The 57,671-nt window shown below is 39.4% G+C and carries 44 protein-coding genes, 1 tRNA gene and 1 pseudogene (2 of these 46 running past the window's edge); 23 read left to right on the top strand and 23 right to left on the bottom strand.

Annotated features, from left to right (window positions below; all coding sequences use genetic code 11):
- Nucleotides 1–774, top strand: the 3' portion of a protein-coding gene (gene dtpB / locus NBG71_RS12250; RefSeq protein ID WP_196728687.1) for a dipeptide/tripeptide permease DtpB. 714 nt of this gene lie to the left of the window's left edge; 774 of the gene's 1,488 nt are visible here — the last part of the coding sequence; its start codon lies beyond the left edge, outside the window; its stop codon occupies nt 772–774.
- Between the two features lie 253 nt (nt 775–1,027).
- Here the strand turns inward: dtpB and fbaA are convergent, their stop codons facing one another.
- The 9 genes from fbaA to dnaQ all read right to left on the bottom strand — a co-directional run bounded on the left by fbaA (nt 1,028) and on the right by dnaQ (nt 9,805).
- Entirely contained in the window at nt 1,028–2,107 is a 1,080-nt protein-coding gene (gene fbaA, locus NBG71_RS12245; RefSeq protein ID WP_099659923.1) for a class II fructose-bisphosphate aldolase, read from the bottom strand.
- Between the two features lie 63 nt (nt 2,108–2,170).
- Nucleotides 2,171–3,334 (bottom strand): phosphoglycerate kinase, encoded by a 1,164-nt coding sequence (gene pgk / locus NBG71_RS12240; protein WP_075673403.1) that lies wholly within the window; start codon nt 3,332–3,334, stop codon nt 2,171–2,173.
- An 87-nt stretch (nt 3,335–3,421) separates the two neighbouring features.
- Nucleotides 3,422–4,441, bottom strand: a complete 1,020-nt coding sequence (epd, locus tag NBG71_RS12235; protein ID WP_075673402.1) for an erythrose-4-phosphate dehydrogenase — start codon at nt 4,439–4,441, stop codon at nt 3,422–3,424.
- A 257-nt stretch (nt 4,442–4,698) separates the two neighbouring features.
- Nucleotides 4,699–6,693, bottom strand: coding sequence for a transketolase (gene tkt, locus NBG71_RS12230; protein WP_250916885.1), 1,995 nt, complete (start codon nt 6,691–6,693; stop codon nt 4,699–4,701).
- 558 nt (nt 6,694–7,251) lie between these two features.
- The gene (locus tag NBG71_RS12225; RefSeq protein ID WP_099659925.1) at nt 7,252–7,710 is read right to left on the bottom strand and encodes a hypothetical protein; all 459 of its coding nucleotides are present in this window, start codon (nt 7,708–7,710) and stop codon (nt 7,252–7,254) included.
- Nucleotides 7,711–7,816: 106 nt separating this feature from the next.
- A complete protein-coding gene (locus NBG71_RS12220) occupies nt 7,817–8,170 on the bottom strand; it encodes a hypothetical protein (protein WP_075673399.1) in 354 nt (117 codons plus the stop codon).
- Nucleotide 8,171: 1 nt separating this feature from the next.
- Complete coding sequence (locus tag NBG71_RS12215) at nt 8,172–8,717, bottom strand: nuclease (protein ID WP_075673398.1); 546 nt, start codon at nt 8,715–8,717, stop codon at nt 8,172–8,174.
- Between the two features lie 135 nt (nt 8,718–8,852).
- A tRNA-Asp gene (locus NBG71_RS12210) sits at nt 8,853–8,929 on the bottom strand.
- Nucleotides 8,930–9,052: 123 nt separating this feature from the next.
- Nucleotides 9,053–9,805: a DNA polymerase III subunit epsilon gene (gene dnaQ, locus NBG71_RS12205; RefSeq protein WP_075673397.1), complete on the bottom strand. Its 753-nt coding sequence runs from the start codon at nt 9,803–9,805 to the stop codon at nt 9,053–9,055.
- A 65-nt stretch (nt 9,806–9,870) separates the two neighbouring features.
- Between dnaQ and rnhA the strand changes: the two genes are divergently transcribed.
- The gene (gene rnhA, locus NBG71_RS12200) at nt 9,871–10,359 is read left to right on the top strand and encodes a ribonuclease HI (protein ID WP_075673396.1); all 489 of its coding nucleotides are present in this window, start codon (nt 9,871–9,873) and stop codon (nt 10,357–10,359) included.
- Between the two features lie 4 nt (nt 10,360–10,363).
- Here the strand turns inward: rnhA and NBG71_RS12195 are convergent, their stop codons facing one another.
- Complete coding sequence (locus tag NBG71_RS12195; RefSeq protein ID WP_075673395.1) at nt 10,364–11,080, bottom strand: methyltransferase domain-containing protein; 717 nt, start codon at nt 11,078–11,080, stop codon at nt 10,364–10,366.
- Between the two features lie 38 nt (nt 11,081–11,118).
- On the opposite strand from NBG71_RS12195, the gene gloB reads away from it, so the two are divergent.
- Complete coding sequence (gene gloB / locus NBG71_RS12190) at nt 11,119–11,874, top strand: hydroxyacylglutathione hydrolase (RefSeq protein ID WP_250916884.1); 756 nt, start codon at nt 11,119–11,121, stop codon at nt 11,872–11,874.
- A gap of 75 nt (nt 11,875–11,949) precedes the next feature.
- Nucleotides 11,950–13,284, top strand: a complete 1,335-nt coding sequence (gene mltD / locus NBG71_RS12185) for a murein transglycosylase D (RefSeq protein WP_075673393.1) — start codon at nt 11,950–11,952, stop codon at nt 13,282–13,284.
- A gap of 247 nt (nt 13,285–13,531) precedes the next feature.
- Here mltD and NBG71_RS12180 read toward each other — a convergent pair whose 3' ends face one another.
- The 7 genes from NBG71_RS12180 to dgt form a co-directional block, all read right to left on the bottom strand.
- The gene (locus NBG71_RS12180) at nt 13,532–14,914 is read right to left on the bottom strand and encodes an SLC13 family permease (RefSeq protein WP_004247295.1); all 1,383 of its coding nucleotides are present in this window, start codon (nt 14,912–14,914) and stop codon (nt 13,532–13,534) included.
- A gap of 321 nt (nt 14,915–15,235) precedes the next feature.
- The gene (gene eno / locus NBG71_RS12175; protein WP_075673392.1) at nt 15,236–16,537 is read right to left on the bottom strand and encodes a phosphopyruvate hydratase; all 1,302 of its coding nucleotides are present in this window, start codon (nt 16,535–16,537) and stop codon (nt 15,236–15,238) included.
- Between the two features lie 62 nt (nt 16,538–16,599).
- Nucleotides 16,600–18,237 carry a glutamine hydrolyzing CTP synthase gene (gene pyrG / locus NBG71_RS12170; RefSeq protein WP_075673391.1) on the bottom strand — a complete coding sequence of 546 codons (1,638 nt, stop codon included), beginning with the start codon at nt 18,235–18,237 and terminating at the stop codon, nt 16,600–16,602.
- A gap of 511 nt (nt 18,238–18,748) precedes the next feature.
- A complete protein-coding gene (mazG, locus tag NBG71_RS12165; RefSeq protein ID WP_075673389.1) occupies nt 18,749–19,546 on the bottom strand; it encodes a nucleoside triphosphate pyrophosphohydrolase in 798 nt (265 codons plus the stop codon).
- A 102-nt stretch (nt 19,547–19,648) separates the two neighbouring features.
- Nucleotides 19,649–21,886 carry a GTP diphosphokinase gene (relA, locus tag NBG71_RS12160; protein ID WP_075673388.1) on the bottom strand — a complete coding sequence of 746 codons (2,238 nt, stop codon included), beginning with the start codon at nt 21,884–21,886 and terminating at the stop codon, nt 19,649–19,651.
- 71 nt (nt 21,887–21,957) lie between these two features.
- Complete coding sequence (gene rlmD, locus NBG71_RS12155; protein WP_250916883.1) at nt 21,958–23,283, bottom strand: 23S rRNA (uracil(1939)-C(5))-methyltransferase RlmD; 1,326 nt, start codon at nt 23,281–23,283, stop codon at nt 21,958–21,960.
- Between the two features lie 389 nt (nt 23,284–23,672).
- Nucleotides 23,673–25,181: a dGTPase gene (dgt, locus tag NBG71_RS12150; protein WP_191901810.1), complete on the bottom strand. Its 1,509-nt coding sequence runs from the start codon at nt 25,179–25,181 to the stop codon at nt 23,673–23,675.
- Between the two features lie 127 nt (nt 25,182–25,308).
- Between dgt and mtnN the strand changes: the two genes are divergently transcribed.
- Complete coding sequence (gene mtnN, locus NBG71_RS12145; RefSeq protein WP_075673455.1) at nt 25,309–26,004, top strand: 5'-methylthioadenosine/S-adenosylhomocysteine nucleosidase; 696 nt, start codon at nt 25,309–25,311, stop codon at nt 26,002–26,004.
- 105 nt (nt 26,005–26,109) lie between these two features.
- Complete coding sequence (btuF, locus tag NBG71_RS12140) at nt 26,110–26,937, top strand: vitamin B12 ABC transporter substrate-binding protein BtuF (protein WP_075673456.1); 828 nt, start codon at nt 26,110–26,112, stop codon at nt 26,935–26,937.
- A gap of 221 nt (nt 26,938–27,158) precedes the next feature.
- On the opposite strand, the gene erpA is transcribed toward btuF, so the two are convergent.
- Nucleotides 27,159–27,503, bottom strand: coding sequence for an iron-sulfur cluster insertion protein ErpA (gene erpA, locus NBG71_RS12135; RefSeq protein ID WP_006534944.1), 345 nt, complete (start codon nt 27,501–27,503; stop codon nt 27,159–27,161).
- Between the two features lie 275 nt (nt 27,504–27,778).
- On the opposite strand from erpA, the gene hemL reads away from it, so the two are divergent.
- Nucleotides 27,779–29,065, top strand: a complete 1,287-nt coding sequence (gene hemL / locus NBG71_RS12130) for a glutamate-1-semialdehyde 2,1-aminomutase (protein WP_075673457.1) — start codon at nt 27,779–27,781, stop codon at nt 29,063–29,065.
- A gap of 91 nt (nt 29,066–29,156) precedes the next feature.
- Here the strand turns inward: hemL and mrcB are convergent, their stop codons facing one another.
- Both mrcB and hrpB read right to left on the bottom strand, forming a co-directional pair.
- Complete coding sequence (gene mrcB / locus NBG71_RS12125; RefSeq protein ID WP_075673458.1) at nt 29,157–31,463, bottom strand: bifunctional glycosyl transferase/transpeptidase; 2,307 nt, start codon at nt 31,461–31,463, stop codon at nt 29,157–29,159.
- Between the two features lie 128 nt (nt 31,464–31,591).
- Nucleotides 31,592–34,024, bottom strand: a complete 2,433-nt coding sequence (hrpB, locus tag NBG71_RS12120) for an ATP-dependent helicase HrpB (protein ID WP_250916882.1) — start codon at nt 34,022–34,024, stop codon at nt 31,592–31,594.
- A gap of 85 nt (nt 34,025–34,109) precedes the next feature.
- On the opposite strand from hrpB, the gene sfsA reads away from it, so the two are divergent.
- From sfsA to folK, 5 genes are all read left to right on the top strand, one after another.
- A complete protein-coding gene (sfsA, locus tag NBG71_RS12115; RefSeq protein ID WP_109419528.1) occupies nt 34,110–34,820 on the top strand; it encodes a DNA/RNA nuclease SfsA in 711 nt (236 codons plus the stop codon).
- A 196-nt stretch (nt 34,821–35,016) separates the two neighbouring features.
- Nucleotides 35,017–35,472, top strand: coding sequence for an RNA polymerase-binding protein DksA (dksA, locus tag NBG71_RS12110; protein ID WP_023580786.1), 456 nt, complete (start codon nt 35,017–35,019; stop codon nt 35,470–35,472).
- A 53-nt stretch (nt 35,473–35,525) separates the two neighbouring features.
- Complete coding sequence (gene gluQRS, locus NBG71_RS12105) at nt 35,526–36,437, top strand: tRNA glutamyl-Q(34) synthetase GluQRS (protein WP_099659934.1); 912 nt, start codon at nt 35,526–35,528, stop codon at nt 36,435–36,437.
- A 91-nt stretch (nt 36,438–36,528) separates the two neighbouring features.
- The gene (pcnB, locus tag NBG71_RS12100) at nt 36,529–38,082 is read left to right on the top strand and encodes a polynucleotide adenylyltransferase PcnB (RefSeq protein WP_371317037.1); all 1,554 of its coding nucleotides are present in this window, start codon (nt 36,529–36,531) and stop codon (nt 38,080–38,082) included.
- Nucleotides 38,075–38,569: a 2-amino-4-hydroxy-6-hydroxymethyldihydropteridine diphosphokinase gene (gene folK / locus NBG71_RS12095; protein WP_075673463.1), complete on the top strand. Its 495-nt coding sequence runs from the start codon at nt 38,075–38,077 to the stop codon at nt 38,567–38,569. The genes pcnB and folK overlap by 8 nt, the downstream gene beginning before the upstream one ends.
- Nucleotides 38,570–38,651: 82 nt before the next feature.
- Here folK and NBG71_RS12090 read toward each other — a convergent pair.
- Nucleotides 38,652–39,771 (bottom strand): annotated as a pseudogene (locus tag NBG71_RS12090) (RNA-guided endonuclease InsQ/TnpB family protein); the annotation flags it as partial.
- A 422-nt stretch (nt 39,772–40,193) separates the two neighbouring features.
- On the opposite strand from NBG71_RS12090, the gene panB reads away from it, so the two are divergent.
- The 11 genes from panB (at nt 40,194) to NBG71_RS12035 (ending at nt 55,052) form a co-directional block, all read left to right on the top strand.
- The gene (gene panB / locus NBG71_RS12085; protein WP_075673464.1) at nt 40,194–40,985 is read left to right on the top strand and encodes a 3-methyl-2-oxobutanoate hydroxymethyltransferase; all 792 of its coding nucleotides are present in this window, start codon (nt 40,194–40,196) and stop codon (nt 40,983–40,985) included.
- A gap of 42 nt (nt 40,986–41,027) precedes the next feature.
- Nucleotides 41,028–41,882: a pantoate--beta-alanine ligase gene (panC, locus tag NBG71_RS12080; RefSeq protein ID WP_164530336.1), complete on the top strand. Its 855-nt coding sequence runs from the start codon at nt 41,028–41,030 to the stop codon at nt 41,880–41,882.
- A 25-nt stretch (nt 41,883–41,907) separates the two neighbouring features.
- Nucleotides 41,908–42,288 carry an aspartate 1-decarboxylase gene (panD, locus tag NBG71_RS12075; protein WP_064719124.1) on the top strand — a complete coding sequence of 127 codons (381 nt, stop codon included), beginning with the start codon at nt 41,908–41,910 and terminating at the stop codon, nt 42,286–42,288.
- Nucleotides 42,289–42,520: 232 nt separating this feature from the next.
- Nucleotides 42,521–43,153 (top strand): response regulator transcription factor, encoded by a 633-nt coding sequence (locus tag NBG71_RS12070; protein WP_075673466.1) that lies wholly within the window; start codon nt 42,521–42,523, stop codon nt 43,151–43,153.
- A 1-nt stretch (nt 43,154) separates the two neighbouring features.
- Complete coding sequence (locus NBG71_RS12065) at nt 43,155–44,711, top strand: MASE1 domain-containing sensor histidine kinase (protein ID WP_250916881.1); 1,557 nt, start codon at nt 43,155–43,157, stop codon at nt 44,709–44,711.
- A 67-nt stretch (nt 44,712–44,778) separates the two neighbouring features.
- Nucleotides 44,779–46,131 carry an MFS transporter family glucose-6-phosphate receptor UhpC gene (gene uhpC, locus NBG71_RS12060; RefSeq protein WP_083629108.1) on the top strand — a complete coding sequence of 451 codons (1,353 nt, stop codon included), beginning with the start codon at nt 44,779–44,781 and terminating at the stop codon, nt 46,129–46,131.
- Between the two features lie 2 nt (nt 46,132–46,133).
- Nucleotides 46,134–47,165: an ABC transporter substrate-binding protein gene (locus NBG71_RS12055; RefSeq protein WP_069368510.1), complete on the top strand. Its 1,032-nt coding sequence runs from the start codon at nt 46,134–46,136 to the stop codon at nt 47,163–47,165.
- Nucleotides 47,166–47,239: 74 nt separating this feature from the next.
- A complete protein-coding gene (locus NBG71_RS12050) occupies nt 47,240–49,318 on the top strand; it encodes an ABC transporter permease (protein ID WP_099659937.1) in 2,079 nt (692 codons plus the stop codon).
- 15 nt (nt 49,319–49,333) lie between these two features.
- A complete protein-coding gene (fbpC, locus tag NBG71_RS12045; RefSeq protein WP_075673470.1) occupies nt 49,334–50,374 on the top strand; it encodes a ferric ABC transporter ATP-binding protein in 1,041 nt (346 codons plus the stop codon).
- A gap of 222 nt (nt 50,375–50,596) precedes the next feature.
- Nucleotides 50,597–52,672 (top strand): TonB-dependent receptor domain-containing protein, encoded by a 2,076-nt coding sequence (locus tag NBG71_RS12040; RefSeq protein ID WP_250916880.1) that lies wholly within the window; start codon nt 50,597–50,599, stop codon nt 52,670–52,672.
- Nucleotides 52,673–52,682: 10 nt separating this feature from the next.
- On the top strand, nt 52,683–55,052 hold the full coding sequence (locus NBG71_RS12035; RefSeq protein ID WP_075673472.1) for a TonB-dependent receptor domain-containing protein: 2,370 nt from the start codon (nt 52,683–52,685) through the stop codon (nt 55,050–55,052).
- A gap of 240 nt (nt 55,053–55,292) precedes the next feature.
- Here the strand turns inward: NBG71_RS12035 and dsdA are convergent, their stop codons facing one another.
- Entirely contained in the window at nt 55,293–56,621 is a 1,329-nt protein-coding gene (dsdA, locus tag NBG71_RS12030) for a D-serine ammonia-lyase (RefSeq protein ID WP_075673473.1), read from the bottom strand.
- A gap of 12 nt (nt 56,622–56,633) precedes the next feature.
- Nucleotides 56,634–57,671 carry the 3' portion of a D-serine transporter DsdX gene (gene dsdX / locus NBG71_RS12025; RefSeq protein WP_196563579.1) on the bottom strand. Its footprint extends 300 nt past the window's final position, so 1,038 of the gene's 1,338 nt are visible here — the last part of the coding sequence; its start codon lies beyond the right edge, outside the window — the gene reads right to left on this strand; it ends in the stop codon at nt 56,634–56,636.

The following is a 57,671-nucleotide window of genomic DNA, read 5'->3' as shown; positions in this document are numbered from 1 at the left end:
AATATCGTTTTAGTCAGCCTGTCTATTATTGTTGTCTTCATTTATTTCCGTGAAGCTTTTAAACAAAAAGATAGAGTTGCACGTAATAAAATGTATGTTGCATTTGTTCTGATGTTAGAAGCTGTTGTTTTCTACATTCTGTATGCACAGATGCCAACTTCACTGAACTTCTTTGCTATTCATAACGTTCACCACACACTTTTAGGCTTTGATATTAACCCTGTAAGTTTCCAAGCACTAAATCCATTCTGGATCATTATTGCTAGCCCAATCCTTGCAATCGCTTATAGCCATTTTGGCGCGAAAGGTAAAGACTTATCAATGCCAGCGAAGTTTACCGCAGGTATGCTTCTGTGCTCGTTAGGATTCCTTACAGCGGCAGCATCAGGCATGTGGTTTGCCGATGCTCAAGGCTTGACTTCACCTTGGTTTATCGTTCTGGTTTATTTATTCCAGAGCTTAGGTGAATTGATGATCAGTGCGTTAGGTTTAGCAATGGTTGCAGCGTTCGTACCGCAATACATGATGGGCTTTATTTTAGGTATGTGGTTCTTAACGCAAGCTACGGCTTATTTGCTAGGCGGTTATGTAGCAACCTTCACCGCAGCACCAGAAGGTATTACTGATCCACTACAAACATTACCTATTTACACTGATGTGTTTGGTAAAATTGGTATTGTGACCTTAATTGTAGGTATCGTTATGTGGGCAACAGTACCTTTATTAAATCGTATGATGAAAGAAGAAAGCAAAGGCGCTAAAATCACTGGCTGATCTTCCAAATAATATATTGCTCGATTTAAGCGTCTATTTATTAATAGGCGCTTTTTTATATCTGCTTTATCTCAACGTTAGATTTTATTTCGTATTGGCTAGATATTGCTAATAGAGACTAACCTACATCCCCCCTTCGCGCCCAACCTTAATAATAAATATCATCATAACCAAACTCCCTAATCGCTTTTTATCAGGTATAAAAAAACCCGCCAAATAAGCGGGTTTAGTTTAATCATTAAGAGTAACTCAATTACAGAACGTCAACTGAATTCAGTTCTTTAAATGCTTGTTCTAAACGAACAACCATAGATGCTTGTGCTTGACGTAACCAGTTACGTGGATCGTAGTATTTCTTGTTAGGTTTATCAGCACCTTCTGGGTTACCTAATTGGCCTTGCAGATAGCCTTCGTTCTTTTTATAGAACTGTAAGATACCATCCCAAGTTGCCCACTGAGTATCGGTATCGATATTCATTTTGATAACACCATAGTCAACGGCTTCTTTGATTTCTTCTGCAGAAGAACCAGAACCGCCATGGAAAACAAAATCTAAACTATTATGTGGCAGATTAAATTTCTCTGATACGTAGTCTTGTGAGTTACGTAGAATTTTTGGCGTTAACTGAACGTTACCTGGTTTATAAACACCATGAACGTTACCGAAAGATGCCGCGATAGTGAAACGAGGGCTTACCGCACTCAGTTTTTCGTATGCGTAAGCAACATCTTCTGGTTGAGTATAAAGCGCAGAGCTGTCCATACCTGTGTTATCAACACCGTCTTCTTCACCACCAGTACAGCCTAATTCGATTTCTAAAGTCATATCGATTTTAGCCATACGCGCTAAATATTTAGCACAGATTTCGATGTTTTCTTCTAATGACTCTTCAGATAAGTCAATCATGTGAGAAGAGAACAGTGGTTTACCTGTTTTAGCATAGTGTTTTTCACCTGCATCTAACAGACCATCAATCCATGGTAATAATTTTTTCGCACAGTGGTCTGTATGCAGAATAACAGGAACACCGTAGTATTCGGCCATTTGATGCACATGATGAGCACCAGAAATTGCGCCTAAAATAGCAGCTTGCTGTGGTACATCAGATTTAAGACCTTTACCTGCGATAAATGCAGCACCACCGTTAGAGAACTGTACAATAACAGGAGAACGAACTTTCGCAGCAGCTTCTAACACAGCATTGATTGAGTCAGTACCTACACAGTTAACCGCAGGCAGAGCAAATTTATTTTCTTTTGCTACTGCAAATACTTTTTGTACATCATCACCAGTGATGACACCCGGTTTCACGAAATCAAAAACTTTAGACATGTAATAAGATCCTATATTTGGAACAGGTAGAAAATAACTTTCTACCTGTATGAGCTGACTTAATTACTGTTTAGCGCGTTCTTCTAACATTGCAACAGCAGGAAGTTTTTTGCCTTCAACGAATTCTAAGAAAGCACCACCACCGGTTGAAATGTAAGAGATTTTGTCTGCGATATCAAATAAATCAATAGCAGCCAGCGTATCACCACCACCTGCGATAGAGAACGCTTCGCTTTCTGCGATTGCATTAGCGATGATTTCTGTACCTTTACGGAAGTTAGGGAATTCAAACACACCTACTGGGCCATTCCACAGGATAGTTTTCGCATTTTTCAGGATTTCAGCTAAACGCTCCGCAGTCACATCACCGATATCCAGTACTTGTTCATCATCTTTGATGTCGTTTGCTGATTTTAAAACAGCTTCTGCTGTTTCAGAGAATTCAGTCGCAACGCGAACATCACTTGGTACTGGAATATCACATTTTTCCATCAGCTTTTTAGCATCATCAACAAGGTCTGCTTCATATAAAGAGCGACCTACTGGATGACCTTCTGCTGCGATAAAGGTATTTGCGATACCACCACCAACGATTAATTGGTCAGCAATTTTTGATAAAGAATCTAATACAGTCAGTTTAGTTGAAACTTTAGAACCACCAACAATCGCAACCATTGGGCGAGCTGGTTTATCTAATGCTTTACCTAATGCTTCAAGTTCTGCTGATAACAGTGGACCTGCACAAGCAACTTGTGCAAATTTAGCAACGCCATGAGTTGACGCTTGAGCACGGTGAGCAGTACCGAATGCATCCATTACGAATACATCACATAATGCAGCGTATTGTTTAGACAGAGTTTCGTCGTCTTTCTTTTCGCCTTTGTTAAAACGAACGTTTTCAAGAACAACTAATTCGCCTGCATTGACTTCAACACCATTTAAATAGTCTTTAGCAAGACTAACTGGTGCAGTTAATTTGTCTTTCAGATAGTCAACAACTGGTTTTAAAGAGAACTCTTCGTTGTACTCACCTTCGGTAGGACGACCTAAGTGAGAAGTTACCATCACTTTAGCGCCTTGTTTTAACGCGGCTTCAATTGTTGGTAAAGAAGCACGGATACGCGCATCTGAAGTCACTTTACCATCTTTAACTGGAACGTTCAGGTCAGCACGGATAAGAACTCGTTTACCCGCTAGGTCTAAATCGGTCATCTTAATTACAGACATGATGAATCCTCTCATTGATTCTCTAAAATTTAGTAATCTTCTGTTCAGTGCGTCGTATTATTACGCGACACCGTCATTAAAACATGATTATTTAAAACCAGTTGCAGCCATTGCTAACGTTGTATCAAGCATTCTGTTAGCAAAGCCCCATTCATTATCACACCAGACTAAAGTCTTGATCAGGTGTTGCCCACTGACTCTTGTTTGTGTGCCATCAACGATTGCACTATGAGGGTCGTGGTTAAAATCAGTTGAGACTAATGGCAATTCTGTGTAATCCACTATACCACGAAATGCGCCAGTTGCTGATTTTTGAATTAACCGATTGACATCTAACACATTTACAGCAGTTTTTACAGTGACACTTAAATCAATTGCCGTCACATTAATTGTAGGAACTCGTACAGAAATTGCCTCAAAATGATCCTTAAATTTCGGGAAAATTCGAGTAATTCCCGCAGCCAACTTCGTATCAACTGGAATAATAGATTGTCCAGCTGCACGAGTACGACGTAAATCTTTATGGTATGCATCAATCACGGGTTGATCGTTCATGGCTGCATGGATTGTTGTTACAGTTCCTGATTCTATATTAAATGCGTCATCCATCATTTTAATAATGGGAATAATGCAATTTGTTGTACAAGATGCGTTTGAAACAATTCGGTGCTCTTTTTTTAGTTCGTGTTGATTGACACCAAAAACGACTGTTGCATCTAAATCGGTTGTACCGGGATGAGAAAAAAGCACTTTCTTTGCACCTTGTGCAATATGCGCTTCGCCATCAGCACGGGAGCCATAAGCACCACTACAATCAAGTACAACATCGATACCAAGTTCACCCCAAGGTAAATCAGTGATATCAGCGTGGTGAAAAAGTCGAATAGTATCATCACCTACTTGCAATAAATCGTTATTAATTCGTACATCCCAAGCAAAACGTCCGTGACTAGAGTCATACTTGAGAAGATGCCCAATACCTTGCGCATCAGCCAATTCATTTATTGCAACAACCGTTATTTCAGCTCGTTTACCTGATTCATAAAGCGCTCTTAACACATTACGCCCTATACGGCCAAAACCGTTAATAGCGACTCTGATTGTCATGTGACTCCCTTGATAACTTGTGATTTGCAACCGCTTAGAATAATAGAGCAAGATACTAATCAACAACGATAAATCAAGTAAATCTAGAAATTGTGCAGTCACCGACATTTCAGGATTAACTGAAACGGTTCAGCTTACTGATAATCAGATTACGAGAAATGAGAGAAGATCGCAATAGTAAACAAAGATGGAAGGATAAAAAAAGAGCACATCTGAGAAATTCTTCCCAAAAATGTGCTCTTGTTAACACTTATTGATTATTTAAGTAAAGATTTTGCCTGTGTAACCACATTTTCAACAGTAAAACCAAACTCTTCAAATAGTTCGTTTGCAGGCGCAGATTCACCGAAGCTGCGCATACCTACAATCGCACCATCTAAACCAACATACTTGAACCAGTAGTCAGCAATACCTGCTTCGATAGCAACACGAGCTTTCACTGATTCTGGTAATACTGCTTCACGGTAATCTGCATCTTGTTTATCAAATGCATCAGTTGCTGGCATAGAAACAACACGTACTTTACGGCCTTCAGCTGTCAGTTGTTCATAAGCGCTAACCGCTAATTCAACTTCAGAGCCTGTTGCGATAAAGATTAATTCTGGAGTACCTGCGCAATCTTTCAGGATGTAACCACCCTTCTCGATATTTGCCAGTTGCTCTGGAGTACGAGGTTGTTGTGCAAGATTTTGACGAGAGAAGATCAGAGCTGTTGGGCCATCTTTACGATCTATTGCATATTTCCATGCAACAGCTGATTCAACTTGGTCACATGGACGCCATGTGCTCACGTTTGGTGTTACACGCAGGCTAGCCATTTGCTCAACAGGTTGGTGAGTTGGGCCATCTTCACCCAGACCGATAGAGTCATGAGTATAAACAAAGATACTACGGATCTTCATCAGTGCAGCCATACGTACAGCATTACGTGCATATTCCATAAACATCAGGAAGGTAGCGCCATAAGGAACAAAACCGCCGTGTAATGCAATACCGTTCATGATTGCAGACATACCAAATTCACGTACACCGTAATGGATGTAGTTACCCGCTTTGTCTTCATTCAGCGCTTTAGAACCAGACCACATAGTCAGGTTACTTGGTGCTAAGTCCGCAGAACCACCCATAAATTCTGGTAATACTTTACCGAATGCTTCTAATGCATTTTGAGATGCTTTACGGCTTGCAATGCTTGAAGGGTTTTGTTGCAGATTTTCAATAAATGCTTTGGAATCTTTTTCCCAGTTTGCTGGTAATTCACCAGAAATACGACGTTTAAATTCAGCCGCTAATTCAGGGAACTGTGCTGCGTATGCGGCAAATTTAGCATCCCATGCAGCTTCTTTTGCTTTACCCGCTTCTTTTGCATCCCACTCTTTATAGATTTCTTGTGGAATTTCGAATGCACCGTATTCCCAACCTAACGCTTTACGTGTTTCAGCAATTTCTGCATCACCTAATGGAGAACCGTGGGAATCAGCAGTACCTGCTTTATGAGGAGAACCAAAACCGATAGTGGTTTTACAAATCAACAGTGAAGGTTTGTCAGTGATTTTTTTTGCTGCTTCAACAGCGGCTTTAATGCTTGCTGCATCGTGACCATCAATGCCACTAATTACATGCCAGCCATAAGCGTCGAAACGTTCTGCTGTGTTATCAGTAAACCAACCATGCACTTGACCATCAATAGAGATACCATTGTCATCGTAAAATGCGATCAGTTTACCTAACTGTAATGTTCCCGCTAAAGAACATGCTTCATGAGAGATACCTTCCATCATACAACCATCACCCATAAAGGCGTAGGTGTAGTGGTCAACGATATCATGACCAGGACGGTTAAATTGAGCCGCTAATGTACGTTCTGCAATTGCAAAACCCACTGCGTTTGCAATACCTTGACCTAAAGGACCTGTTGTTGTTTCAACACCCGCGGTGTAACCATATTCTGGGTGACCTGGTGTTTTAGAATGCAATTGACGGAAATTTTTCAGATCATCTAAAGAAAGATCATAACCAGACAGGTGCAGTAAGCTGTAAATCAGCATTGAAGCATGACCATTAGATAAAACGAAACGGTCACGATCAGCCCAGTTAGGGTTAATTGGATTATGATTTAAAAAATCACGCCATAATACTTCTGCAATATCAGCCATACCCATAGGGGCGCCAGGGTGTCCTGATTTAGCTTTTTGCACAGCATCCATACTTAAAAAACGGATCGCATTAGCAAGGGTTTTACGAGTGGTCATTTTCTACTCCAAGTCGGATAAAAAGCATCTAGATAGCTGATTCTCTCAATGCGGGCAAAAAACCGCAATATAAAAAATCCACAAAGGTGGCTATCGTAATTAGCATAAAGCAATAATTCTTTGATTTGCACAGCATTTTTTACGATTAAAGCGGAAAATAACATTACACCACCGCATTGTTGCGCAACAAAAAGCAAAAAAGACAATAATTTGCGCAATTGAGAAGCGTGCTATTAAACCTTAGCTTGATATGACTAATCAAGATAAAATTTTATTGCTGAATTATCCATCAAATCAAACAAATACTGTATTTGTTTTAATTATAACCTAATAACTAACTAAACTTGTTGCAAGGACGTAGAATTATAAGAGCTTAAAAAAGATAAAAAGCAGATAATTCACTGATTCAGTAATAAAAATCTTATTTACATCATATATAGCTAAAAGGAAAAATCAGCGTAACGTAAATGTTACTTTTTAATATTAATAAAAAAGGATAAAAACAAATTTAATTCTAGTTGTCACTCTAACTGAAAACTCTTTTTAAATAACTAGCAGTTAAATCACCACTAATTTCTTTTTATAAAAACCTATCGGAAAATGACCTTGGTAGTAAATCTGAATGATCCTTTCCCAGTTGTCACCATAATTGAAGTATTTTTCAGTAAGATACTGCCTAAATGCGTAACATATCGCATTTCTTGCTGCAATTTTAAAGTTATGTACATCGTATTGAAATTGACTATCTGGTACAGAAAACGCTTTTAGACTCTCTATCACGGCTTTACTGACAACTAATCGCATCTCGGCCAAATCTTTGGGGTATTCTTGTTTTATATAGAAAGGATCATCTTGCGTAGGAGAAGTTGGCAACCATTCAACATTTAAAGACGATTCAAAACAAGCTTGGATACTTTGAAAATAGATAATTTTCTTATCATCAATGCTTCCCTTTCCCATATTAGAAAAGAAAGGTGTAATGCTGACTTTTTGTTGGATTTCGTTAAAAAAGCTCATGGCTAATAGACTCAATTATTTCTACGTTAATTCTGTCTGATTTCAACATAACATAATGATTATGTTTTTTTAGATAGCATACTTAAACGTAAATAAAATTCCGTGTTCATAAATTAATCCTAAATATCCCTAAGACTATTATTTGATACCGCGCAGGCTGTCTTTCACCAATAGCAAATAAACCAAGCAACTGCATATTTTCTTTTTTTGATTTTTGAATATCACACATTACCGATAAACCATCATAGCTATAGCGCGTTCCTAGATTTAAAGTAAGTCCTTTAATCTTATTTATTACCTGCTGTGTTACCTCTTCATCTAAGCTGTCTAAGTCTCTTAATTGCGTTACGCTAACTGACATATCTTCATCATAATAAGGACATTGAATAAGGTGATTTAACTGATAAAAATCATCTTCAAAACCATCATAAACTAGCTCTTTTTTCTTTATATTTTTCATCTTATTCAGGTCTTAATTGATACCAAAATGAAGTTGTTTGAGATGAGGTTAGCTCAATAATTCTCTCTGGCGAAATATCTGTTAAAAACAGTGTGGCAACTGCGCGAAAAAAAACACAAAAATTCACTGCAATATGTTCGAAACTATCCATAGATGATTCACTCGTCATTGCAAAAACATTCCCTGTTTGAGTATTTAATAAGATGGTATAAGGATCTGACAATGCAATAACAATGATGTTTTCAGGTCGTTTATCACCAATCCACCATTGAGCAAACTCATTAGGACTATTTAGCATGAAAAGTCTTTCAAGATAATCTTCACCACAGCCAAAACTGATATTAAATAATGAGAAATTATCTAAATTATAGAGAGAAATAAAAGAAGTAAAATCATCAGGAAGGGAGAGTGTTAGCGTCTGTTCTAGCAAACCTAAACCAGTAAGAGGTGTTGTTCTTTTAAAAAGAATTAAATCATTAAAATCCTCACCTAAAGGAGAAAATTTATCTTCTAACTCTTTTGTGATTTGGTCGAGAGTTAATAACATAAGAACTGCCTCAAGAATAGTGTTAACTATTAAGATAAGATAGCGTATTAACTGAGGATTGGAATAATTAAAATTTGAAGTTTTTTAGGCTAATAAAGCAAAAAACCCCAGCATAAATGCTGGGGTTTGGAATGTTGGCGGAACGGACGGGACTCGAACCCGCGACCCCCTGCGTGACAGGCAGGTATTCTAACCAACTGAACTACCGCTCCGCGTATCCTTTCGGACGAGGTGAATATTACGAATCTCTTGCCTTGTCGTCAACTGTTTTTCTAACAAAAAGATGCATTTGGATAGTTTTTAATCTCAACTAAACAATTCTGCTTTTTTTATATTCAAACCGCCTCATCATTTGATGCAGGACGCCATAAACAATGCCCACCTTTCTTCTCAACTAAGTCTAATCGAGACTCATGCTCAGCAAGTTCTTCTGCGGTGGCTCTTATTACTCTTAAACCTGAAACTGGGCGCTCGATACGCTGAATATCATTTTGCTCTTGTTCGTTACTTGATTCACCATCCATTGAAAATGCTAGTGCTGTTTGTCCACCAGTCATCGCCAAGTAAACATCAGAAAGTATTTCAGCATCCAATAACGCGCCGTGAAGAGTACGTTTAGAATTATCTATAAAGTATCTATCACATAAGGCATCAAGGTTATTTCGTTTGCCGGGGAATAATGCCCTTGCCATTGCAAGGCTATCAGTAATTTGGCAGAACGTTTCAGTAGGCGGAATATCACGATTAAGCTTTCTAAACTCATAGTCCATAAAGCCGATATCGAACGATGCGTTATGAATGATCAGCTCTGCGCCACGGATATATTCTAAAAATTCGTCAGCAATATCGGCAAAAGAAGGACAATCCTCTAAAAACTCATCACTAATACCGTGAACTTCAAATGCTTCAGGATCAACTAATCTTTCAGGCTTAATATAAACATGGAAATTTCGCCCTGTTAATCGACGATTGATAACCTCTACGGCACCAATTTCAATGATATTATGACCTTCATAATGAACGCCCAGCTTATTCATACCGGTGGTTTCGGTATCAAGTACAATTTGTCGTGTGATTGGAGTGCTCATAATCCGTTTTTATGTCAGACTTAGGGTTAGTTTTTCGTATTAATCAAAAAGGATAAGTCGCCTTTATGCACAAGCAGGTAGAAATATTCACCGATGGTTCATGCTTAGGCAACCCAGGCCCCGGTGGTTATGGCGCTATTTTACGCTATCAACAACATGAAAAAACCCTAAGTGAAGGATTTTTTATGACCACCAATAACCGAATGGAACTTCTTGCCGCTATCGTAGCATTAGAAACATTAAAATTCCCTTGTAAAATTACACTGACAACAGATAGCCAATATGTCAGACAGGGTATTACACAGTGGATCCATAGCTGGAAAAAGCGTCAATGGCGTAAAGCAGACAAAAGCCCTGTACTTAATGTTGATTTATGGAAACGCTTAGATAGTGCTATTACTCGTCATGAAATTGAATGGCATTGGGTAAAAGGCCATGCAGGTCATGATGAAAATGAACGTTGTGATGAATTAGCAAAAACGGCGGCTCAATCACCTACACAAGAAGACACGGGCTATATTGAAAGCCAGAAAGATAAGACAGCCAACGAGTAATGTTTTATGGCTCTGAGTGATTGCGTGTAGCCCCTAAAACTCGACCTTTTACACTCATGCGTGGCAATGCAAATTTCAACGCGGTGGGTGTTAAAGGGAGCGTTCTTTTGCGAGCGATAATTAAATTTAAACAGCCTCCGGTGTGATAGCGGCTACCATCACGTTTTATTGGTCTTGAAAATGGCATAATCTGAAAATTCTGTTGTGTCATCACTTCGTAATTTAGCACACTAAGCCAATCAATTTGCCGACGAAGTGAAAACATACGACTTGAATAAGGCTGTTTTTGTCGCAAGAGAGGCGTGCATTTACCCAGTCCTAATAAACTAATAGGGTTGAAGCTCGTTAATACTATCCAGCCATCATCAATTAAAACACGATCAGCTTCTCTTAATAGCCAATGGGGATCTGCACTATAATCAAGCACATGAGCCATAAGGCAAACATCAACCGATTTATTTTCAAAGGGTAGATAATCCAAAGACGCTATAACATCCGCATTTATTGCATTTGATGTCACATTGACTTGATGTGAAACGATACTTAATTTGGTATCCAGTTCGGCACTGAGTTGACCGAGTTTCAGCAAATGAAAGCCATACATTTTCGGCCACCAGTTTTGTAAACGCAATTCAATCGCCATGCGATAATATTCTCCCCAAGGAATATCACGCCAAGAGTCCGGCATTGTAATTGGTTTTACTGAACGCGCTGCTTTCATCGTTTAACCCTTTATATTTTATAAGTAAGGTAACTTATATGGAGCTTATCAGAATTCCTGCTTTATCCGATAACTACATTTGGCTATTAAGTAATGAAAATAGTGAATGTGTGATTGTTGATCCGTCACAGGCCAAACCTGTTATTGAAATGCTCTCACAACGTTCACTAACGCCTATCGCGATTTTATTAACCCATCATCATGATGATCATGTTGGTGGTGTTGCTGAACTTGCCAAAAAATATCCTAACATCGACATTTTTGGCCCACAAGAAACACAAAGTAAAGGGGCTGAAAATATTATTCATAATCAAGAGCGTATTATTGTTGGCTCTTTTACTTTTAATGTGATTGGTACGCCGGGCCATACATTGGGTCATGTTGCTTATTATTGCGAGCCCTATTTATTTTGTGGCGATACACTTTTTTCTGGTGGTTGTGGCCGTTTATTCGAAGGAACCGCACAACAAATGTTCAGTTCATTACAAAGATTGAGTGCTTTACCTGATGACACATTAATTTGTTGTGCTCATGAATACACCCTATCAAATATGACCTTTGCACATCATATCATGCCAGAAAATGCACTTATTACCGATTATTTAGCCCAAGTTAGTGAAATGCGTAAAAATTTGCAACCTACTGTGCCAATGACACTGAAAAACGAAAAGAATATTAATCTTTTTTTGAAATCTGACGATATTGATTTGCAAAGGATTTTAGGTATAACCACTAATACTTATGCTACAATTAAGACATTTACAAAATTAAGAGAATTAAAAGACAACTTTTAATTCCTATTGGTTGTTTTATTTTGGCACACTAAGTATCATTTGGTTCAAAAAACACACAGGATGAATTTTTCTATTATGAAGACAAAAGCGATTTTGTTCTCCATATTGCTACTGGCGGGTTGCCAGCAATCTGAGAACATTAAACCTAATTTGTCTGCGAATGCACCAATATCAACGAAAGGGACTTCAACTTCTCACCAACCTCAATATGATGTAAAAACCAATTTATGGGGTTATGTAGTAAGTGAATTAAAAATGGACCTCCCCGAAAATGAAAGGATCTCGCAGCAAGAATTATATTTTTTAAATAATCCCAAACATATACAGAGCGTTGCTACTCGCGCTGAGCCTTATATGTATTCGATTATTGATGAAATTGAAAAACGTGAATTACCGATGGAACTTGCTCTTGTTCCTGTCGTTGAAAGTGCGTTTAATCCTCATGTTACCTCTTCTGCAAATGCAGCGGGTTTATGGCAATTTGTACCAATAACGGGTAATTACTATGGTTTGGCACAAAATCAATGGTATGACGGTCGTCGTGATGTTATGGCATCAACTAAAGCAGCTCTTGATTTACTAGAGCGTTTGTATGTGATGTTTGATAGTGATTGGGCACTTGCCCTTGCTGCTTATAACGCTGGTGAAGGCCGTGTTATGCAAGCAATAAAGGCAAATGAAAGTAAAAACCTACCAACAGACTATTGGTCGCTTTCTTTACCTAAAGAAACGATGAATTACGTGCCGAAAATTCTCGCTTTAAGTAAGGTTATTCGTGAAAACGAACAAGATATTACTTTCCCAAAAAGTAACTATCGCGATAAAGCATTAGCCTCATTTGATGTCGGTGAGCAAATCACGTTAAGTAAAGTCGCTGAATTAAGTCAGTTACCTATTAATACCGTGAAAGACTATAACCCCGGCTATAAACGTGGAATAACTGCACCTAATGGCCCTCATGTCATTATGTTGCCTCGCAATAAGCTTGACCAATTCCGTAACGCTTTTGAAGATGAAGCTATATTAGAAACTATTCGCTTGGCCGTCGCCAAAACGAATCAATCTATTAAGCAAGAAGGCGTTTATAAGGTTCGTTCAGGGGATTCCTTTTACGCTATTGCTCGTCGCTATAATATGAGTATCAAAGACTTACAGCGTATTAATGGGTTAAATGCAAAGAGCACATTGCTGGTTGGTCAGACATTAAAAATTCATAATGCAGGTAGTGTCAGTAGCACCACGACAACGAAACCAACAAAACCTTCACCAAGCTACTATAAAGTACGCCAAGGTGATTCTTATTACAGTATTGCCCGTCGCCACGGCATTAACCTTAAATTATTAATGAGTTGGAACTCAGATATTAAAATGTTAAAGCCCGGTACACAACTTACGCTTTATACAAAATAGTTAGCTCATTTTCTATTCTGATTAAAAGCCATCAATGTTATGACATCTTTAGTCTTAATCTTGATGGCTTTTTTACAAGTGATAAAAAAGCCATTTATCCAATTCATGCCACATACTGTGTTTGCTCTATTTCTTTTCTAATCTTATCTCAATGATATCAATTCAAATAATAGACAAACGATAGCAATAAAAAAGCGCCAGATATAACTATCAAGCGCTCTATTTAGGTTAATTTAGTGTATTAGCTTTATAGCCAGAAGAACCAAGCAAACAGAGAGATAACTAAGATACACACTAAGTTCAGTACACCACCGACACGTACCATCTCTGTCTGTTTGATATAACCAGAACCAAAGACAATCGCATTTGGTGGGGTTGCAACAGGTAGCATGAACGCACAAGATGCACCGATACCGATAATCATAGTTAACGCCATTACTGGCATGCCTAATGCTTGTGCAACCGTTGCAAAGATTGGTACTAATAACGCCGCACTCGCTGTATTACTGGTAAATTCAGTTAATACGATGATGAAGGTTGTTACTGCAAGGATAATCACGAACCAGTGGCTATTACCAAAGGTATCTTTCATAAAGTCAGCCATAACTAAACTTGCACCAGATGATTGTAAAATTGCGCTTAGTGTTAAACCACCACCAAACAGCATTAATACTCCCCACTCTGTGTTCTCTTGGATTTGGCTCCAACTAGCGACCCCAGTCACACCGATAACAATTGCAGCACTGACCGCAATAACGGTATCCAGATCTTTTACACCACCAAAAGCGCTGCTAATAAAAGAGCTGAAGATCCAGCAAAATACAGTAACCAAGAAGATGATCATGGTAATAACACGTTTGTTATTCCACTCTAACACTTCTAATTTCAGATCAAACTTATGTTTTAAGTTAGGACGTAGCATCAGATACATCACGATAAACATGATAGGTAATAATACCAGCATGATTGGGACACCATACTTCATCCACGTAATAAAATCTAAGTTCAGCTGAGCTGCTGCAATCGCATTTGGCGGGCTTCCCACTAACGTACCTAAGCCACCAATACTCGCACTATAAGCAACACCTAATAATACGAATACAAAGGTATTACGCTCTGAACGAATATCTAGGTTGGAGAGGATACCTAACACTAAAGGTAACATCATCGCGGCTGTTGCTGTGTTACTGATCCACATTGAGAGTAATGCAGTAACACCAAATAACAGCAATACAGCAATTGAAAGTTTACCTTTTGCAATCATCAGCAAGCGGTTAGCAATTAAGCGATCTAGCCCTTGAATATGAAGCGCTGTCGCTAATGCAAAGCCACCGAAGAATAAGAAAATGATGGGATTCGCAAATGATTTTAATGACTCATTGGTATTCATTAGCCCAAGCACAACGGCTAAAATAGGTATAAATAATGCTGTTATCGTAACGTGAATGGCTTCTGTCAGCCATAACACTCCCACAAACACCATTAATGCTAAACCTGCATTGGCCTTTGGATCATAAGGTAAAAATTCTAGCAGAAGTAGTAATAACACCACATCAATAGCCAGAATGATTAACCCTCGTTTGTTTATCGGGCTCGACTTCGCCGATGGGGCTAAATTGGACGCGTCCATGATAATACTCCACATTAGCTGATATGAATATTGGATTCACTAAGCTTAAATTGTTAACGAAATAGGTTATATGTGAAATATAAAAACATTTCGCACCATTGAAAATGTGCAAAACGTATAATTGGGATCTCATCCACGAGAATTAACCAATTTATTAATAAAAGAGTAATAATTGAACACTATTTTCTCTTACACATCACACTTTTTTCAATGATGTTAAGAATAAATATTCTGTTTTTTCTGAAAAAAAATTAAAAAAAGGGGAGAACTTAAGGCTCTCCCCTTTTCAATCAATAAGATTTTTTAATCAAAGGTGCAAGATTATGCTTGGCCTTTAACTTCTTTCAGACCGTTGAAAGGTGCTTTGTTACCTAATGCTTCTTCGATACGGATCAGTTGGTTATATTTAGCAACACGGTCAGAACGGCTCATAGAACCTGTTTTGATTTGGCCAGCTGCTGTACCAACTGCTAAGTCAGCGATAGTTGCATCTTCTGTTTCACCAGAACGGTGAGAGATAACAGCTGTGTAGCCTGCATCTTTCGCCATTTTGATTGCTGCTAAAGTTTCTGTCAGTGAACCGATTTGGTTAAATTTGATCAGAATTGAGTTAGCGATGCCTTTGTCGATACCTTCTTTCAGGATCTTAGTGTTAGTTACAAACAGGTCGTCACCAACCAGTTGGATTTTGTCACCAAGAACTTTAGTTTGGTATGCAAAACCATCCCAATCAGATTCGTTTAAACCATCTTCGATAGAAACGATTGGGTATTGTTTAGTCAGTTCTTCTAAGTAATGAGTGAACTCTTGTGAAGTGAAGGTTTTGCCTTCGCCTTTCAGTTCGTAGTTACCAGTTTCGTTGTTGTAGAACTCAGAAGCTGCACAGTCCATAGCCAGAGTAACGTCTTTACCTAAAACGTAACCAGCTTTCTCAACGGCTTCTTTGATAGCTGCTAATGCAGCAGCGTTAGATTCTAAGTTTGGCGCATAACCACCTTCGTCACCAACAGCTGTGTTCATACCTTTTGCTTTCAGCACTTTTGCTAAGTGATGGAAGATTTCTGAACCCATACGCACTGCTTCTTTCAGAGTAGGTGCGCCAACTGGTTGGATCATGAATTCTTGGATATCAACGTTGTTATCTGCGTGCTCACCACCATTGATGATGTTCATCATTGGCAGAGGCATAGAATATTGACCGTGAGTACCGTTCAGATCAGAAATGTGCTCATACAAAGGCATACCTTTCGCAGCAGCTGCTGCTTTTGCGTTTGCTAAAGAAACCGCTAGGATTGCGTTTGCACCAAAGTTTGATTTGTTTTCAGTACCGTCTAAATCGATCATGATTTTATCGATGTTAGCTTGGTCTTTTGCATCCTGGCCAAGGATCGCTTTAGCGATTGGACCATTAACAGCTGAAACCGCTTTCAGAACACCTTTACCTAAGAAACGTGATTTATCACCATCACGTAATTCTAAAGCTTCGCGAGAACCTGTTGATGCACCTGATGGAGCCGCTGCCATACCAACAAAACCACCTTCTAAGTGAACTTCTGCTTCAACTGTTGGGTTGCCACGAGAATCAATAATTTCACGACCAAGTACTTTAACGATTTTGGACATTCGGTTTTCCTCTGTACAAGTTAAATTTCCGAGAAGAGATACCCTATCTCTTCTCATATATCCTATTTCAGCAGGCCTTTTTGGTTATCAAAGGCTGCTTTCACAAAGCCTGCAAATAACGGATGGCCGTCACGCGGCGTTGAGGTAAACTCTGGGTGGAACTGACAAGCAACAAACCAAGGATGGTTTGGATTTTCAATAATTTCCACCAGTTTGTTATCTACTGAACGACCTGCAATACGTAAACCCGCATCTTCGATACGTTTTAATAGCAGATTATTTACTTCATAACGGTGACGATGGCGCTCTGTAATGGTGTTTTTGCCATACAGTGTACGAACTAAGCTATCACCACTTAAATGGCAAGGCTGAGCACCAAGGCGCATCGTGCCACCTAAATCACTTTCATCTGAACGCACTTCAATGTTGCCATTTTCATCGCGCCATTCAGTAATTAATGCGATAACTGGATATTTGCAATCTGGTGCAAATTCAGTAGAGTTTGCGCCTTCCATACCAACAACATTACGTGCAAACTCAATCATAGCAACCTGCATACCTAAGCAAATGCCTAAGTAAGGGATTTTATTTTCACGCGCATATTGAGCAGCCATAATCTTGCCCTCAACACCACGTTCACCAAAACCACCAGGTACTAAGATTGCATCTAACCCTTTAAGCATTTCTACGCCACGGGTTTCAACGTCTTGTGAATCAATTAATTTGATATTTACAGTAACACGGCTTTTGAAACCACCATGTTTTAATGCTTCAATCACTGATTTATAGGCATCTGGTAATTCAACATATTTACCAACCATACCAATGGTTACTTCGCCTTCAGGATTAGCTTCTTCGTAAATAACTTGTTCCCACTCTGCAAGATTTGCAACTGGGCAATCTAAGCTGAATCGTTTACAGATATAATCATCTAATCCCTGTGATTTCAATAGTGCAGGGATTTTATAAATGGAATCGACGTCTTTTAATGAAATAACCGCTTTCTCTGGCACATTACAGAACAGTGCAATTTTGGCACGTTCGTTTGCAGGAATAACGCGGTCTGAACGGCAAATCAACGCATCTGGCTGAATACCGATCGACAGTAATTCTTTTACAGAATGCTGAGTTGGTTTGGTTTTCACTTCACCAGAAGCGGCTAAATAAGGCACTAATGTTAAATGTAGGTAGAATGTGTGCTCACGGCCCACTTCTGCTGCCATTTGGCGAATCGCTTCTAAGAATGGTAAAGATTCGATATCACCAACAGTCCCGCCGACTTCAACTAAAACGACATCATGGCCTTCACCGCCACGGATGATGCGTTCTTTGATTTCATTAGTGATATGAGGAATAACTTGAATTGTAGCCCCAAGATAGTCACCACGGCGCTCTTTACGTAATACTTCAGAGTATACGCGACCTGTCGTGAAGTTATTACGACGAGTCATTTTCGTGCGAATAAAGCGCTCATAGTGTCCTAAGTCGAGATCAGTCTCAGCACCATCGTCAGTGACGAAGACTTCCCCGTGCTGAATTGGGCTCATAGTACCTGGATCGACGTTGATATACGGATCCAACTTCATCATGGTGACATTGAGTCCACGGGCTTCGAGTATAGCCGCCAGAGAGGCTGCGGCAATGCCTTTACCCAGAGAGGATACGACCCCGCCGGTCACAAAAATATAATTCGTTTTCATGCTGAACCTGAAAGTTTAGGTGTATTAGGATGATGGATATAACTGGACGGGAACACAGTATACCCGAACCTTATTTTCGCTACAAATATTCTTAGTAGTATAAAGTTCTTTTTCATCACGCCACTTATCCGTTTAAACACGAAAAAACAGTAAAAATTCAATAAACTAAACCCGTGAAAATATTTCTCAAGCATTTTAGCTTAATCCTTTCAGCTAAGATACCACTTTTAGAAAAGAGATGCTTTATTTTTTTCACGATATTAAGTGTAGCAGGTTTATAGCGAGATCTTTTGCTTATGATCATGCTTTTAATTTTTTTGAGGTTAATCACATTTTTAATGCAATTAAATGTAACTGCAATATTTAAAATCATCTAAAAACAAAAAAACGAAATTACCTTTTATAATTTCGATTTTTAACAAGTTTTATAAAAACAGCTGAAAAAACGAGATGTTACAAGCTATTTTTATCGCATTTTATGTCACACTGGCGTTAATTTGCGTGTCACAATTCACTCAATCTGTTGTTTCTTTGCTTTCTGCCAACAGATCTCCATCTCTTCCAATGAAGCATTTTCTATGTCTATGCCATCTTCCGAGAGCGTTTTTTCAACAAAGCGAAAGCGTTGTTCAAATTTACGACATGCTCGATTTAATGCTTGTTCTGGTTTTTGTTTTAAATGCCGAGATAAATTTACAACTGAAAATAGTAAATCACCCAATTCATCTTCAATTTTAGACGCATCTTGAGGTGTTTTTTTCACTTCAGCCATCACTTCATTAATTTCCTCAAACACTTTACCTAAAACAGGTTCAAGTTCATTCCAATCAAATCCGACAGAAGCACATCGTTTCTGAATTTTTTCTGCTTTCATCAAAGCGGGTAATGTAGCGGGAATATCATCTAATAATGAAAATTGTGCTTTTGCTTCACGCTCTTGTGCTTTCAGCTTTTCCCAGCGATGTTTTTCCGTTGATAAATTGTTTTCGCTTTCAGAGGCAAAGATATGAGGATGACGACGTTCTAGCTTATTACTAATCGCTTCACAAACATCATTAAAATCAAATAATTTTTGCTCTTGCGCCATTCGTGAATAAAAAACAACTTGATAAAGCAAATCGCCTAACTCTTCTTTTAAATCAGCAAAATCTTTACGAGTAATAGCATCTAACACCTCATACGTTTCTTCTAATGTATAAGGCGCGATAGTGTCAAAAGTCTGCACTTTATCCCATTCGCATCCAGTATCTGGATCACGTAACTGCGCCATAATTTCTAATAAACGAAAGATTTCACGATTTTCTGACATCATATTGCCTTTTAAATAAGAGTGAGCTTTATCCTGTTTAATACATTTTTAGATAAAAAAATGCCGAGAACAGTTGTCTCGGCATCTTATCATTTTAATGTTTTAGTGAGAAAAGCGTTTCGCCTCTATCACATCAGGCAACTGATTAAGTTTTGCCAAAATACGACCTAATACTTGGAGATTATAAATCTCAATATTCATATCGATTGTCGCAATTTGTTGCTTCACATCACTACGGCTACTGACACCTAGCACATTGACTTTTTCATTCGCTAAAATAGTGGTGATATCACGCAATAATCCACTACGATCATTAGCAACAACACGAACAACTAATGAATAACCACTAGAGTAATTCTCTCCCCATACCGCATCAACGATACGTTCTGGTGCATGAGAAAGCAGTTCAGCAAGTTGCTCACAGTCAGCGCGGTGAATCGAAATACCACGACCTTTAGTGATAAAGCCGACAATATTGTCACCCGGAATAGGTTGGCAACAACGTGCGATATGATGCATTAAGTTACCCACACCTTCGACAACAATGCTTCCACCTGATCCTGTGGCTCTAGGTGCTGGCGTTTTGTTTTCAAGTGTCCGCAGAGCTTCTTTATCTTCATCTTCCGCAGTGGCTTTATTTAATTTACTTTGAATAAAGTTCACTAACTGGTTAATTCTGATATCACCGACACCAATACCAGCTAATACTTCATCAACACTATGCACGTTATAACGCGCAATCAGCAGTTTTTCTGCTTCTTTCATGTTGATATCCATATGCGCCAATTCGTTATCTAAAATCTGGCGTCCAGCAAGAATATTTTTATCGCGATCTTGCTTACGGAACCAATTATGAATTTTCGCACGCCCACGACTTGTGGTGACATAACCTAAGTTAGGATTTAACCAATCACGACTTGGATTAGGATGTTTTTGCGTGATAATTTCAATTTGGTCACCCATCTGTAATTGATAGCTAAACGGCACAATACGCCCGCCAATTTTCGCTCCAATACAGCGATGTCCCACATCACTATGAATATGATAAGCAAAATCAAGTGGTGTTGATCCCGCTGGTAAATCAACTACATCACCTTTTGGTGTAAAGACGTAAACTCTATCATCAAAGACTTGGCTCCGGACTTCATCCAACATTTCGCCAGAATCCGCCATCTCTTCTTGCCATGCAATCAGTTTACGTAACCATGCAATGCGGTTTTCATAACTGCCTGTACCGCCTTTCGTTGCAGCGCCAGTTGCACCTTCTTTATATTTCCAGTGCGCAGCCACACCCAATTCAGCATCTTCATGCATTTGGCGAGTACGAATTTGGATCTCAACCGTTTTGCCTTCAGGCCCTAACACAACCGTATGAATAGATTGATAGCCATTCGGTTTTGGATTTGCAACATAATCATCGAATTCATCAGGTAAATGACGGAAATGCGTATGTACAATCCCTAATGCTGCATAGCAGTCTTGAAGACGTTCAACAACAATACGTACCGCTCTCACATCAAATAACTCATCGAATGCGAGGTTCTTTTTCTTCATTTTGCGCCAAATACTATAGATGTGTTTGGGACGTCCATAGATATCTACATCGACATTTTCTTCTTTCATATAACCACGTACTGTACTGACAAAATTATCAATGTACTGTTCGCGATCGATACGGCGCTCATGAAGCAAGCTTGCTATTTTTTTATATTCATCAGGATGAAGATAGCGGAAACAAAAATCTTCTAACTCCCATTTTAATTGACCAATACCCAATCGGTTGGCTAATGGTGCATAAATATTAAAACACTCTTTAGCAGCCAGTACGCGCTCATCTTCTGTGGCATCTTTCACTTCACGTAAATGGGCAATACGTTCTGAAAGTTTAATGACCACACAACGGAAATCTTCCACCATAGATAACAGCATGCGACGCACGTTATCTACCTGAACTGAACTTGTTTCATTAGTGTGTGTCGCTTTTAATTGGCGTATGGCATCCATCTCCATAACACCACGCACTAAGCTCCAAATGGCATCACCAAAGTGTTCAGTAACAATTTCCTGATCAATAAGATTTTCTTCAGCAAGTGGGAAAAGAAGCGCTGCCCTCATGCTGTCTTTATCCATGCTTAGTGTCGAAAGAAGCTCAACCATTTCAACACCACGCCACAATAACAGTTCGGCATCTTCACGCCCTTGAACAGTACGATGGCAGTATTCCCAGGTTTGCATGATTTCACTACCCGCATTGACATGGGTTAAGTTCAAGCTATTGACCCATTTATCAACAGCAAACTCTCCTGCAGGTGTTAAGTGAGCACTTCTTACTGCAACCATATTCTCTCCCTACACGGTATAAATCTTATTTGCGACTTATTTACTGGCTAACTGTTTATTTTCAAATAAATTTACTTTCGACTAAACAGTGCCATTGATTCCAGATGACCCGTTTGTGGAAACATATCCAACATTTTTAAACCGGCTAGCTGATATCCAGAATCTAATAATATCTTACTATCTCTGGCTAACGTGGTCGGATTACAGGAGACATACACAATTTTTTCTGCGGATAACTTCACAATATGTGACATTACCTCCAAAGCGCCTGCTCTTGCGGGATCTAACAACACTTTGTTAAAACCTTCTTTCGACCACGACATCGCAGAGAAATCAGCTGATAAATCTGCATGCCAAAAATGCGCATTACCTAGTTGGTTTAGTTCTGCATTCTTTTTCGCCATTTCAACCAGCGCAGGTACACCTTCGATGCCCACCACTTCACTGACACGTTTTGCGATAGGTAAAGTAAAGTTTCCCATACCACAAAACAGATCTAACACGCGATCTTCTGGCGATAAATCAAGCCATTCAATAGCTTGAGCAACCATCTTAGGATTTATTTCATCGTTTACTTGAATAAAATCAGTAGGTGCAAAACGTAAATTTAGACCTTCTATTTGATAGAAGGGTTCCTTCTCAATTGAAGTTAATCGTGCTATCTCGCTATTATCACCTGCAAGATACATCGTAACTTGATGAGTTTGAGAGAAATCACGCAAACTCTGTTTATCACTCTCAGGTAATGGTGATAGATGACGTAAAATCACCAACGGCCCATTATCAGCGAGCACCATTTCAACATGCCCTAAATCACGTACTGATGTTAATTGTTTAAAACATTCCCAAAGAGGAGACAATAAATCATTTAACTGTGATTTTAATACTGGGCATTTTTTTATCATGACCAAATCATTAGAGCGCTCTTGGCGAAAGCCCATCACCAACCCTTTTTCAGGTTGATAACGCAATCCCAATCTTGCTCTACGACGATAACCATATTCAGCGCCGGAAATAACAGGTTCCGCCGAAATCACCACACCCGTTTCACGTTTAATAAGATGTGATAACACACCCGCTTTTGTTGTACGTTGTAACGCAATCGGCACATGTTGCTGCTGACAACCACCACAACGCTCATAATATTCACAATGAGGCGTTATACGCTGCTCACTAGTAGTTAAACGCTTAATAACCTCGCCTTTAGCAAACTGGCGCTTTTCTTCTGTTAAACGAATACGAGCAGTTTCTTGTGGGAGTAATCCTTTTACAAAAATCGTTTTGCCCTCAGCATGAGCAATACCTTGACCATTTGCATCCAATGCACTGGCGGTCACTTCCAGAGTTGTCGCCTGTTTTTTCACAGGGCGTTTTTTAGGAGAATAAAACTGCACCATAGTATTAAATTAAGTATCAATGACGGATTAACAGTGAAATGGCATCGTTTTAGAATACGCTGTATGTTTTTCAGCGTTACATGAATGACTATGCATTTCAGAAGAAAACATGGGAAGAGTATAACATCGAACAAGTTATTTACTTAACTGATATAAGCAATATTTTTGTTAAATTGAGAAAACTTTTAATGATAACAACCTAAGGCACTCGCTTTATGAATTTTATATTGTTCTATAACTAACAAATATTATATATAACTTTTATATTGAATATATTTACAATTAATAACATCTATTTTCTGTTATTTTAATAAACATTTATTATCACTAAGAAAAGTCTAAAAATTATCACCAATCAATTAGATAGCATTTCTCTTAATGATTACAAATTAATCACAAACCATTAATTTTCTATATTCTTCATAAGCATAATGATCAGTCATTCCACTGATATAATCTTGAATTAATCTGGTACGATAATAAAACTCTAAAATTTTTCCTTTTTCAGGATTTATATCATTTAGCTTTTCTAACATTTCGTTATAAGCCAGTTTATGTTTAACAGAAAGCTTATGATATAAACGCGTCTCAATTACATATTTAGGATGTTCGTTATATTTATGCAATCTTAAAAAATCTTCAGTTGATAATAAAAGCAAGGGCTTATAAATATCAAGTAATCCACTGATCACGCGATATCCTTTCATTTCAAGCTCTTCAACTTCAGGATGGCTAAACACCCATTTTTTAGCGACACTTTTTAATGTTGTTAATAAACGATGCTCTGCACTATCTCCCTCCAATAAGGCGTGATTAAAACTCCCGTCATAAACTTGAGGGAGATTTTTTATAAAACGGTACGCCGTATAAGGGACTAATTTTCCTGTAATATAAACTCGTAAATACATAAAAAACTGATCTTGCATGCTACGTTTAGCTTCATTTTGATCGACTTTTTTATAGGCACGATTCACAGTAATATCGAATAAATCACCTTCGGTCACATCACCATTTTCACGCCATGCATCTCGTAAAAGTTGAACAAGACGGTTGATATCAAAAATCCCCTTTTCTACCGCATCATCTAAATCCGCAATGCAATACGAGATATCGTCGGCAGCTTCCATAATATATGTGAGAGGAAAGCGACAAAATTCGCCCATATCTAATTTTTCTTGTACTTCTTTTACGAATGCTAATTCAGACCAGTAATACCCCGGTTTCTTCATTAAATAGCTATATTCTTTGGGGATTTCACCTTGCCAATAAGCAGGACGAGTATATTTTAATACACAACCTATTTGAGCATAGGTTAAATTCAATTTAAGAAGATGATGCGCCATTCGAATAGCTTGAGCATTGCCTTCAAATTGGCATAAATCTTGGCGTAAAGTTTGTCGCAATTCATTTAATTGCACTTTAGCTGAATACTGCATAGGGATAAACGGGCAATTATCGAATTCGGCTGTCGCCTCTGGTGATAATACTTTTTGAAACCAATGCTTAATCGCGGCCTCACCAAAATGACCAAAAGGTGGATTACCAATATCGTGCATTAAGCACGCCATCTCAATTAAACTTTCAAGACTATCGATGCGATCAATTAAGCCATACACTTCAAGCTTATTTTGTTTTTTTAATTCGCCGATAATTTGTTTAGCGATATAACGACCAATTTGCTGAACTTCAAGAGAATGAGTAAGACGGCTACGTACTGCGGAATTTTGCTCTAAAGGAAAGACTTGCGTTTTTTGTTGTAAACGCCGAATAGCGGCTGAGTTAATAATACGGCCACGATCACTTTCAAATTGACGAGAAACCTGCATTTCATCGTTAATATCGATATCACTGCTGTTATATTTGCGTTGATAATTTAACTTCAGCTTAAAATCGATCATTTCTGTCCTCTTTCTGGTTTCGATGAAACGAATTCTCTATTCTTTGTGTTATATCGTGTTTTTCCGATAGATGTTAAACTCTATTTAAATTTCTATTTATTATTAACCTACAAGTGAGTATGACACAATGAGAGTTGGCGTAATAGGTGCAATGGAGCAAGAAGTCACACTTCTACGTGAGAAAATTGAAGATTGCCAAATCTTATCTCGTGGCGGTTGTGAAATCTATACAGGCACAATCAACGGTGTTGATATTGCATTATTAAAATCAGGTATTGGTAAAGTTGCGGCTGCGATTGGCACAACCTTATTGCTTGAGCATTTTCGCCCTGATGTTGTTATCAATACTGGTTCTGCGGGTGGCTTAGACTCAAGATTAAATGTCGGTGATATCGTTGTTTCAACAGAAGTTCGCTATCACGATGCAGATGTTACTGCGTTTGGTTATGAACCTGGTCAAATGGCACAATGCCCTCCTGCTTTTATTGCAGATCCTAAACTTGTTAGCATCGCAGAAGAGTGTATTGAATCGCTAAAATTAAATGCTGTTCGTGGTTTAATTTGTAGCGGTGATGCCTTTATTAATGGTTCAGAGCCTTTAGCGCGCATTCGTCGTACATTCCCAGATGTTGCTGCCGTAGAAATGGAATCCACCGCGATTGGTCATGTTTGTCATCAATTCAACACACCATTTGTTGTAGTTCGCGCTATTTCTGATGTGGCTGATAAAGAATCACATTTAAGCTTTGATGAATTTTTATCTGTAGCAGCAGAACAATCAAGCTTAATGGTGACAGCGATGTTGGATAAATTAAAAGACTAATTAAGTCGAGATAATCCTAATATCGCTTTATCAATACCCCCACCTTTATTTTTTACTTATTCTAAGATAAAAGTTAGGTGGGTATTTTTTATTATTGGAATAACAATGCGTTTATTTATCAATTTTGGATTATTACTCTGTTCATTATTTTGGCTAAACTTTGCCATTGCTATCACGCCTGCTGATCGTGTTATTACGCTATCGCCATCAGCCACCGAAATGGCTTATGCCGCAGGGATGAGTGATAATATTGTCGGAGTTAGTGCTTACTCTGATTATCCAGAGAGAGCCAAAAGTATTGAACAAGTTGCCAATTGGCAGGGTATTAATATCGAACGCATTCTATTATTAAAGCCAGATTTAGTGATTGCATGGCAAGGCGGTAATCCACAACGTTCGTTAGATCAGTTAAAAGCTTTGGGTATCCCTATCATCTATTCTGATCCACAAAGTATTGAAGAAATTGCAGACGATCTCGTTACTCTTTCCAATTATAGCCATCATCCTGATATTGCATTAAAAAATGCCCAACAATTACGCCAGCAATATCAAGTATTGCAGCAACAATACTCATCAACTATATCTAATCATCCCAAGAAAAAGGTGTTTATCCAATTTGGGATGCAGCCGTTATTTACCACATCAAATAACACATTACAAAGCTATATTATTGAACTTTGTGGCGGTGAAAATATCTTTGCTAATAGCTCTGTGGCATGGCCTCAAGTAAGTCGTGAGCAAGTACTTACAAAACAACCTGATTTAATTATATTCAGTGGTAAAGCAGATCAAATACCTACAGTACAAGCATTTTGGCAACCTCAGCTCACTGTACCCGTTATTGCTATTGATGAAGACAGTTTTAGTCGACCTGCACCGCGTATTATTAACGCAGCACAGCAAGTTTGTAAGGCAATAGCAACGAACCATTAGCAAAATAATTATTCTATCGCTACTAATACACAACCCTTTAAACAATCAAAAATAAAGAAGAGAAGAAAAAAAGAGAAGAGTAACCACAGACAAAAGTCGTGAGCAAGCAGTGCAACAAGACAGACAGCGCACAGTAAGCGGAGCATATATTAGTATGTGAGCATTACGAGCACTGCTCTAACGCCGTGGCACTACTGCACAGCCACGACGCCAAAGAAGGATCAAATACTAAAGGAGGAACCGCAACCACACGTACTCTTAGCATTAGGATTCGTCACAATAAAACGCGACCCTTCCAATCCCTCGGTATAATCCACACAGCCACCCACTAAATACTGTAAACTCATCGGATCAACCACTAAGGCAACGCCTTGTTTTTCTATGGTCATATCACCTTCATTCATTGCATCATCAAAGGTAAAACCATACTGGAATCCGCTACAACCGCCACCCGTGATATAAACACGTAAACGCAGATTTGGATTTTCTTCATCCGCAATCAAATCTTTTACTTTATTTGCAGCCGCGTCAGTAAATTGTAACGGCAGAGCCATATCATCACTCATTGTTCACTCCAGACTGGGTATTCCAGCAAAAAAACAGCCAGCAAAAATTTATATTTCTTGCTGATATAATGTGATGATTATCTAATACCTGCTCATAACCTTCAAGTTTGTTGTGGACAAAATACACTTTTTGCTACCTATCACTTTTTACGATAAACCACGTACCCACAATAACAGTGATAAATCAAAATGTTGTTGTCGTATATTTGGCTTCATCTGCGCGGTGCTTTAGAATACGCCTTAATCTTACGCTCACCCATCATTAGGAGTCTGACATGAGCAAGTCTGAAACGCTTTATAATCTCGCACAACAAGTGATCCCCGGCGGTGTCAACTCACCTGTTAGAGCATTTAACGGTGTAGGTGGAACCCCTCTTTTTATTGAACGTGCTAATGGTGCGTATATTTATGATGTTGATGGACGAGCTTACCTTGACTATGTCGGCTCATGGGGACCGATGGTTTTAGGCCACAACCACCCTTCTATTCGCCATGCAGTTACTGACGCTGTACAAAAAGGTCTAAGCTTTGGTGCACCAACGGCAGCTGAAGTTGAAATGGCAAACCTAGTTACTGAACTTGTACCTTCCATGGATATGGTTCGCATGGTGAACTCAGGGACAGAAGCGACAATGAGCGCTATTCGCCTTGCTCGAGGTTACACTGGTCGTGACAAAATCATTAAGTTTGAAGGTTGCTACCACGGTCATGCTGATTGTCTATTAGTAAAAGCGGGCTCTGGCGCATTAACGATGGGGCAGCCAAATTCACCGGGTGTACCGGCTGATTTTGTAAAACACACCTTAACCTGTACTTACAATGATTTGAATTCTGTACGCCAAGCATTTGAAAACTACCCTGAAGAAGTCGCTTGTATCATTGTTGAACCTGTTGCAGGCAATATGAACTGTGTACCACCAAAAGCAGACTTCTTACCGGGCTTGCGTGCATTATGTGATGAGTATGGTGCATTGCTGATTATAGATGAAGTTATGACAGGCTTTCGCGTCGCATTAGGTGGCGCACAAGCTTACTACGATGTTGATCCTGACTTAACATGCTTAGGTAAAATCATTGGTGGCGGTATGCCAGTGGGTGCATTTGGTGGACATATGGAAGTGATGTCTAAACTCGCACCAATTGGGCCTGTTTACCAAGCGGGGACGTTATCAGGTAACCCCATTGCAATGGCAGCAGGTCTCGCGTGTTTACACGAAGTATCACAACCGGGTGTTCATCAAACATTAAATGAGCTAACAACAATGCTAGCTGATGGTTTACTTGAAAAAGCACAACAAGCGGGCATTCCAATGGTTATCAACCATGTTGGCGGTATGTTTGGTCTATTCTTTACGGATGCAAAAGAAGTGACTTGCTATCAAGATGTGATGAACTGCGATGTCGAGCGCTTTAAGCAATTTTTCCACTTAATGTTAGAAAAACGCATCTACCTTGCGCCTTCAGCATTTGAAGCTGGCTTTATGTCGATTGCTCATACCAAAGAAGATATTCAACGCACTATTGATGCAGCGGAATATGCTTTTGCTCAGATGAAGGGCTAAGATCCGATTAGTTTTTTGATAAAATAAGATGTAAATAAACAAAAAACGGCACTTATGTGCCGTTTTTATTTTAGCTAATCTACGTGATTACCTACTCAGAAAATAGATCTTGTAACCATTTTGGTGCGCCACTTTCATCAGTATCTTGCTGAATAGGTGTACACAATCCATCTGGATTTGCTGTCCATACAGGTAGAATACGAACACCTCCACCATAACAAGCAAAGTTACCTTGAGCATCAACAGACATTTCAGCGATATCTTCTGGTACTGGTGGATTTAATTTCAGCGGTGCTTGATTTTCTAAATAGTTACGATATAGCAATAATGCCCCTGTTGAACCCGTTAAGTTCGTTGGACCATTATTATCGCGTCCCATCCATGAAATCGTCACCTCCTTGCCATCTATTCCGGCAAACCAACTATCACGAAGATCGTTAGTGGTACCGGTTTTGCCTGCAAGGTTATAATTGCCAAATTTTGGTTTTAATACACGCCATGCTGTTCCCGAGTTCACCACTTGTTGCATACCAAATAACGTCATATAAGCCGCTTGAGGTGAAACAGTCGTTTCAGCTTGAGGATAACTTTGGTAAAGCACTGTGCCATCTTGGGCAATAACAGAACGTAATGATGATAATTTTGCACGATTACCTAAACTACCAATTGTTTGGAAGGTTTGAGCCACTTCCATCGGTGTTAAGTTTAATGCACCTAATAACATCGCTGGTACTTTTTCCAGATTTTCCGCTGGTGCGCCTAAGTTGATCCATGTTTTGATAACTTGGTCTAATCCCACTTCTAAACCAAGATTTACTGTAGGTATATTACGTGATGTTGCTAATGCATCCACCAGCATTAATTTACCTTTATAACCACGATCGTAGTTACGAGGTTGCCAAGGTTTACCCCCCGGAATAGGTACAGAAATCGGTTCATCAGCAAGCCATGTATTTAAACGAAAACGCTCTGGTTCACTTAATGCGGTTAAATAGGTCGCGGGTTTTGCTAAAGAGCCAATAGAGCGACGAGCCGATAATGCGCGGTTAAAGCCCGCATATTGTGGTTGAGATCCCCCCACTAAGGCTCTCACTTCACCACTTAAGCGATCCACAACAACCATCGCCCCTTCAAGATCGTCTATTTTACGAACTTTACGGATATCTGCGACACCCACTTCAACTGCTTTTTCAGCTGCATCTTGTGAGACAGGATCTAATGTGGTGAAAATTTTCGTACCCGATAAATCTTTCACTTTATCGCCCAAGGTTGTTTGTAACTCTTGGCGAACCAGTTGCATAAACGCAGGTTGAGGCGTTAACGCTTCGCTACGTGGTTTCACACCTAAAGGACGCGCACTAAGTACATTGTAAAGCTCTTGGTCGATTATCTCTTGGGTTTGTAGTAGTTTTAATACCACATTACGACGTTCTAACGCTGCTTTAGGGTTACGCCAAGGATTATAAGCTGAAGCACCTTTAACCATCCCCACTAAAAGTGCTTGCTGATCAAGACTTAACTCATCAACAGGACGACCAAAATAGTAAAGGCTAGCTAAAGGGAAGCCTCGAATTTGTTCATCGCCACTTTGCCCTAAAAAAACCTCATTAAGATACAACTCTAGGATGCGATCTTTGCTATAACTCGCATCCATAATAATTGCCATGTAGGCTTCATTTAGCTTTCTTTTTAACGTTCTTTCGTTAGTCAAAAATAGGTTTTTCACTAACTGTTGCGTTAAAGTACTCCCACCTTGAACTGCTCTGCCCGCAGTAAAGTTTGCTAATACAGCACGACCAATAGAATAAAAACTGATACCGTCGTGCTCATAGAAGCGGCGATCTTCTGTTGCAATTAATGTATCCACTAATAATTGTGGGAATTTATCTCTTGCTAAGAATAAGCGTTGTTCACCATTTGCAGATTGCATCATGGTAATTAATTTAGGATCAAGACGGAAAAAGCCAAACTGCCGCTGATTATCCATGTTAGTAATACTAACCAAGGAATTTTGCTCAAAGGCTAATTTAGCTAAAATTTGTTCTTCACGACCATCAGGAAAATCAAAAGGTCGACGCAACATTTCAATCGTGTTGCCTCTTACAACAAATTCGCCAGGACGAGTGATTTTGTTAACATTGCGGTATTGCATACCCTCTAGTAAGCTCACCATCTCTTTTTGGCTATAATTCATGCCCGGTTCTAAGTTAACGGTACGTCCGTAAACCGCGGCGGGTAATTCCCAAACATTGCCATCAAGGCGCTCTTTAATTTGAGAATGTAAATAAACACCATAAATGCCCATTAAAACCGCAATCACAATGGCGATTTTGACAAATAACCAAAACCAAGAACGACCTCTCTTGGTTTGTTTCACTGGTCTTTTCTTTCTACTCATGAACTGTATCTCTCATTAAAACCCCTTTATCTCGGGATAAAGAAGCCTAACATTGTCGCTATTTTTCTGTGTGATCCCACAAGAAAGCTCTCAAATACGAATAAAACTAGGGTAAAACTAATATTCATTTATTGGCTATATTTTTTTACTCGTCGTGTGGGTGCGGTATCTGCGGGTGAATCAGGCCATAAATGCTTGGGATAACGCCCTTTCATCTCTTTTTGCACCTCTTTATAACTTCCTGCCCAAAATGTCGCTAAATCTTGTGTTTTTTGAATAGGTCGATGAGCAGGTGATAATAATTCCATCACTACGGGTAATTGACCATTCGCTACAATAGGGCTTTGCTGTTCGCCATAAACCTCTTGAATGCGGATCGCGATCACAGGAGGTAACTCCAAATCATAGTTGATAATCACTTTTGTGCCTGTTGGCGCCAAATAATGCGTCGGAAATAAACTTTGAAGCAACTGATTTTCATGCCATGTTAATTGATTTTTAATAATCGTATTGATATCAATTTGTTGTAATGCCTTTAATGTCTGAACATCTCCCAGCTCAGGCAACAGCCATGTTTCTAACGTTTCAAGTAACACCGTTTCTTCTAAATCAGGTAATAAAGCTTCTGGACACCATTTTTTCGCCAAAGAAAGGCGTATAAAAAGTTGTTGAGTCTCTTCACTCAGTGCTAAAGCATTTAAACCGTTATCTCTCAACCAATTCAATAATGCTTGTTGTATTTGCTGTTTATTGGGTTTATCTAATTGGCGCCGGCTTAAGGTTAATCGTCCTAACTGACGTTGTTGCCATGCAACCAACGTACCGCGTTTTTCATCCCATTCAACAGTTGTATTATTTTCAATAAGCGCTGGAAAAGTAGCTGATATTTCATCAATATCAATCGGTAGCGCTAATAAAATTCGGACATCGGCATAATGTGCATTTTGTAGTAATAATGGTGCTAAGATCCACGCTGTATCACTTATTGAGTGCGAGTGCTCCATCATAGCACCTTGCCCATTTGCTAAGCGAAAACGACCTTGATTATCACGATTTTTAGCAATCCTATCAGGAAACCCAACCGCTAATAATAAACCTAACAATTCAGGACAAAACATCCCTTTCCGATGTTGAGAAAGCTGTTTTTCACGTCGTGCCCAAAAGGTGTTTTTTTGTTGAGCAATCCACTCTAAATTAATTTCTTGTCCTCGGGGTGGCTCTTCTAAGATTGCACATAAGCGTGCTGCTGTCGCAAGATGATTGTCACTTTGCTCATTCGCATAATCTAAGATTGCTGCTAATCGAGGCTCTATGCCCCATTGAGCCATGCGTGAACCTCGTGCTGTTAATCCACCTTGTTTATCTATTGCACCTAAACGGTACAATAAATCTTTAGCGGCATGTAATGCTTGAGGTGTTGGCGTATCTAACCAATTCAACTGATTAATGTCGCGACAACCCCACTGCAAGACAGAAAGCCATAACGACGATAAGTCACTACTTAAAATTTCAGGTATTTGGTGAGAAGTAACACGCTCTGCCTGTTCTTGGCTTATTAAATGCCAGCAAATACCCGCTTCAAGACGTCCTGCTCGCCCTGCTCTTTGTGTCTGTGATGATTGACTAATTCTTTGACGCTGTAAGCTAGTAACACCACTTTTCAAATCAAATTGAGCACGTTTTTCAATAGTGCTATCAAGAACCAAGCGAATACCTTCAATTGTCAGACTGGTTTCTGCAATATTGGTGGCAAGTACCACTTTTCGATAACCTTTTTCAGTTGGTTCAATCGCTTTTTGTTGTTCCGCTAATGAAAGCGCGCCATAAAGTGGAAATAGCAAAATATTGCCATCCACTTTATCTTTTAGAATATCTACAACACGCACTATCTCTGCACTACCCGGCAAGAATATCAGCATAGAACCGGTTTCTTGTGCCAATAATCTCAACGCCATTGTGGCAATTTCTTGTTCAAAGGGTTGATGCGTATTGATAGGAGAATACACTCTTTCGACGGGGTAACTACGCCCTTGTGCGCTGATCATGGGGGCATCTGGTAATAGTAAGGTGAGTTTTTGATTATCTAAGGTTGCAGACATAATCAAAACACGTAAATCATCACGTAACCCCATCTGCACATCAAGCAATAGAGCCAGTGCTAAATCTGCCTGTAAACTGCGTTCATGAAATTCATCTAAAATCACTAGGCTCACGCCAGTCAACTCTGGATCTTGCTGTAACATCCGGTTTAATACCCCTTCAGTTACCACTTCAAGTCGAGTTTGTAAGCTGACTTTGCTTTCCGCCTTCATACGGTAACCTACCGTATTTCCAACATCTTCATTTAGCTGACTGGCTAAACGGTAAGCAATGCTTTTAGCCGCTATTCGTCTTGGCTCTAATAAAATGATTTTGCCATCAAAGCAATTTTGCTCCAGCAAATAGAGCGGAAGCGCCGTGGATTTACCAGCACCAGTAGGTGCATGAAGCAAAACTTGTGGGGATTGTTTTAACGCAGTAACGATTTTTTCTGTTACATCAAAGATTGGCAATAAATGCACACAGGCTCCATGACTCATTAACTTTCTTGGCTAGGCATTGTAGCATTAGCGCTTTATTAAAGGTCGTATTTTCATCGGAGTTGTCATGAAATTTGAGCAACCGCTACAATCTGCCACTTTACTAAAACGATATAAGCGTTTTTTAGCAGACGTTGTTACCCCTAATGGGGAAGAATTCACGCTCCATTGCGCCAACACCGGTGCAATGACGGGATGTGCGACACCCGGTGATACCGTTTGGTACTCCACCTCTTCAAATGCAAAAAGAAAATATCCGCATAGCTGGGAACTGACTCAAACTCAAACCGATGATTGGATTTGTGTAAATACCTTAAGAGCGAATGGAATTATTGCTGATGCTATTGAGGCAGGCGACATTCCAGAATTATCTGAGTATGACGAGATAAAACGAGAAGTGAAATACGGTAGTGAGAACAGCCGTATTGACATTTTACTTAAATCAAATCATAAAGTTGACTGTTATATTGAAGTGAAGTCAGTCACCTTGCTAGACAACGGTATGGGCTATTTCCCTGATGCAAAGACAGAACGCGGTCAGAAACATCTTCGAGAGTTGACGGCTATCGCAAAATTGGGCTTAAGGGCTGTCTTATTCTACGCAGTTCCCCATACTGGGATTACGGAAGTGACTGTTGCTAAAGAGATTGACCCTGCCTATGCTTCACTGCTAAAAGAAGCCTGTGATGCAGGGGTTGAAATCTTGTGTTATCGCATCAATATTAGTGAATACGATTTAACAATTGGACAGCAATTACCTTTTATTTCAAATGGTTAATTGATTCACATGGTGTTAGTTAAGCATTTTTTAACTAAAAAGGGACATTTACTTGCGTGCCTTCACACCATGAGAAAACTTATTGAAGGAATAATTGCTATCCTCGCGGACATCTGCTATTTATAGCGCCCTATTTTTTCCCCTTCCTGTTTTGAAGGTGGGGATTATTCAGAAATGCGTATGTAGGAGAAGCATTATGCAAGAAGGGCAAAAGCGTAAAACATCGTCCATGAGCATTCTCGCTATTGCTGGCGTTGAGCCATATCAGGAAAAAGCGGGCGAAGAGTACATGAACGAAGCCCAATTAGCGCATTTTAAGCTAATACTTGAATCTTGGCGCAATCAGCTCAGGGATGAAGTCAACCGCACCGTTACTCATATGCAAGATGAGGCGGCAAACTTCCCCGATCCCGTTGACCGTGCTGCACAAGAAGAAGAATTCAGTCTTGAGCTGCGTAACCGTGATCGTGAACGTAAACTCATTAAAAAAATCGAGAAAACACTGAAAAAAGTTGAAGATGATGACTTTGGTTTCTGTGAATCTTGTGGAGTAGAAATCGGTATTCGCCGTTTAGAAGCTCGCCCTACAGCCGATTTATGTATCGACTGTAAGACATTAGCTGAAATCCGCGAAAAGCAGATGGCTGGCTAATAATAAGTAAACGCCTCAGCCTAATACGTTGAGGCGTTAATCTGAATCTTTCGATGCACGAGATTACAGACTATATTGGGCGCTTTGCGCCATCGCCAACGGGTCAACTTCATTTTGGCTCATTGGTTACTGCACTTGGCAGTTATCTTCAAGCTCGCGCACACCATGGGCTTTGGCTTCTGCGCATCGATGATATCGACCCTCTTAGAGAACCTCCCGGCACTGCATCCCAAATTATTCGCACATTAGAACATTATGGTTTGTTTTGGGATGAAGAGATCCTCTATCAATCGCAACGCCATGATGCTTACCGTGAAATTTTACACACGCTTTGGAAAGAGGGTGTTTGCTACCACTGCCACTGTAGCCGTCATCGTTTACATGACTTAGGGGGCGTGTATGATAACCACTGTCGCCACCGAGAGCCACTTACAGATAATGTGATACCTTTTGATAAAGAGAGTGCATGGAGGTTGATCCAACAGCATCCCGTTTATCATTTTGAAGATGTCATTCAAGGTACATATTATTCAAAGAGTACGTCTATCGTGTTAGAAGATATGATTATTCACAGAAAAGATAACTTATTTGCGTATAATCTAGTGACGGTGATTGATGATAATTATCAGGGTGTAACCGAAGTTGTTAGAGGTGCCGATCTACTTGATCCCACGTTGCGACAAATCAGTTTACATAAACAACTGAATTTACCTATTCCGCGTTATGCTCATTTACCTTTAGCAATAAATCATGACGGTAATAAATTATCAAAACAAAATCACGCACATGCGTTGCCAGATACTGATCCAAGACCCGTCATTATCGATGCTTTGCGATTTCTTAATCAGCCTATTATTGCGGGTTGGCAAGATTATTCGTTAGCATCATTGTTAGAGATTGCGACTGCGCAGTGGTCACCTTCTGAGATTTTAAAACAAAATCATCAGCAACAAGGGTATGAATAAACCACACAAAGCATTCTCAAAAAATGTTCAGTAGGCTATGATTAGCCGCTTAATTTTTTTAATTATTAGAATTTATTATTCGAGGTGTCATATTTTTAATCGAGTAGCACATTTCTGCCGTAATCTGCTAGGACGACAAACAACGTCATCAGACACACAACCGGTAGCAAGTGAAAGGCCAGTCACTGCATCTGACCGACCAATACAAGAAACACAGAAACCTGTGCGTCGGCGTCCTGCTATATCCGCAGACCGTCCCCGTAAAAAAAAGAGTAATAAAGAAAAGGCGAACGGGAGTGATTTGCCAATGACTGTGATCCCAAGAGATCAACACCCAATTTCACGTAAAGATATCAGTGATAATGCATTAAAAGTGCTTTATCGCCTCAACAACTCAGGCTTTCAGGCTTATTTAGTTGGTGGTGGTGTTCGTGACTTATTACTGGGAAAAAAACCAAAAGATTTTGATATTGCCACTAATGCAACACCTGAAGATGTACGTCGATTATTCCGCAATAGTCGTTTAGTCGGTCGTCGTTTCCGTCTTGCTCATATTATGTTTGGCCCTGAAGTGATTGAGGTGGCGACTTTCCGCGGCTCTCATGAAGATCATGAAGTTTCAGATAATAACCAATCTCAGCAAGCACAAAGCGGTATGTTACTGCGCGACAATATTTTTGGCTCAATTGAAGAAGATGCCATTCGTCGTGACTTTACATTAAATAGCCTCTACTACGGTGTTGATGATTTTGCTGTACGTGATTACGTTGGCGGTTTAGCGGATCTAAAAGCAGGTATTATTCGCTTAATTGGCGATCCTGAAACGCGTTATCGCGAAGATCCCGTCAGAATGCTTAGAGCCATTCGCTTTGCCAGCAAATTGGATATGCAAATTGCGCCTGAAACCGCAGAGCCAATTAGCAGACTCGCCCCTTTATTACGTAATATTCCATCGGCTCGTCTTTTTGAAGAGTCACTAAAATTATTACAAACAGGGCAAGGCTACAAAACTTACAAATTAATGTGTCGCCATCAATTACTTGAGCCACTGTTTCCGCTGATTGCTTCTAAAATGACGGAGCAACATGATACGCCGATGGAGAGAATGTTAGATCAAGTTCTCAAAAATACGGACTATCGCATTAATAAAGAGATGCGAGTCAATCCGGCGTTCTTATTTGCGGCAATGTTGTGGTATCCATTAATTGAACATGCTGAAAAGTTAGTCCAAGAAAGTGGTCTTTCTTACTATGACTCTTTCTCTATGGCGATGAACGATATTTTAGATGAGCAATGCCGTACTATTGCGATACCCAAACGTATTACCACAACAATGCGTGATATCTGGCAATTACAGCAACGTTTACCTAAACGCCAAGGTCGTCGTGCGAATAAATTACTTGAGCACCCTAAATTCCGTGCAGCGTTCGATTTACTGGAATTACGTGCCAATGTACAACACAATCCAGAGCTTGAAGCGTTAGCAAGTTGGTGGGCTGATTTCCAAGCGTCTAATAATACGCAACAGCGCTCAATGGTATCTGAATTAGGTCAAGCACCGGTTCGCAGACGTCCGCGTCCACGTAAACGCCCTCGTCATCCAAGTGCAAAGCCTGCATCTAGACAAGAGAGTACCAATGAGTAAACAGAAAAAACGTGTTTATATCATTCTGGGAAGTAATTTGAATTCACCTGACGATCAGGTGAATTCAGCGATTAAGGCAATCAGTGAGATCCCACAAACAACATTGGTTGCACAGTCATCTTGGTATCGTACACGTCCAATGGGGCCTCAAGATCAGCCTGATTACCTAAATGTCGCTGTTGCGGTTGATACAACATTAGCACCAGAAGAGTTACTTGATAACACTCAAGCTATTGAATTGGCGCAAGGTCGTGTTAGAAAAGAAGGTAATCGTTGGGGACCAAGAACGCTTGACCTTGATATTATGTTATTTGGTGATGATGTGATCCAAACTGAGCGATTAACCGTACCTCATTACGGGCTTAAAGTACGTGAATTTATGCTTTACCCATTAGCTGAATTAGCACCTGATCTTCGCTTTCCTGATGGCGAGTTATTAGCAGATAGATTGGCGTTAGTGCCTGAAAATGGCATGGAAAAGTGGTAATTTCACACTAATACACCCTTAATGCTAAAGGTTGATACTTTGACATCCTCCTCGCCCTGAAGAACGGGGATCCCTACTGCGTTCAGACCGTAGCCTGACTCACCTCGGTGGGTTCCTGCTTCAATGGGCGGTCTGACTGCACCATCCCTCCACAGGCTAGAACGGCATGTCCTGCCGCTAAAATGTTACGAGCACCGTTGATATCCGCGTTCTCTGTATATCCGCACTCAAGGCACTCGAATTTACTTTGTGACAGACGGTTTTCTTTCGCGGTGTGACCACAGCACGCGCACCGCTGGCTGGTATATGCAGGAGGTACAGCAAGTACCTGACCACCACGCCAGAGTTGCTTGTACTCAAGCTGACGACGCATTTCATGCCAACCCTGATCTAATATCGCTCGGTTCAAACCTGATTTGGCTTTGACGTTTCGTCCGTGTTGCTCTGCTGTTCCTTTTGCCGATTTTGACATGTTACTGACCTTCAGATCCTCAATGGCAATCATTGCGTGGTTTTTGCTGATTTTCGTTGTGGCTTTGTGAAGGTAGTCTTTGCGGATATTGGCAATATGGGAATGCAGACGCTGGATTTTGCGCTTTTGTTTCTGCCAGTTAGCACTGAATTTCACTTTACGACTTAACTGGCGCTGGAATGTTGCCAGCTTTTTCTGGCTGGTTTTGAAACTGTTAACAGGCTCGAATACCGTGCCGTCTGACAACGTAGCGAGTTTGGTTATACCTGCATCCAGACCAACCATCGTTGTTGAATCATGCTGAGGCTCGGATATTTCATACTCTGTCTGGATACTGACGTACCAGTTTCCGCATGACTGGCTGACCGTGACGTTTTTCACTTCTCCAATGACTTCACAGCTATTGCGATAGCGTATCCATCCCAACTTTGGCAAGGATATTCGACTATTGCTCTGATCGAGCTTCCCCCCCCTGCGGATAGCGGAACGCATCGTTTTGCTCGCGTTTTTTGAAGCGGGGAAAAGAAGCCCGTTTTTGGAAGAAATTCTTGTAGCCGCGCTCCAAATCTTTCAAGGATTGTTGAAGCGGTTGTGATGGCGCTTTTTTTAGCCACTGTGTCTCAGGATCGGTTTTCCATTCAGTGAGCCATGAAGTCATTTTCGTGTAGGGAATAAATTTGTTTCCTGCCTCATGATTTTCATTTTGGAGTGCCAGCGCACGATTGAAAACAATATATTGAACAGCAGGAGACACCTGACTGATCTTTAAAGCCTCTCGGGCTTTTCCGCATTATATCCCCGCCCTGAACGACGGAGCTTTACGGCGTGTTTGGTAAAAAACATAAACAGTATCAGCCTATCTCCTCTCCTTTGCTTTCCCTCTATTTTTCAAACGCCACTCACTGCCTCAATCTCTAAACTCTTTTATATTTATTTTTCATATATAACCAATTGATGAATATAAATAAAAATTATCATTTGTTATTTTTTATTACTCATTTAGTTACTTTTTCTTCGTTTTTAGTCCTTAAATGCTACAATCGAAAGCGGCTTTATTTTGACAATCAAATATTTTCTTTAATAAACAAACAATTATGTGAAGTAATTAATTTTATCTACACACAAAAAACGACAATGATGGAGTTTGTTACAATGAAACCCACTACGCTTTCAACGCTAAATCGCTATAAGCAAGAAAAGAAAAAATTCGCCACAATCACCGCTTATGATTCAAGTTTTGCCCGCCTTTTTGCACAAGAAGGTATTCAAGCCATGCTGATTGGTGATTCGCTAGGAATGACATTACAAGGCCATAACAGCACGCTCCCCGTTACTGTTGAGCAAATTGCCTATCACACCCGCTGTGTAAGAGCAGGCGCTCCTAATGCCTTCTTAATTGCTGATATGCCCTTTATGTCTTATTCAACACCTGAACAAGCTTGCCTTAACGCCGGCATTTTGATGCAAGCAGGTGCCAACATGGTGAAGATTGAAGGTGGAAGCTGGTTAATTCCTACCGTTAAAATGCTGGCTGAGCGTGCAGTTCCTGTCTGTATCCATTTAGGATTAACACCACAGTCAGTCAATGTTTTCGGGGGTTACAAAATCCAAGGTAGAGAGCACGATGAAGCCGAGCAATTAAAGCAAGATGCTATTGCCCTTGAAGATGCAGGTGCTCAATTAGCGGTATTGGAATGTGTTCCTGTTACTCTGGCTAAAGCAATTACAGACGCATTAACGATGCCTGTTATTGGTATTGGCGCAGGTAATGTCACTGATGGGCAAATTCTTGTGATGCATGACTTATTAGGCTTAACCCCTCAAGCACCTAAGTTCTCAAAAGATTTTTTACAAGAAGCAGGATCATTAAAAGGTGCTGTCAGCCTTTATGTTCAACAAGTTGAACAAGGTCTGTTTCCCGAAGAAAAACATTCATTTAACTGATTTATTATCTTAATTATCAATATCGTTTAAAGGAGTCACGCCATGCTAATTATTGAAACTACGCTTATCTTACGCAGAGAAATCAAGCGATTAAAGCAAGAAGGTAAACGCATTGCATTGGTTCCAACAATGGGTAATCTTCATGAAGGTCACCTAAAATTAATTGAAGAAGCCCGTATTCACGCGGATGTCGTGATAGCTTCTATATTTGTGAATCCACTTCAATTTGATAGAGAAGCAGATTTAGCAAACTACCCTCGAACTTTACAAGAAGATTGCGAGTTACTGCGTGATAAGCATGTCGATATTATCTTTGCCCCTTCAGCGAAAGAGATGTATCCACACGGCATGGAAAATCAAACCACCGTTGATGTGCCTATATTGTCTACTGTATTAGAGGGTGCAAGCCGTCCTGGTCATTTCCGTGGTGTCACAACGGTTGTCAGTAAGCTTTTTAATCTTGTGCAACCTGATGTTGCAATGTTTGGAGAAAAAGACTTTCAACAACTACAAATTATCAAAAAGATGGTAAGTGATTTATGTATGGATATCAGCATCGTTCCTGTTGCTATCGTACGTGACAAAAATGGTTTAGCGCTCAGTTCGCGCAATCGCCTATTATCTGATAGCGAAAAACAACAAGCCCCTGCACTTTATCAAGCGACGCAAGTAATCGCAGAACAATTAAAGTCGGGTGATCATGATGTTAATCAGTTACTACAAAATGCAAAAAACACCTTAGAGCAGCAAGGTTTTCGTGCAGACGAGTGCTTTATTTGTGATGCAGATACACTCACACCATTAAATGAAGAGAGCCGTCGAGCGGTTATTTTAATGGCTGCATGGCTGGGTAATACGCGTCTTATCGATAACCAGCAAGTTAATCTTGTGTCTTAATTATTAGAATATAGGAAACACAACAATGCTACGCACTATGTTACAAGGCAAACTTCATCGCGTAAAAGTGACACAAGCCGATCTGCATTATGAAGGCTCTTGTGCAATTGATCAGGATTTTATGGATGCTGCTGGCATTCTTGAAAATGAAGCGATCGATATTTATAACGTTGATAATGGCGAACGTTTTTCAACTTACGCCATTTGTGCAGAAAGAGGTTCACGAATTATATCTGTCAATGGTGCAGCCGCTCGTCGTGCAGCTGTTGGCGATCGCTTAATTATTTGCTCTTATGTACAAATTCCTGATAGCGATGCGCGTAGCCATAAGCCAAACATTGCATATTTTGAAGACAACAATGAAATGAAGCGCATTGCCAAAGCCGTGCCCGTTCAAGTTGCTTAATCAATAAAATATTGCCCACTTCCCATAGGCAGTGGTTCCCTGCTTATGGGAAATAATAATAAGAACAATAAATAACCCATTATTATTATTTGCTTGTCACGATTCACCTTGATAAAAACGAAATATAAAGCTCAAAACCGGATTTCTTCTCCATTTTTCCTCGCTTATCTTTCTGTAGCTTGTTATAAATCATATAAGTATTGTCTGACTACTCTCTGACTAATAAAAAATTATGATAAAAGTTGCTTTAGTAGATGATCACATTGTTGTGCGTTCTGGTTTTGCACAACTCCTAATGCTAGAACCCGATATTCACATCGTGGGTGAATATTCCAATGGGCAAGAAGCATGGCCTTATTTAGCACATGACGATATTGATGTTGCCGTTATGGATCTCTCTATGCCTGGCGAAAGTGGTCTACAACTCCAAAGCCGTTTAAAACAAAAGCGCCCCGATTTTCGGACTATTATTTTAAGTATCTATGACACCCCGGCCTTTGTTCAAAGTGCATTAGACTCTGGCGCTCGCGGTTATTTAACAAAACGTTGTGGTCCTGAAGAGTTAGTACAAGCAGTACGTGCTGTACATCAAGGTGGTTGTTATCTCTGTTCTGATGCGATGAAGGCATTGCGACAAACACCTGAAAAAGAAGATGCACTCCATACTTTAACTCCTCGTGAAAAAGAGATTTTTAATCTGTTAGTTCAAGGTGTTAATGTCAAAACCATTGCTGTACAACTTAATCTTAGCCATAAGACCGTACACGTTCATCGAGCCAATATACTGGGTAAATTAGGCTGTGAAACCACCATCGATTTAGTTCATTTCGCCTTAAAAAATCAGTTGATCACAGGCTCGCTGTAATATGAAAAGGGGACTGCGTTTTCTTCTTCAATCCCTTTTTTTATTGCTCACCTACTCTTTACTTTGGCTATCACTTTGGGTGATTGGCTTCTATTTAAGTAAAAATGGGCAACAAGCTGCCCTTTTCTTACCTCAAGGTCTACGATTAGCCCTGATAATTTTACTCTGGCGCCGCTTTTGGCTACCGATGCTATTTGCCGAATGGGGGCTTTATTACTGGTTAGCACAAGAGCAATTAATTACCCACGCCATTATTTATCTTTCTCCAATACTCAGCCTCGTTGTCGCACTAGAAGTTCAGCGTATTTGGTGGCGATATCCGCTTTATTGGCAACGCTTAACCCTATTAATTGGCGCTGTGGGTTTTAATAGCCTGCTACAAGCCTTTATTCTCGGGTTTATTATTAATACCACCAGCGATATTTTCCTCACATCAGTAACCGGGGGCATATTGCTCGCGCCTTTTGTCTTTTTACTTTATGAATATCTTCGTGAATTACAAAGTCGCGCCTTGATCTCTGATGGTACTCCCGATCCTCCGCTAAGAACTTCCTTGCTAATGTGGGGATTTCTATTTTGCCTTATCGGGTTAAGTGCTCAGTTTTTTTTAACACCCGAGATAGAGCGTTTATTAGTTATCCTTGTGTTTATTCCTAATGTCTTTATGGCTTACCGTTATGGCTGGCAAGGTGGCGTTTTATCCGCACTGTTAGGTAGTTTGATTATTACTTTTGCTCGCCAAGTCAATGGTGCTTTTAATGATTTGCGTGAGTTAGAAATGTTCTTAACCACACAAGCCATTATCGGTATCGGCTTAGGGATTGCAATTAGTCGCCAACAGCAACTTGCTCATAATTTACGTCATTACCGTTTACGCCTAGAACAAGAGTTACAAGCTCGTCGTGATCTCATGGAAAAACTGGTTCATACCGAAGAAGATGTTAAAAAAGCCATTGCTCGCGAATTACATGATGAAATTGGGCAGAATATTACGGCTATCCAAATTCAATCAATGCTCATCAAAAGAACGGCCGATAACGACAAAACACGCCAAACCGGAGAGCAAATTGAGCGGCTCGCCCTACAAATTCATCAATCTACACGTCAACTACTCCGACAATTACGCCCTCCTGTTTTAGAGGAGATGTCGCTTGAAAAAGCCCTTCATCATTTAATCAATGAGTTTGCTTTTGATGACAACGGCATTACCTGTAATTTTAATTACTCATTAGATAAAGAGCCTGAAAACGAAACCATTATTTTTACTCTCTACCGTTTGGTGCAAGAGCTGTTAAACAACATTAGTAAACATGCTAATGCAACTTATATCCAAATCTCACTGACTCAAAATCAAAACCGTTTACGGCTAATTATTAGTGATAATGGCGTTGGTATGTTACCGACATCATTATCAACACAACAAAGTAGTGGCTTTGGATTACGAGGAATAGAAGAACGCATTCGCGCTTTAGGCGGAGAATGGGAAGTGATTAACCATCACGGCACGAAAATAATTGTTAACTTACCCACAAATTCAAAAGAAAACAGTGAAAACTAAGAATAAGTCTTAGTCATCTACAACCTTATCTCATTCTTTTTAGCGACATTTTTTTTACATTTGCAACATCAAAGAGGATGTTATGTCAGGTAAAAATTCGGCATCAATTAATAAGACCTATAACTTTTGGCGCAAAAATTTAATGCTGTCGATGATTATCGGTTATGCCACTTTCTATCTCACACGTAAAAGCGTCAACTTTGTAATGCCCGTTATGCAGGTTGAATTGAATTTAGATAAAGGGGATATCGGTTGGATAGCCAGCCTTTTTTATCTTACTTACGGTTTATCTAAATTTGTTTCCGGTATTTTCCATGATAAATGGGGATATCGCTGGTTTATGGGTGTGGGATTAGTCATGACAGGCATTATGAATATTATTTTTGCCTATTGCCTTTCATTTCCCGCGCTACTTTTGGTCTGGGCACTAAATGGTTTCTTTCAAGGCTTTGGATGGCCTCCTTGTGCAAGGTTGTTAACACACTGGTATTCACGCAATGAACGCGGTTTCTGGTGGGGATTATGGAATATCTCAATCAACCTTGGCGGGATGAGTCTTCCCATTTTAACTGCGTGGCTAGCGACGCATTATAGTTGGCAAGTCGCACTGCTTGTTCCCGGTATTATCGGTATCATCATCGGGTTGTGGTTGTGTGTACGATTAAAAGGTACTCCTGCAGAGGAAGGGCTTCCTACTGTGGGCGTGTGGCGACGCGATGTTTTTGAATTACGTCAAGAGCAGGCATCACCTCCTAAACCTATGCTAACTATTTTGAAAGAGAGCATTTTATTTAACCGAATGATTTGGTTACTGGGTTTTTCCTATATTTTGGTTTATCTCATACGTATGGCGATTAACGATTGGGGAAATATCTGGTTATCAGAAACACATGGCGCCAACTTATTGAGTGCTAATGCCATTCTCTCTTTATTTGAAGTGGGTGGCTTACTCGGTGCGTTATGTTCAGGCTGGGGCTCGGATTTATTATTCCGTGGCCAACGAGCACCAATGATATTGCTGTTTTCACTTGGACTTTTTACCGCAGTAACAGCACTTTGGTTAATTCCAATTCATCATTATGCTTTGCTCGCAGCCTGTTTTTTTAGTATCGGTTTTTTTGTGTTCGGACCACAGATGTTAATCGGGCTTGCTGCAACAGAATATTGCCATAAAAACGCAGCAGGCACGGTAACTGGCTACTTGGGATTGTTTGCCTATTTAGGGGCAGCAATGGCAGGTTGGCCATTAAGTCAGGTCATGGCGCATTATGGTTGGACTGGGATGTTTGCATTATTAACCAGTGCTGCGGCCTTAATGGGACTCTTACTAATGCCGTTGTTGATTGCTGATGTTAGCAAACAAGAGCATTTAGTTGGCCCACTTTCATTTTCCGATGACGACACATTTAAAAGGTTCTGAACATGAAATTGAAAACCCTCTCTACTCTCGTTGCGGCTGGTCTGGCTCTTTCTGCGGTTAGCTTATCAACAAATGCGGCTGGTCGCTTAGTGGTTTACTGTAGTGCGACAAATGCCATGTGTGAAGCTGAAACAAAAGCCTTTGCCGAAAAGTATGATGTTAAAACAACCTTCGTTCGTAATGGTTCAGGAAGTACTTTAGCTAAAATTGAAGCTGAAAAACGCAATCCACAAGCTGACGTTTGGTATGGTGGAACGATGGACCCTCACTCACAAGCTGGTGAAATGGATCTGCTAGAGCCTTATGTTTCTCCTAATCTCGATCAAATCATGCCACAATTCCGTGATCCGGCTAAACGCAAAGGTAACTACTCTTCTGCGGTTTATGTCGGCATTTTAGGCTTTGGCGTTAATAAAGATCGCCTAAAAGAAAAAGGCATCGCGATCCCAACTTGCTGGAAAGATTTAATTAAACCTGAATATAAAGGTGAAATTCAAATCGCTGATCCACAAAGCTCAGGTACAGCTTACACTGCACTGGCAACCTTTGACCAATTGTGGGGAACCGAACAAGCCTTTGATTACCTGAAGAAAATCAATACAAATATCTCTCAATATACCAAATCAGGTATTGCTCCGGCACGAAATGCAGCGCGTGGTGAAGCCGCCATTGGTATTGGTTTCTTACATGACTATTCATTAGAAGTTGAAAATGGCGCTCCACTTGAATTGATTTCACCTTGTGAAGGTACAGGCTATGAAATCGGTGGTGTGAGTATCATTAAAAATGCCCGAAATATGGATAACGCAAAATTATTCGTAGATTGGACACTCTCAAAAGAAGCGCAGGAAATTAGCTGGAAAGAAGGTAAATCTTACCAAATTCTCACTAATACCTCGGCTGAATCTTCACCAATGGCACTGAAATTATCAGACTTAAAACTCATTAACTACGACATGGATAAATATGGCGATAGTGAAGTGCGTAAAGAGCTGATTAATAAGTGGGTTACCGAAGTAAAAATGGGTAAATAGCTCATTAATAGAGCGAGATAACCTCTCGCTCTCTTTTTCTCATAATAATAAATACATTTACTCTCGGGGGATTTATGTCTCACACACTCGCTTTACCTGAAAAAAAGAGGCGGGATCCCATATTTTTATGGATCCTAATTGCATGGATGGCTTTTGCGTTACTGCCGTCATGGAGCCTTGATTACGGTCTTTTAGATTCTACAGCAGATGAATTACTCACCTCTTACGGCTGGAGTAGCGTCAATATCAGTTGGCTCTGGTTTTTATTACCTAGTTTACTGTTATTTCGCCCATTAACTGCTCCTAAGCGTGAAAATCGTTCTCGCCACTATTTTGATGCTGGTTTTGCGCTATTTTGTGCATTCATTGCAATCGTTAGTGCAACTCTTGAAGGGCGTGGCTTAGGTTATTCTGCGATCATCCTCTTTATTTCTTTGGGAATGATCATGAAAACCGCCTTAACACGCCTTGAATGGCTGGGCGGTGACAGCTTTGTTATTGGCTCTTTAATCGCCGTTGTTGCGCTGATTGGTGCCTTTATCATCTTTCCAAGTATCGCTATTTTTATTCCGATGTTTAAAGATAGCGCGGGCAATTTTGCGCCTTTTGAATTTATCGCTATTTTAAGCCAAGCGCATATTGTGCAAGTGATGCTCAACTCTATTGCGCTTTCTATTGCAGTGGGTATCGGTTGTACCTTCTTTGGTTTAATTCTGGCAATTTATACGTCTCGTATTGCGGTACGCTCTGCCATTATTGGCCGTGTATTTTCTATCTTACCTATTGTTACGCCACCTTTTGTCGTCGGTTTAGGGGTAACATTAATGATGGGTCGCTCTGGCTATGTAACAGAGTTTCTCGCCACGTATGCAGGACTGGAAAATACCAACTGGTTATATGGTTTTACAGGAATTTGGTTAGCTCAAGTGCTCGCCTTTACTCCAATGTCATTTATGATTTTAGATGGTGCGATAAAAACCATTCATCCTTCATTGGAAGAAGCGTCTTACACCTTAAGAGCTAATCGCTATCAAACCTTCTTTAATGTTTTTATGCCGTTACTTAAGCCCGCGTTAGCCAATGCGTTTTTAATTGTGATTGTGCAATCTCTGGCCGACTTTAGTAACCCTCTGGTTTTAGGGGGCAACTTTGACGTTATCGCTACACAAATTTACTTCTATATCACAGGCTCTCAGCTAGATTATCAATCAGCCAGTACATTAGGTGCGTCACTGCTAGTTTTCTCACTATTAGTGTTCTGTGTGCAGTATATGTGGATTGGTAAACGCTCTTACGTCACGGTATCAGGTAAATCCTATCGCGGTGATGTTCAACCTCTTCCATCTTCACTAATTGCATTTGTGACTACCGTTCTAGGTATTTGGGTTGTCTTTAATATCTTGCTCTATGGCAGTATTTTCTATGGCAGTTTCACTGTTAACTGGGGGGTTGATTACACCTTAACACTCGACAACTTTATCAAACTATTTGGTCAAGGAATGAGTGACGGTGCATGGCCTTCGCTGTTAGATACCTTGTTATATGCAGGTATTGCAGCACCGATTACAGCCATTCTCGGACTATTAATTGCCTATATTGTGGTGCGCCAAGACTTTAAAGGTAAGAAAAGTATCGAGTTCACGACAATGCTTTGTTTCGCTGTACCAGGAACCGTTGCAGGTGTCTCTTATATTCTTGCATTTAACGACTCGCCTTTCTATTTAACGGGAACAGCCGCCATTGTCATTATCTCTATGACAATGCGTAACGTACCAGTAGGGATACGTGCAGGTATTGCGGGATTAGGACAAATTGATAAATCGCTGGATGAAGCCTCTCTCAGTTTAAGAGCGAATTCAATGAGAACTATTTTCTATGTGCTATTACCGTTATTACGCCCTGCTATTTTATCTGCGCTGATTTATAGCTTTGTGCGTGCCATTACTACTGTCAGTGCCATCGTTTTCCTTGTTACACCAGATACACGCGTTGCCACCGCTTATATTTTAAACCGCGTTGAAGATGGTGAATACGGCGTCGCAATTGCCTACGGCTCGATTTTAATCGTTGTGATGTTGGCAATTATTTTCTTATTTGACTATTTGATTGGCGAAGCCCGTGTTTCACGCTCTAAAGCCAAAAATGCACAGTAATACGGAGTATAAATCATGACACAACAACATTTCGTTGAACTGAAAAATGTAATTAAGCGTTTTGGCTCTAACACGGTAATTGAAGATCTCAGTTTGTCTATTCCACAAGGCAAAATGGTTTCATTATTGGGGCCTTCAGGTTGTGGTAAAACAACGGTGTTACGTTTAGTTGCAGGGTTAGAAAAACCGACAGAAGGTAAGATTTTTATTGATGGTGAGGATGTTACTGACCGCTCAATCCAGCAACGTGATATTTGTATGGTGTTTCAGTCTTACGCCCTTTTCCCGCATATGTCTTTGGGGGAAAACATTGGCTATGGCTTAAAAATGCTAGGACGTCCTAAAGCTGAAATTAAACAACGTGTTTCTGAAGCCTTAGAGCTGGTGGATTTAGCTGGTTTTGAAGACCGCTTTGTTGACCAAATATCGGGTGGACAACAACAACGTGTCGCCTTAGCGCGTGCGTTAATTTTAAAGCCTAAAGTGTTACTTTTTGATGAACCACTGAGTAATCTTGATGCGAACTTACGCCGTAGTATGAGAGAGAAAATTCGTGAATTACAACAACAGTTTAATATCACCTCTCTTTACGTAACCCATGACCAAAGTGAAGCATTTGCGGTTTCTGATATGGTATTGGTGATGAATAAAGGCAAGATAATGCAACTAGGCTCACCACAAACTCTTTATCGCCAACCGGCTTCTGAATTTATGGCAAGCTTTATGGGAGATGCCAACTTATTCCCAGCAACATTGGGCGCTGATTATGTTGATATTTTCCAATATCGTTTACCAAAACCAGATACGTTTAATACGACTAAAACAGAAGTGAGAGTGGGCGTTAGACCAGAAGCTATCACCTTATCTCAGCAAGGCGATGCTTGTCAGCAATGCAAAATTGTCCATGTCGCTTATATGGGGCCTCAATATGAAGTGACAGTGGAATGGCAAAATCAAACCTTGCTATTACAAGTCAATGCCACACAGCTTCAACCTAATGTAGGCGATAGCTACTATCTACAAATCCATCCTTATGGCATGTTTATTTTAGAATAAACATTTTCACCCTATTTTATCATTTATCTTAAAGGCGTCATTATGGCGCCTTTTTTCTTCTTTATTTTTCACACTTCTAATTTATTTTTTATCCTTAAATTACAATCAATTATAAGATTTTTATTATTTTTAAAAATGATCACTTGCTAATGATAATTATATTTACTTACAATATTTACAAAATGTTATGTTATAACATCATAAATAAAGGAGGTAAGTGATATGAAAAAATCTATTTTTAGCTATACAACACTTTTTATTTCAATAAGTTATTCTTTATTTGCAAATGCAACCCCCGCAATAAAGTCAAAGGAAAATCAGAATAATGAGGTATTAAAAGTCTATTCAACACCTTTACATACATCACAAGAAAAAATGGCAATACCCGTTGCGGTTTTAATACAAGAAGATCTACGCACTAATCGTAGTGCATCTATTGCAGAAACATTGACATCTTTGCCAGGTTTTCATGCCAGCTTTTTTGGGGGGGGTTCGGTACACCCTGTTATTCGGGGAATGTCAGGAAATCGAGTCAAGGTATTGCACAGTGGTAGTGATCTTATGGATGTTTCATCTATTGGTGCTGATCACGCCATCACCAGTGAACCTTTTTTAAGCCAGCGTATTGAAGTATTAAAAGGACCGACAACATTACTTTATGGAGGAGGTACGATAGGAGGAGCAATAAATGTTATTGATAGCAAAATTCCTATGTCAGTACCTGAAAAAGGCTACGAGGGTGAATTACAGTATCAATACGATTCCGTTTCTAAGGGAAATACAGGATCAGCCGGATTAACATTAGGGCAAGATAATTTAGCTCTGCGTATTGAAGGCACTAAGCGTTATCAAAGCGATTACAAACAACCTGCGCCTTTGCATCAAGGAGAACCTAGCCGTTTAGCAGGCTCTTATCAAGATAACCAATCTGCAAATATTGGTACATCTTGGATCTTTGATGATGGCTATATTGGTATTGGCTATGGTGAACAGCATCGCCGATATGGATTGCCTGGTCATACTCATTTTCACGATCATGATGAGGGCCACCACCACGCCCCTATTAGCCCTCCTTTAGCTGGTCATCATCATGATCACAATCATGAATACCCTGATGAACAACATGAACATGGCATTCCTTATATTGTTATAGAGAGTAAACGATGGGATCTTCGTGGTGAAAAAAGTAACCCTTTTGCCGGTATTGAATCTGTACGTTTCAGTGCAGCCAGAACCAATTATCATCATGACGAAAAAGAAGATCATGAAGTCAGCACCCAATTTAAAAACAAAGGAGATGAATTAAGATTATCTTTCACACATCAACCAATTTTAGGCTGGCATGGCGTTATTGGTGGACAATTTAATCAACGTGATTTTAGTGCCTATGGAGAGGAGGCTTATGTTCCTTCAACAAAAACAAAAAATCACTCACTCTTTTTATTAGAAGAATACCAATTAGGTGATTTTCGCTATGAATTAGGATTTCGCCAAGAGTGGCAATCGCTGTTAAATAGAGAAACTCAAAAAACTAATAAACAGAGTGCATCTTCTATTTCTACTGGATTAGCGTGGAATTTTACACAAGACTATTTTTTAAATTTATCACTATCACACACAAAAAGATTACCTGTCGCAGAAGAGCTCTATGCGAATGGTGTTCATGCAGCAAGTAGAACCATTGAAAAAGGCGATCCTAATTTAACTGCAGAAACCGCAAATAATATTGATATTGGAGTAACTAAAGTAACAGGCGATATTCAATTTAATATGAGTGCCTATTACAATCGTATCAATAATTATATTTACGGTAAGTTTACTGGTGCTGAATTAAATAATGGTTATCGTTCATTACAATATGTTCAACATGATGCACAATTTAAAGGTGTAGAAGGAAATATTGATTATTACTATAACCAAAATAGCTTAATTGGTATTTCTGGTGATTATATCAGAGCAAATTTACTAAATAATAAGGGAAATATACCAAGAATACCGGCTTATCGATTAAGTGCTTATATTAAACATAGTTTGACAGAAAACTTAACCGGACAAATCCGTGTTGATCATTTTGGGAAACAGAATAAAACAGCCGAGTATGAAACACCTACGGATGCTTATAACACGGTTAGTTTAGGTAGTGAATATATTGGTTATTTAGACAACACCGATTATACCTTATATGCCAAGATTAATAATATCTTTGATGCAAAAGGGAAAGACAGTACCTCTTATATTAAAGATGAAATGTATTTACCAGGTCGTAATATTATCTTAGGCGCTACTCTTACATTCTAATATAAATATCATGAAAAAAAGTAAACTCTCTATTATTTTGCTTATGCTTTTGTCATCTCCTTTATATGGAAAAGAGAGTAATGATGATAAAGGCAAAGAAAAAGAAAATCAAAACGATGCAATAACAGTTAAAGGCACACTAATAAAAAATAAAGAGACGTTTTCCTCTTTATTACTTAATAACCGAGAAGAGATAAAAGATAAACAACTTGAACAAATAAAAACGAATACTATTGGTAATACCGTTGCAAAAGTCGCGGGTGTACAAGCCGAAGGTTTTGGACCTAATGCTGCAAGACCTGTTATTCGAAGTTTATCAGGAAATCGTGTCGGTATTTTAGTCAATAATCTGCCAATTAATGATGTTTCATTTATTAGTGGAAATATGCCTATTCCCATTGATATGAACCGAATTAATGAAATATCGATCAGTAAGAATTCTGAAGCACTCTTTTATGGTGGTAGTACAAGCGGTGGTGCCATTCATTTATGGGATGATAGGATAATGACACAATTACCTGAAAAAGCCATTTCAGGTGCAGTGACTTTTAATGGAAGTACCAATAACGGTAATGGTGGCTCTGCAAATATTAAACTCAGCGATGAAGAAAATTGGATTTTTAATCTTTCTGGAGCAACGAAGCGTGTCTCTAGATATAAAATTCCTACGAATTCTAAAGCAGGTCCTTGCTACAGCTTTCAGCAACTTAAAGAGCACTTTGCATTACGTGATCAATGCCAAGTGGATATGAAAGTTTTTACCAGTCGTAATCCTGAAGCTTATCCTTATATTAGTGAATTCTGGAAAAAGTATCAGATTGAATATGAGTTAAGTGAAGGTGATAAATACACCTTTAAAGATAAAGATTATTTTTCAGGCATTGGCTATGTAAATAACGAACCAAATTCACTATATAAACCCGGTAGTCCTACATCTATTGAACATGTAACACCACCTAAACATTATGTTGAAAATAACAATAAAGAGATCCCGAATAGCTTTTTAAAAAGCCAAAGTGGCAATGCATCTCTTTCTTATATTAGAGATAAAGGCTATATAGGTTTATCTGTTACTGATTTTCAGACTTCTTACGGTGTGCCGGGATATGCCTATCTCACCACAAAAACAAGCCGAGAAATGTATAAACCGGTTTCAGTTTCAAACCATAATCGGCGGATAGATATACAGGGAAAACATTATCACTTAACACCTTTTTTAAGGGACAGTGCTTTTTATTACTCTTATTCTGAATCTAAAGATGAAGAATTGGTGGGACAAATTGCATCATCAGTATTTGAGACAAAAAATCACCAATTAGCATTAGAAACTGCACATGCTCCACTATTTAATCGGTTAAATGGTGCTGTTGGCGTTAATGGTAATTATCGTGATCTGAAAACGTCTGGTTATGATGCTTATTTACCAAGTGTATTAACCAAAGAGTATGGGATATATTGGGTTGAATCACTCAATTTATCTCCTTTTGAAATTACCGCTGGATACCGTAAAGGCTACACTCAACATCACCTCAATATTCCAGCTAATTATAATAGCGGTAGAGGACAAGGTTCTAATTTACAAAACCGTCATTTTGATACAAGTGCAAATACACTAGCCTTATCTTTTACACCAATTGATGAATGGACATTAAAGCTACAACAAAATATTTCCTATCGGGCACCAGAAATTAATGAACTTTATACACATGGTCCTCATTATGCTTATCTAATTGAGGAACAAGGAAATAGTAAATTTAATACAGAGAAAAGTAAAAGTATTGAATTATCATCTGTTATCGAGGTTGGTAATTTCTCTAATAAACTTAATCTGTATAAAACAGACTATAGTGACTTTAAATTTAGGAGATTAACAGGAGTTAGCCGTGGTGGCGTTACCGTTATGGAATGGGATGAAACAGATCTTGAAACAAAAGGATTAGAATACGAATTTAAGTATTTATACGAATTACCTCACGAGCACAATCTCACATTTACACTATTTGGGGATTTTGTCGAAAATAAAAGCAAAAGAAAGCTATTTATTGCAGGTAATTATTTGCCAAACTTACCTAATGAAAAACATGGTATTAGCATTAATTATCAGCATGGAGAATTAACGGCATTTAGTAGCGCCACTTACAATAAAAAACAGAAAGAAAGTGGTGGATTAATGTATGGTGGAGATATTACTTTCCCTTCTTATACTTTAGTCGATGCGGGTATTGGTAAAAAATATCATCTTGATAAGTTAGACGTTTCAGTTGATTTTATTATTAATAATCTCACCAATACTGAAGCAAGACCGGCATCTTCTCAATTGAAATACTTAGCGCCATTACCGGGTCGAAATTATGGAGTAAATGTCAAAATTGATTTTTAATATATTCTGATTTAACAAGATATAAAGTAAGCGAGGCACCCAATGGGTGCCTCTTTTTTATAATAATACTACGACATTTTCCCCTGGTGTGACATCCTGGTGTGAATGTTTGATGTAACACTTGGTGTAACACATTGCTACGCTATTATTGTTTTAGATAATGATTGGAGATACTTGTACTACTCCCTTTATTTTTTAAGATGCTATCAGAACAAAAACTGATAGCACCCGTTCTACACTCTATTTTCCTTGAGCGAGATATTTTTGCATTTCATCCACAGGAACCATACCACCCCCCGTCGCCCACACTAAATGCGTCGCATTTTGCATTTTTTGACTGTCCAGTGATAAGCCTTGCAGATAATCTTTAGCTTGAGTGACATGTATAGCACCAGCCATTCCCGCTAAAGCCGAAGGTTCTAACTTAATTCCTTCTTCTTTATTTAATAAACTGAGTAAGTCATAAAGCTCTTGGTCATCAATAGTGTAATAACCATCAATTAAGCGCTCCATTGCGCGACCTACGAAGCCTGATGCACGACCAACAGCAAGACCATCAGCGGCAGTGACGTTATCGATACCAATCTCTTGTACTGAGATGCCTTCATGTAATTGGGTATAAACGCCCAATAACATACAAGGTGAGTGCGTTGGCTCTGCAAATAAACAGTGTACTGCATCACCAAATGCCAATTTCAGCCCAAAAGCAACGCCACCAGGACCACCACCAACACCACAAGGCAGATAAACAAACAGAGGATGTTCACTATCAACACGAACACCTTGTTCTTCAAATTGGCGTTTTAAACGTAATCCCGCTACCGCATAACCCAAGAATAATGTTTTTGAGTTTTCGTCATCGATGAAGAAACAGTTAGGATCTTTCTCTGCCTCTTTACGACCTTCTTCTACCGCGATGCTGTAATCTTGTTCATATTCAACAACATTCACGCCATGGGAGCGTAATTTATCTTTCTTCCACTGACGTGCATCAGCAGACATATGAACACTCACACTAAAACCTAATTTCGCACTCATGATCCCAATAGACATACCTAAGTTGCCTGTTGAACCTACCGCGATACTATATTGGCTAAAGAACTCACGGAATTTATCAGAAAATAATTTTTCATAATTATCATCTGTACTTAATAATCCCGCATTGATTGCCAATTTCTCAGCATGAGTCAGTACTTCATAAATTCCACCGCGAGCTTTAATTGAACCTGAAATAGGCAGATGACTGTCCTTTTTCAAACGCAATTGACCGCTAATGGAGGTGTTATAACGCTTTTCAAGAGCAACTTTCATCTTAGGAATATCAACCACTTCTGATTCGATGATCCCTTTAGTAACCGCTGTTTCTGGAAATGCTTTAGCTAAATAAGGTGCAAAACGTTGTAACCGTGCTTGTGCGTCAATTACGTCATCTTGCGTTAAACCAACATATGGAAGTCCCTGGTCAGTGGTGGTCACTTTTGGGTTAAACCAAACCACTTCTTTTAAGTCCACTAAGTCATTAACTAGTGGAAAATTACTTTTTAATTTATTTATATCTATATGGTTCATAGTCGTTCTCTTTTATATGACAAAAGAAAGCATAAATGTACCGCCTAATGCGACAAAGGAGGCAATAAAGGTCGCGACACTGTAAAAACGAAAAGTTTCACTTAAAGTTGCATTACAATACTGCTTCACTAACCAAAACAGTGAGTCTGTGACGATGGTACAACCAATAGCACCTGAACCAATCGCTAATGTAATAATCTCAGGGCTAATGTCTGGGTATAAAGGCATTAATGGTGCAACAATTGCAGTAGCCCCCATCATTGCAACAGTTGCAGAACCAACAGCTGCATGAAGGATAATGGCGACTAACCAAGCCAATAAAATTGGATGCATATCCAAGTTAGAAAGAATTAACGCTAAAGATTCACTTAAACCACTACCTTTTAAAATGCCGTTAAAAGCACCACCCGCACCAATAATTAATAAGATGTTGGCAATAGAGCTAAAGCTATCTTCTGTTTTCTTTAATAAAGTATTCATTCCCATATTACGGCGAATACCTAACACATAATAAGCAACAAAGGCAGCAATAAACATCGCAGTAATTGGGTTACCAATAAACTGTAACGCGGTATAAACCGATGTACCTTTAGTCATATTTAATTCTGCTGCTGTTTTTATCAGCATCAAAACAATAGGTAATAAGACAGTAAACAGAGTCGCACCTAATGAAGGTAAATCTTTTTCTTCACGAATTTCCATATCAGAAAATTCTTCAGGTACGGTTTTAAATGGTAAGCGCTCGCCTAACATTTTTAAGAATAGAGGACCGCCGACTAAAGATGCAACTAAGCCTACCGCAAGACCTGCAACAATAACGGTTCCCATATCTGCCCCTAATTCATTTGTTACGAATAGAGCAGCCGGATGAGGAGGAACAATACAGTGAACAGCCATTAATGCTGTACATAATGGGATAGCTAATTTTAATAATGATGTATTTGTTTTTTTCGCAATTGAGAAAGCAAGAGGAATAAGTAATACCACACCCACTTCAACAAAGAGTGTAATACCACAAATAAGACCAACCAATACCATAATAACGTCTGG

Source organism: Proteus sp. FZP2095 (genome assembly GCF_023701425.1).
GTDB classification, from domain to species: Bacteria; Pseudomonadota; Gammaproteobacteria; order Enterobacterales; family Enterobacteriaceae; genus Proteus; species Proteus cibarius.
Note: the sequence above shows the minus strand (reverse complement) of the source record. Positions and strands in the feature narration are given on the sequence as shown.

Coding starts and splice junctions, on each gene's coding strand:
- mazG (WP_075673389.1), bottom strand. CDS start 19,546: ATGTCAGAAAATCGTGAAATCTTTCGTTTATTAGAAATTATGGCGCAG.
- rlmD (WP_250916883.1), bottom strand. CDS start 23,283: ATGGTGCAGTTTTATTCTCCTAAAAAACGCCCTGTGAAAAAACAGGCG.
- NBG71_RS12195 (WP_075673395.1), bottom strand. CDS start 11,080: ATGAAAGCAGCGCGTTCAGTAAAACCAATTACAATGCCGGACTCTTGG.
- panC (WP_164530336.1), top strand. CDS start 41,028: ATGCTAATTATTGAAACTACGCTTATCTTACGCAGAGAAATCAAGCGA.
- pyrG (WP_075673391.1), bottom strand. CDS start 18,237: ATGAAAACGAATTATATTTTTGTGACCGGCGGGGTCGTATCCTCTCTG.
- mltD (WP_075673393.1), top strand. CDS start 11,950: ATGAAGACAAAAGCGATTTTGTTCTCCATATTGCTACTGGCGGGTTGC.
- epd (WP_075673402.1), bottom strand. CDS start 4,441: ATGACAATCAGAGTCGCTATTAACGGTTTTGGCCGTATAGGGCGTAAT.
- erpA (WP_006534944.1), bottom strand. CDS start 27,503: ATGAGTGATGATATGGCTCTGCCGTTACAATTTACTGACGCGGCTGCA.
- NBG71_RS12040 (WP_250916880.1), top strand. CDS start 50,597: ATGAAAAAATCTATTTTTAGCTATACAACACTTTTTATTTCAATAAGT.
- NBG71_RS12220 (WP_075673399.1), bottom strand. CDS start 8,170: ATGAAAAATATAAAGAAAAAAGAGCTAGTTTATGATGGTTTTGAAGAT.
- gloB (WP_250916884.1), top strand. CDS start 11,119: ATGGAGCTTATCAGAATTCCTGCTTTATCCGATAACTACATTTGGCTA.
- folK (WP_075673463.1), top strand. CDS start 38,075: ATGAGTAAACAGAAAAAACGTGTTTATATCATTCTGGGAAGTAATTTG.
- NBG71_RS12065 (WP_250916881.1), top strand. CDS start 43,155: ATGAAAAGGGGACTGCGTTTTCTTCTTCAATCCCTTTTTTTATTGCTC.
- dnaQ (WP_075673397.1), bottom strand. CDS start 9,805: ATGAGCACTCCAATCACACGACAAATTGTACTTGATACCGAAACCACC.
- hemL (WP_075673457.1), top strand. CDS start 27,779: ATGAGCAAGTCTGAAACGCTTTATAATCTCGCACAACAAGTGATCCCC.
- dsdA (WP_075673473.1), bottom strand. CDS start 56,621: ATGAACCATATAGATATAAATAAATTAAAAAGTAATTTTCCACTAGTT.
- panD (WP_064719124.1), top strand. CDS start 41,908: ATGCTACGCACTATGTTACAAGGCAAACTTCATCGCGTAAAAGTGACA.
- fbpC (WP_075673470.1), top strand. CDS start 49,334: ATGACACAACAACATTTCGTTGAACTGAAAAATGTAATTAAGCGTTTT.
- mrcB (WP_075673458.1), bottom strand. CDS start 31,463: ATGAGTAGAAAGAAAAGACCAGTGAAACAAACCAAGAGAGGTCGTTCT.
- mtnN (WP_075673455.1), top strand. CDS start 25,309: ATGAGAGTTGGCGTAATAGGTGCAATGGAGCAAGAAGTCACACTTCTA.
- NBG71_RS12055 (WP_069368510.1), top strand. CDS start 46,134: ATGAAATTGAAAACCCTCTCTACTCTCGTTGCGGCTGGTCTGGCTCTT.
- rnhA (WP_075673396.1), top strand. CDS start 9,871: ATGCACAAGCAGGTAGAAATATTCACCGATGGTTCATGCTTAGGCAAC.
- NBG71_RS12180 (WP_004247295.1), bottom strand. CDS start 14,914: ATGGACGCGTCCAATTTAGCCCCATCGGCGAAGTCGAGCCCGATAAAC.
- relA (WP_075673388.1), bottom strand. CDS start 21,886: ATGGTTGCAGTAAGAAGTGCTCACTTAACACCTGCAGGAGAGTTTGCT.
- sfsA (WP_109419528.1), top strand. CDS start 34,110: ATGAAATTTGAGCAACCGCTACAATCTGCCACTTTACTAAAACGATAT.
- tkt (WP_250916885.1), bottom strand. CDS start 6,693: ATGACCACTCGTAAAACCCTTGCTAATGCGATCCGTTTTTTAAGTATG.
- NBG71_RS12070 (WP_075673466.1), top strand. CDS start 42,521: ATGATAAAAGTTGCTTTAGTAGATGATCACATTGTTGTGCGTTCTGGT.
- panB (WP_075673464.1), top strand. CDS start 40,194: ATGAAACCCACTACGCTTTCAACGCTAAATCGCTATAAGCAAGAAAAG.
- fbaA (WP_099659923.1), bottom strand. CDS start 2,107: ATGTCTAAAGTTTTTGATTTCGTGAAACCGGGTGTCATCACTGGTGAT.
- gluQRS (WP_099659934.1), top strand. CDS start 35,526: ATGCACGAGATTACAGACTATATTGGGCGCTTTGCGCCATCGCCAACG.
- eno (WP_075673392.1), bottom strand. CDS start 16,537: ATGTCCAAAATCGTTAAAGTACTTGGTCGTGAAATTATTGATTCTCGT.
- pgk (WP_075673403.1), bottom strand. CDS start 3,334: ATGTCTGTAATTAAGATGACCGATTTAGACCTAGCGGGTAAACGAGTT.
- btuF (WP_075673456.1), top strand. CDS start 26,110: ATGCGTTTATTTATCAATTTTGGATTATTACTCTGTTCATTATTTTGG.
- NBG71_RS12035 (WP_075673472.1), top strand. CDS start 52,683: ATGAAAAAAAGTAAACTCTCTATTATTTTGCTTATGCTTTTGTCATCT.
- dksA (WP_023580786.1), top strand. CDS start 35,017: ATGCAAGAAGGGCAAAAGCGTAAAACATCGTCCATGAGCATTCTCGCT.
- dgt (WP_191901810.1), bottom strand. CDS start 25,181: ATGATCGATTTTAAGCTGAAGTTAAATTATCAACGCAAATATAACAGC.
- NBG71_RS12215 (WP_075673398.1), bottom strand. CDS start 8,717: ATGTTATTAACTCTCGACCAAATCACAAAAGAGTTAGAAGATAAATTT.
- NBG71_RS12225 (WP_099659925.1), bottom strand. CDS start 7,710: ATGAGCTTTTTTAACGAAATCCAACAAAAAGTCAGCATTACACCTTTC.
- NBG71_RS12050 (WP_099659937.1), top strand. CDS start 47,240: ATGTCTCACACACTCGCTTTACCTGAAAAAAAGAGGCGGGATCCCATA.